This window comes from Paenibacillus sp. Lou8.1, from assembly GCF_024213565.1.
Lineage (GTDB): Bacteria > Bacillota > Bacilli > Paenibacillales > Paenibacillaceae > Paenibacillus > Paenibacillus polymyxa_B.
In genome coordinates this window covers 1-57,671 of sequence record NZ_JANAVN010000007.1, presented here as the reverse complement: position 1 = coordinate 57,671, position 57,671 = coordinate 1, and the positions used below count along the sequence as shown (strand labels likewise).

The 57,671-nt window shown below is 42.3% G+C and carries 41 protein-coding genes, 1 rRNA gene and 1 pseudogene; 38 read left to right on the top strand and 5 right to left on the bottom strand.

Annotated elements, in window-relative coordinates:
- Positions 1 to 120: 120 nt before the first annotated feature.
- From NLX78_RS11630 to NLX78_RS11615, 4 genes are all read left to right on the top strand, one after another.
- Complete coding sequence (locus NLX78_RS11630; RefSeq protein WP_023990616.1) at positions 121 to 678, top strand: class I SAM-dependent methyltransferase; 558 nt, start codon at positions 121 to 123, stop codon at positions 676 to 678.
- Positions 679 to 951: 273 nt separating this feature from the next.
- Complete coding sequence (locus NLX78_RS11625; RefSeq protein WP_254350475.1) at positions 952 to 1,335, top strand: hypothetical protein; 384 nt, start codon at positions 952 to 954, stop codon at positions 1,333 to 1,335.
- Positions 1,336 to 1,636: 301 nt separating this feature from the next.
- The gene (locus NLX78_RS11620) at positions 1,637 to 5,701 is read left to right on the top strand and encodes a glycosyl hydrolase (protein WP_254350474.1); all 4,065 of its coding nucleotides are present in this window, start codon (positions 1,637 to 1,639) and stop codon (positions 5,699 to 5,701) included.
- Positions 5,702 to 5,957: 256 nt separating this feature from the next.
- Entirely contained in the window at positions 5,958 to 7,355 is a 1,398-nt protein-coding gene (locus tag NLX78_RS11615; RefSeq protein ID WP_254350473.1) for a DNA-binding protein, read from the top strand.
- Between the two features lie 87 nt (positions 7,356 to 7,442).
- Here the strand turns inward: NLX78_RS11615 and NLX78_RS11610 are convergent, their stop codons facing one another.
- The gene (locus tag NLX78_RS11610) at positions 7,443 to 7,823 is read right to left on the bottom strand and encodes a helix-turn-helix domain-containing protein (protein ID WP_254350472.1); all 381 of its coding nucleotides are present in this window, start codon (positions 7,821 to 7,823) and stop codon (positions 7,443 to 7,445) included.
- A 256-nt stretch (positions 7,824 to 8,079) separates the two neighbouring features.
- Between NLX78_RS11610 and NLX78_RS11605 the strand changes: the two genes are divergently transcribed.
- Complete coding sequence (locus tag NLX78_RS11605; protein ID WP_254350471.1) at positions 8,080 to 9,483, top strand: DNA-binding protein; 1,404 nt, start codon at positions 8,080 to 8,082, stop codon at positions 9,481 to 9,483.
- A 292-nt stretch (positions 9,484 to 9,775) separates the two neighbouring features.
- Positions 9,776 to 10,003 carry an aspartyl-phosphate phosphatase Spo0E family protein gene (locus NLX78_RS11600; protein ID WP_023990607.1) on the top strand — a complete coding sequence of 76 codons (228 nt, stop codon included), beginning with the start codon at positions 9,776 to 9,778 and terminating at the stop codon, positions 10,001 to 10,003.
- Positions 10,004 to 10,239: 236 nt separating this feature from the next.
- Here NLX78_RS11600 and NLX78_RS11595 read toward each other — a convergent pair whose 3' ends face one another.
- Both NLX78_RS11595 and NLX78_RS11590 read right to left on the bottom strand, forming a co-directional pair.
- Positions 10,240 to 11,055 (bottom strand): flagellar motor protein MotB, encoded by an 816-nt coding sequence (locus tag NLX78_RS11595; RefSeq protein WP_254350470.1) that lies wholly within the window; start codon positions 11,053 to 11,055, stop codon positions 10,240 to 10,242.
- Positions 11,039 to 11,866, bottom strand: coding sequence for a flagellar motor protein (locus tag NLX78_RS11590; protein WP_028542113.1), 828 nt, complete (start codon positions 11,864 to 11,866; stop codon positions 11,039 to 11,041). Before NLX78_RS11590 ends, NLX78_RS11595 begins: the two co-directional genes overlap by 17 nt.
- A 208-nt stretch (positions 11,867 to 12,074) precedes the next feature.
- On the opposite strand from NLX78_RS11590, the gene uvrB reads away from it, so the two are divergent.
- From uvrB to NLX78_RS11575, 3 genes are all read left to right on the top strand, one after another.
- Complete coding sequence (gene uvrB, locus NLX78_RS11585; RefSeq protein ID WP_235306456.1) at positions 12,075 to 14,066, top strand: excinuclease ABC subunit UvrB; 1,992 nt, start codon at positions 12,075 to 12,077, stop codon at positions 14,064 to 14,066.
- Positions 14,067 to 14,238: 172 nt separating this feature from the next.
- Positions 14,239 to 17,100, top strand: coding sequence for an excinuclease ABC subunit UvrA (gene uvrA / locus NLX78_RS11580; RefSeq protein ID WP_254350469.1), 2,862 nt, complete (start codon positions 14,239 to 14,241; stop codon positions 17,098 to 17,100).
- A 407-nt stretch (positions 17,101 to 17,507) separates the two neighbouring features.
- Positions 17,508 to 18,719: a hypothetical protein gene (locus tag NLX78_RS11575; RefSeq protein ID WP_254350468.1), complete on the top strand. Its 1,212-nt coding sequence runs from the start codon at positions 17,508 to 17,510 to the stop codon at positions 18,717 to 18,719.
- A gap of 112 nt (positions 18,720 to 18,831) precedes the next feature.
- Here the strand turns inward: NLX78_RS11575 and NLX78_RS11570 are convergent, their stop codons facing one another.
- Complete coding sequence (locus NLX78_RS11570; RefSeq protein WP_165177609.1) at positions 18,832 to 20,457, bottom strand: nitrite/sulfite reductase; 1,626 nt, start codon at positions 20,455 to 20,457, stop codon at positions 18,832 to 18,834.
- 359 nt (positions 20,458 to 20,816) lie between these two features.
- Between NLX78_RS11570 and NLX78_RS11565 the strand changes: the two genes are divergently transcribed.
- The 5 genes from NLX78_RS11565 (at position 20,817) to galU (ending at position 28,737) form a co-directional block, all read left to right on the top strand.
- Positions 20,817 to 22,061 carry a S1C family serine protease gene (locus tag NLX78_RS11565; protein WP_254350467.1) on the top strand — a complete coding sequence of 415 codons (1,245 nt, stop codon included), beginning with the start codon at positions 20,817 to 20,819 and terminating at the stop codon, positions 22,059 to 22,061.
- A gap of 49 nt (positions 22,062 to 22,110) precedes the next feature.
- Positions 22,111 to 24,024, top strand: coding sequence for a stalk domain-containing protein (locus tag NLX78_RS11560; RefSeq protein ID WP_069290503.1), 1,914 nt, complete (start codon positions 22,111 to 22,113; stop codon positions 24,022 to 24,024).
- Positions 24,025 to 24,285: 261 nt separating this feature from the next.
- Complete coding sequence (locus NLX78_RS11555; RefSeq protein WP_254350466.1) at positions 24,286 to 24,726, top strand: GNAT family N-acetyltransferase; 441 nt, start codon at positions 24,286 to 24,288, stop codon at positions 24,724 to 24,726.
- Between the two features lie 423 nt (positions 24,727 to 25,149).
- A complete protein-coding gene (locus NLX78_RS11550; protein ID WP_254350465.1) occupies positions 25,150 to 27,660 on the top strand; it encodes a U32 family peptidase in 2,511 nt (836 codons plus the stop codon).
- 195 nt (positions 27,661 to 27,855) lie between these two features.
- Complete coding sequence (gene galU / locus NLX78_RS11545; RefSeq protein WP_254350464.1) at positions 27,856 to 28,737, top strand: UTP--glucose-1-phosphate uridylyltransferase GalU; 882 nt, start codon at positions 27,856 to 27,858, stop codon at positions 28,735 to 28,737.
- Between the two features lie 83 nt (positions 28,738 to 28,820).
- On the opposite strand, the gene NLX78_RS11540 is transcribed toward galU, so the two are convergent.
- Entirely contained in the window at positions 28,821 to 31,277 is a 2,457-nt protein-coding gene (locus tag NLX78_RS11540; protein WP_254350463.1) for an O-antigen ligase family protein, read from the bottom strand.
- A gap of 191 nt (positions 31,278 to 31,468) precedes the next feature.
- Between NLX78_RS11540 and NLX78_RS11535 the strand changes: the two genes are divergently transcribed.
- The 24 genes and pseudogenes from NLX78_RS11535 to NLX78_RS11430 all read left to right on the top strand — a co-directional run.
- The gene (locus NLX78_RS11535) at positions 31,469 to 32,209 is read left to right on the top strand and encodes an ABC transporter permease (RefSeq protein ID WP_254350462.1); all 741 of its coding nucleotides are present in this window, start codon (positions 31,469 to 31,471) and stop codon (positions 32,207 to 32,209) included.
- Between the two features lie 19 nt (positions 32,210 to 32,228).
- Complete coding sequence (locus tag NLX78_RS11530; protein ID WP_250260307.1) at positions 32,229 to 33,536, top strand: ABC transporter ATP-binding protein; 1,308 nt, start codon at positions 32,229 to 32,231, stop codon at positions 33,534 to 33,536.
- 4 nt (positions 33,537 to 33,540) lie between these two features.
- Positions 33,541 to 34,464 carry a class I SAM-dependent methyltransferase gene (locus NLX78_RS11525; RefSeq protein WP_250260308.1) on the top strand — a complete coding sequence of 308 codons (924 nt, stop codon included), beginning with the start codon at positions 33,541 to 33,543 and terminating at the stop codon, positions 34,462 to 34,464.
- Positions 34,461 to 35,972: a coiled-coil domain-containing protein gene (locus NLX78_RS11520; protein WP_254350461.1), complete on the top strand. Its 1,512-nt coding sequence runs from the start codon at positions 34,461 to 34,463 to the stop codon at positions 35,970 to 35,972. Before NLX78_RS11525 ends, NLX78_RS11520 begins: the two co-directional genes overlap by 4 nt.
- Positions 35,969 to 37,144 (top strand): glycosyltransferase family 4 protein, encoded by a 1,176-nt coding sequence (locus NLX78_RS11515; protein WP_250260310.1) that lies wholly within the window; start codon positions 35,969 to 35,971, stop codon positions 37,142 to 37,144. Before NLX78_RS11520 ends, NLX78_RS11515 begins: the two co-directional genes overlap by 4 nt.
- Positions 37,134 to 38,342: a glycosyltransferase family 2 protein gene (locus tag NLX78_RS11510; protein ID WP_250260311.1), complete on the top strand. Its 1,209-nt coding sequence runs from the start codon at positions 37,134 to 37,136 to the stop codon at positions 38,340 to 38,342. Before NLX78_RS11515 ends, NLX78_RS11510 begins: the two co-directional genes overlap by 11 nt.
- Before the next feature lie 17 nt (positions 38,343 to 38,359).
- Entirely contained in the window at positions 38,360 to 39,736 is a 1,377-nt protein-coding gene (locus tag NLX78_RS11505) for a sugar phosphate nucleotidyltransferase (RefSeq protein WP_250260312.1), read from the top strand.
- Between the two features lie 19 nt (positions 39,737 to 39,755).
- Complete coding sequence (locus NLX78_RS11500) at positions 39,756 to 40,499, top strand: sugar phosphate nucleotidyltransferase (protein ID WP_250260313.1); 744 nt, start codon at positions 39,756 to 39,758, stop codon at positions 40,497 to 40,499.
- Positions 40,500 to 40,529: 30 nt separating this feature from the next.
- The gene (gene rfbC, locus NLX78_RS11495; RefSeq protein WP_250260314.1) at positions 40,530 to 41,078 is read left to right on the top strand and encodes a dTDP-4-dehydrorhamnose 3,5-epimerase; all 549 of its coding nucleotides are present in this window, start codon (positions 40,530 to 40,532) and stop codon (positions 41,076 to 41,078) included.
- A 113-nt stretch (positions 41,079 to 41,191) separates the two neighbouring features.
- Positions 41,192 to 42,211 carry a dTDP-glucose 4,6-dehydratase gene (gene rfbB / locus NLX78_RS11490; protein ID WP_250260315.1) on the top strand — a complete coding sequence of 340 codons (1,020 nt, stop codon included), beginning with the start codon at positions 41,192 to 41,194 and terminating at the stop codon, positions 42,209 to 42,211.
- Positions 42,212 to 42,213: 2 nt separating this feature from the next.
- The gene (gene rfbD / locus NLX78_RS11485) at positions 42,214 to 43,083 is read left to right on the top strand and encodes a dTDP-4-dehydrorhamnose reductase (RefSeq protein ID WP_250260316.1); all 870 of its coding nucleotides are present in this window, start codon (positions 42,214 to 42,216) and stop codon (positions 43,081 to 43,083) included.
- 90 nt (positions 43,084 to 43,173) lie between these two features.
- Entirely contained in the window at positions 43,174 to 43,554 is a 381-nt protein-coding gene (locus NLX78_RS11480; protein WP_328802873.1) for a GtrA family protein, read from the top strand.
- Positions 43,555 to 43,565: 11 nt separating this feature from the next.
- On the top strand, positions 43,566 to 45,788 hold the full coding sequence (locus NLX78_RS11475) for a DUF6311 domain-containing protein (RefSeq protein ID WP_254350460.1): 2,223 nt from the start codon (positions 43,566 to 43,568) through the stop codon (positions 45,786 to 45,788).
- Between the two features lie 51 nt (positions 45,789 to 45,839).
- The gene (locus NLX78_RS11470) at positions 45,840 to 46,817 is read left to right on the top strand and encodes a glycosyltransferase family 2 protein (protein WP_250260319.1); all 978 of its coding nucleotides are present in this window, start codon (positions 45,840 to 45,842) and stop codon (positions 46,815 to 46,817) included.
- A gap of 198 nt (positions 46,818 to 47,015) precedes the next feature.
- Positions 47,016 to 47,372 (top strand): annotated as a pseudogene (locus NLX78_RS26515) (glycosyltransferase); the annotation flags it as partial.
- Positions 47,373 to 47,534: 162 nt separating this feature from the next.
- Entirely contained in the window at positions 47,535 to 47,987 is a 453-nt protein-coding gene (locus tag NLX78_RS26510; protein WP_302057356.1) for a glycosyltransferase family protein, read from the top strand.
- Between the two features lie 185 nt (positions 47,988 to 48,172).
- Positions 48,173 to 48,265, top strand: coding sequence for a putative holin-like toxin (locus NLX78_RS26725; RefSeq protein ID WP_219727884.1), 93 nt, complete (start codon positions 48,173 to 48,175; stop codon positions 48,263 to 48,265).
- A gap of 372 nt (positions 48,266 to 48,637) precedes the next feature.
- Positions 48,638 to 49,546, top strand: coding sequence for a glycosyltransferase family 2 protein (locus tag NLX78_RS11460; RefSeq protein WP_254350459.1), 909 nt, complete (start codon positions 48,638 to 48,640; stop codon positions 49,544 to 49,546).
- On the top strand, positions 49,543 to 50,943 hold the full coding sequence (locus tag NLX78_RS11455; protein WP_235306439.1) for an undecaprenyl-phosphate glucose phosphotransferase: 1,401 nt from the start codon (positions 49,543 to 49,545) through the stop codon (positions 50,941 to 50,943). The genes NLX78_RS11460 and NLX78_RS11455 overlap by 4 nt, the downstream gene beginning before the upstream one ends.
- A gap of 106 nt (positions 50,944 to 51,049) precedes the next feature.
- The gene (locus NLX78_RS11450; protein ID WP_254350458.1) at positions 51,050 to 51,922 is read left to right on the top strand and encodes a phosphatidylinositol-specific phospholipase C/glycerophosphodiester phosphodiesterase family protein; all 873 of its coding nucleotides are present in this window, start codon (positions 51,050 to 51,052) and stop codon (positions 51,920 to 51,922) included.
- A gap of 144 nt (positions 51,923 to 52,066) precedes the next feature.
- On the top strand, positions 52,067 to 52,759 hold the full coding sequence (pcrB, locus tag NLX78_RS11445) for a heptaprenylglyceryl phosphate synthase (protein ID WP_483311677.1): 693 nt from the start codon (positions 52,067 to 52,069) through the stop codon (positions 52,757 to 52,759).
- Positions 52,760 to 52,800: 41 nt separating this feature from the next.
- Positions 52,801 to 55,125: a DNA helicase PcrA gene (gene pcrA / locus NLX78_RS11440; protein WP_061831733.1), complete on the top strand. Its 2,325-nt coding sequence runs from the start codon at positions 52,801 to 52,803 to the stop codon at positions 55,123 to 55,125.
- 90 nt (positions 55,126 to 55,215) lie between these two features.
- The gene (ligA, locus tag NLX78_RS11435; RefSeq protein WP_254350456.1) at positions 55,216 to 57,231 is read left to right on the top strand and encodes an NAD-dependent DNA ligase LigA; all 2,016 of its coding nucleotides are present in this window, start codon (positions 55,216 to 55,218) and stop codon (positions 57,229 to 57,231) included.
- A gap of 378 nt (positions 57,232 to 57,609) precedes the next feature.
- Positions 57,610 to 57,671 (top strand): 16S ribosomal RNA (locus NLX78_RS11430); the annotation flags it as partial.

Genomic DNA, 57,671 nt, shown 5'->3' with positions numbered 1-57,671 from the left:
TTTATATGCCGACAGTAGCCTGCTTGAAATCAATATTCTGATCGGTATACAATGAATATGTAATAAGAAGCGTTGATGAACTGAATGCCTATCATGTGTGTCAAGCAGGGAGAGGAAAAGATGAACGCGATCCACTTTATTCGAGAGTACATCAGGCATCCACGCAGCGTAGGCGCTGTTATACCCAGCTCAAGACAGTTGGCCAAACAAATTGCCACACCGATTTACTTTGACAAAGCATCGTGCATTATTGAATATGGTGCAGGAACCGGTGTGTTTACGCAAGAGCTTATTTTGAACAAGCGTCCAGAAACGCTACTTTTAGTGATTGAAGCTAATGAATCGTTTTACAAAACGCTACAAAGCAAGTACGGACACTTGGAGAGGGTACACATTATTCATGGATCGGCTGAGCATGTAGCTCAGTATATACGACAGTATGAGGTCCCAAAAGTGGATTATGTCGTGTCAGGGCTCCCTTTCACCAGCTTGCCCGCTGCATTATCCAGCCTCATTTTGGGACAAACGGCTGAGGTTTTGGGCCAGGAAGGCAAATTTATTACGTTCCAGTACAGCAAGGTCAAACACAATTTTTTTCGCACCTTTTTTGCTGACATTCAGATTAAAAAGGTAAACTGCAATGTCCCGCCCGCTTATGTGTTCACTTGCAGCCTGTAACCTTGCAGCTATGTAGAGGATTAGAATAAATACGAATGTGAATATACGGATGATTATGAGAAGACTTGGTCAGCGTCATTGAGATGCTGAAACGGTCTTTTTTTGTTGTGCACTTTTATGGATATATAAGAAGGGGATATGTTAAAAAGCAAAATTCATTTAAGGAATCATATTTTAAAATGGGGCTTAACCTATATATTACATAAGATGGAACCCGCTAGATTTTTGTAAGATTCATGATAAATCTGAACTTTTGTTAAAGGAGATTTATATATGGTAAAACCGCTGATATTCATGCGTTGGTGTGAGTACTATGAGTTAAGTGACCGTGAAACGGATTTTGTGTCTTTTTTTATGATGAATTTCTCGGCTGCCCGTTCAGGCAATCAACCGAAGCTTAGGGAGCAGTTTGTTGAAATTCAGAAAAAAGCCTTTCCTGAGTACCCGTTTGATATTACCCCGGAAGAACTGGATTACTCCAAATTCGAAGGCTTGATGAAGCAAGTGTTGAAAATTCATTTTGACACGGCCGAGCTGCTATACTCCTTTTATCTCCAAAAACTGTGCGCACCTTTGGCAGAATACATTTTATCCACTGGAGAATCAGAGCCTGCACGCATCTATTATAAGCTTATTCAAAAGGATAAAGTGCGCTAGGTAAGACAGTGTGGATGAGCAAGAGCTATTGGGATACCTCAAGCTATATGGTTATTTAAGAAATTAATACTATCTAATTAAAACAATAGTTAAAAATGTCAATATACCTTTGTGTTAAGGTAATATTATAAATCCAGTTTCAAAGAAAGAGGGTGTTGTTCTCGGCTGGAACATTTCAAGCACGGATATGACGCTGCAACGGAACGATAAGCTCGTTTGGGGACAGGGAAGGGGCCTTAAAGCCTCAAGGAGGGGCATTCTTATGGGTGCCGCTCTTTTTAAATTGAAGGGAGGAAGCGGCATGAAGGCGAAAAATAGTAGTAGTATTTGGTCCAAACGTTCCAAATGGCTGCCTGTCGTCATGGCATGCACGATTATAGTAGGGGGTGCTCTACCGACTCCAACTGTAGTTCACGGTCAAACGGCAAAGACTGTTACCATTAAAGTCGATACATCCAAGGATCGTAAGCCTATTAGCCCTTATATTTACGGTACGAATCAGGAGTTGGCAGGCGATGAGAATCTGACTGCCAGACGACTTGGTGGCAATCGAATGACCGGATATAACTGGGAAAACAATATGTCCAATGCAGGAAGCGACTGGATGCAGTCCAGCGATAGCTATTTATGCGACAACGTCGGATTGACAAAAGCCGAATGTGAAAAGCCAGGTGCGGTGGCAACCTCGTTTCACGATCAATCGCTGAAGCAGGGCACATATTCTTTAGTCACACTGCCGATGGCCGGTTATGTGGCCAAGGATGGAAACGGAAGTGTGCAGGAAAGCGAAAAGGCTCCTTCCGATCGGTGGAATGAGGTCGTAAACGCTAAAAATGCGCCGTTTCAATTGCAGCCTGATCTGAAAGACAATCAGGTTTACGCGGATGAATTCGTCAACTTTTTAGTGAAAAAGTATGGCTCTGCTTCAACAAAAACAGGTGTGAAAGGATACTCGCTCGACAATGAACCCGCTCTCTGGTCGCATACGCATCCGCGCATTCATGGTGAAAAGGTCGGAGCGAAAGAGTTGGTAGAGCGGTCGGTAAGTTTATCCAAAGCCGTTAAGGCGGTTGACGCGAGTGCGGAAATTTTTGGGCCCGTTCTTTACGGTTTTGGCGCCTATAAAGATCTTCAAACTGCACCTGATTGGAACTCTGTAAAAGGCAACTACAGCTGGTTCGTGGACTATTACCTCGATCAAATGCGCCTCAGTTCGCAAGCTGAAGGCAAGAGATTGCTGGATGTTTTCGATGTGCACTGGTATCCTGAAGCGATGGGTGGAGGCATACGAATTACGAATGAGGTAGGCAATGACGAAACGAAGAAAGCCAGAATGCAGGCGCCTCGTACCTTGTGGGACCCGACCTACAAGGAAGATAGTTGGATCGCTCAATGGAACAGTGAATTCTTGCCTTTACTGCCTCGATTAAAGCAGTCGGTGGATCAGTATTACCCGGGAACCAAGCTGGCCTTGACTGAGTATAGCTATGGCGGCGAAAATGATATTTCCGGCGGTATCGCTATGACCGATGTGCTGGGCATCTTGGGCAAAAACGATGTTTATATGGCAAACTACTGGAAGTTAAAGGATGGTGCCAACAACTACGTTAGTGCCGCTTACAAGCTTTACCGCAATTATGACGGAAAAAGCTCTACTTTCGGTGATATCAGTGTTAATGCGCAAACGTCGGATATTGTTAATAGCTCGGTGCATGCTTCCGTAACGGATGCATCCTACAAAGAACTGCACCTCGTTGTCATGAATAAAAGCATGGACAGTGCATTCGACGCCCAATTTGATCTTTCCGGTGAGACGACTTACGGTTCCGGTAAAGTATGGGGCTTCGACAAAAATAGCTCACAAATTAAAGAAGCAGCGCCAATTACGCAAATTTCAGGCAACCGCTTTACCTATACAGTACCGCCTTTGACGGCTTATCACATCGTCTTGACTGCTGGCAATGATACGTCTGTGCCACCTGTGGAAGGTCCTGAAAGTTTTGCGCTGAGGGCTGAGGCTGGCGATGGGAAAGTAGATTTATCCTGGGACGCTTCCAGCGGAGTTGTAAGTTACAGTGTACAGCGGGCAACGTATGAAAACGGTCCTTTTGCTGCTGTAGCATCCAACTTGGTCGAAACGTCTTATACGGATACGAACGTAACGAACGGCACTTCTTATTATTATAAAATAACCGCACAAACAAAGGCGGGAACGAGCGAATCCAATGTTTTGAAAGCGGTTCCGCGAACGCCTGTAGACGGACCGGATCGCTATGAAGCCGAAGATGGCACGCTGAAGGGAACCATTGTGGAATCCAGCGGAACCGGCTTCTCCGGTACTGGTTATGTAACTAATTTCCACAATGCAGGGGATTCCCTGACGATGACGATCCAGGCAGAGGCGGCAGGCTTGTACAATCTTACAATCGGCTACCGTTCGCCTCATGATGACAAACGCACCAACTTCTCTTTAAACGGCAAAGCGTTTGGCGAGCTGATACTTTCGAAATCGGCTGATTTTAAAGAAACTTCCGGAGGCAAGCTTCTGTTGAATGCAGGGGCGAACACGATCGGTTTTGAAACAGGCTGGGGCTGGTATGATATCGACTACGTCAAGCTGGAGCCAGCTGCTGACCGTCCACCACATGCGGTAACCAAAACGCTCACCAATCCGAATGCGACGGTAGAAGCAAGGGCATTGATGAACTATCTGGTTGATCAATACGGGAAGAATATGCTTTCCGGTCAAGAGGAAATAACCGAAATTGATTGGCTTCAAGCGAATGTAGGTAAAAAACCGGCTATTGCGGCGCTTGACCTGATCGACTATTCGCCAAGTAGAGCGGAACACGGTCTTAGTTCCACTGAGACGGAAAAGGCGATTGAATGGGATAAGCAAGGGGGCATTGTTACCTTTGCATGGCACTGGAACGCGCCGAAAGGTCTAATCGATACGCAGGGAAAAGAATGGTGGAGAGGCTTCTATGCCGATTCGACTACATTCGATATAGAATATGCGATGAATCATCCAGAGTCCGAAGATTATAAATTGCTTATTCGCGACATCGATGTGATTGCAGGGCAATTGAAGAAGTTGCAGGATGCGAAAGTTCCTGTCCTGTTCCGTCCTTTGCACGAAGCGGAAGGCAAATGGTTCTGGTGGGGCGCTAAAGGTCCTGAGCCTGTTAAGAAATTATATATTTTGATGCACGATCGTTTGACTAATGTGCACAAATTGAACAATCTGATCTGGGTCTGGAACTCTGTTGCTCCCGACTGGTATCCAGGGGATGAGTATGTGGATATTTTGAGCTTCGACTCTTATCCGCAAGCAGGCGACTACAACCCGCAAATTGCAAAATACGAAGACCTTGTTACGTTGGGTAAGGACAAAAAGTTAGTTGCCATGAGCGAAAACGGACCTATCCCGGACCCTGATCTGATGAAGGCGTATCAAGCCCATTGGAGCTGGTTCGCTACATGGTATGGGGATTTCTTGAGAGACGGCAAACAAAACAGTCTTGAGCATCTGAAAAAAGTGTATAATCACCCGAACGTCATTACGCTTGACAAGCTCCCGACTAACTTAAAAACGTATGGTATTACCGAGCAGCCATCAGTACCGGGTAGCTTCACGCTGCACGCAGCGGGCGAAACGGCGAAAGTAAAGCTGAGCTGGACAGCATCGGCGAATGCGGCAAGCTATGAAGTGAAGCGTTCGACGACTGAAAACGGCGCTTTCGCCACAGTAGCGAGTGATGTATACGGAAGCAGCTACACCGACATAGCCGTAACGGCAGACACGATGTACTATTACCAAGTCGTAGCGAAGAACGATGCAGGTCAAACGGTTTCGAACACGGCTAGCGCAGCGCCGAAAGCGGATACTCAGCAGCCGACAACGGGATTGGTGCTCCAGTATCGCACAGCGGATACAAATGTGAACGACAATCACTTGAACCCGCATTTCCAAATTGTAAACAAAGGTACAGCCTCTGTACCGATCAACGAGTTGAAAATTCGCTACTACTACACGATCGACGGCGAGCGCGCGCAGACATTCAACTGCGACTATGCGACGCTGAGCTGCTCGAAACTGAATGGTAAACTGGTTAAAATGGATAAAGCTGTAGGAGGCGCTGATTATTATTTGGAAGTCAGCTTCAACTCGGATGCAGGCGTGTTAGCACCTGGAGGAAGCACGGGCGGAATTCAAACCCGTATTCATAAGACAGACTGGTCGAACTATAACGAAAGTGACGATTACTCGTACAAAGGCACGCAGACTTCATTCGCCGATCATACGAAAGCTACGTTGTATCATAATGGCGTACTTGTTTGGGGAACCGAACCGGCAGCTAATTAAGACAGGCGTCTGATATAAGGCAACATGTGAATCAACCGATTATTTGCGCCGCTGGGGAGATTCAAAATTATATAAATACCATCGTTGAAATGAGCAGGGGATTTAGTATCCCACCTGCTCATTTTTTTGTACAAAAACCCTCCAAGAGATATGTTTGATTATTATATTCAGGTTTAAGAAATCACGAACTAAAATTACCTTATAATGTTAGAAGAGACGAAAAATATAATTCTTCAAGTTAAAGAGGGGGATTGAAATGGAACATACACCTACGATCCGCTCGAAGATAGAGACAGAACTAAAGCAAAGGGGGCATACATTTAGCAGCTTCAGTAAAGTATCTGGAATTAACCGTGGTATATTTAGCACCATGCTTAACAGCAACCCACCCAAGCCGATCTCGGTTCGGCAGATGGACTTGATTACCAAGGCATTGGGATATCCCGAAGGCTGGCTGTATGAGTTATACATAGATGAATGCTTTTATGAGGGAAAAGGACACTGGAAACGGATTAAGCCTTTTTTATTACGTTGTGTAGAGTTAGGGAGGGAAGACTGTATTCAAAAGGTACTGTCAAGACTAACCGAGGACTTGTCCTATGTACCGACGATATTTGAGCTTGCAGAAGAACTACACGAAGCAGGAAAGAAAAAGGAGTCTATCCCCTTTTACGAGTGTGTAATAGAGAATGAGAGATATTACCACTCGGAGCGGTTGGCAATTTGCCAGTATCGTTTGTTTTGTTGTTCTCTGAATACTGACTTGGATAATAATCGGCAAGCAACTATAAAGTTTGCACCGTTTCGGAGAAATCTTCCCGAGAATTACCAATTAGACGCGTTGTTAAAATTGACTAATGCATATTTCCAATTTTACGATTATGAGTCGGCTATACACTATGCGAAGGAACTTGAGGTACTAGTCACAAGCATTTATTGGCATCAAGCTCAAGCGAGGGCGAAGAATCGTGAAGTTATACGTTTAAATACAGAAAGACATCTAATCGTTTATTATGGACAAGCCTATTTAATGCAGGGAAATTCCTTAGAAAAACAAGGACTATATGAAGCAACTATGAAGTTCATACCTTACTATGAAAATTTAACTGAATTTGAAGGTCTAGATGAGATTGGAATGATAGAGGCACAGAAATTCGAAATATGGGGAATAGCAAACCGTTTGAATTTAGAAATTCTGATGGGGGATACGGCTAGTTTGCCTGCCTATGTCGAACTTATTAGAAATAATCCTCAGGAAATATTACTTGGGCTATTGACTATTATAGAATCGGCCAATCATTACAGTTACTCAGTAGAAGAAACTCTGGCTCTTTTTGCTGAGAATATTAATGAATTTAGGGAGCTACGTACAAATATTTCGTATTATCATACAAATAATGATCTGCTGACATATTCTCGTTTTTTTCTTGAGCTTAGTCGATACTATTTCAGTAAAGGAAGCTATACCGAGGCAATAGACAGTATGCTGATTAGTTTAAAAGCCTCCTCAGAGTTAAACGATAAGAATTACTATATCAAGTCCATCACGCTATTATTTGAGAAATATAAGGCTCATTCGACCGAAGAACAACGGACAGAATATAAAAAAGTGTTACAAGCAGTGGAAATTAGTATGAGGCAAATGACCTCTTAGAACAAAAAGGGCTGTGTTTCTCTATCTAGAGTAGGGAGATCACACAGCTCTTTTAATTTTTCGTACATGTTAATTGAGTGAAATTTACTATTCCTCATGTGTATCAGGGGTGTCGGAGTTACTCTCCAAAAGCTCGCTTTGTGAAGAAGTGAACAGTTCCTTCAATATCCGATAAGCTTTATTTTGCCCTGCTTCATTCTGCTGGGAAAGTATATGAATGCATTCCCAAATCCAGGGCTGGTTTTTGAGTTCTTCATATGGATTATAGTCAAAAAATGCAAATACATTCGTGTTCAGCGCCTCTGCTATTTTCTCCAGTGTTTTGATCTGCACATTGACCTCACCGCGCTCCAACTTGCCGATATAGGAACCTGTTGAATCGGATGCTTCTGCTAACTGTTCTTGTGTAATACCCCGCAATTTTCGAAATTGACGGATTTTCGTTCCTAATAGTTTCGTTGTTTCCATAGACACCCACACTCCTATAGTATGAGTGTAGACAAAGCTAGATTAAGCGTGGAGGTAATTAAATTGCCTTAATTATTCGATATTTAGTTCTTGTAAGAACTATTTTAATAAACATCAAATTCCATAATATAATAAAACAGTGTAGAAAAGGGGTTGACCATCATCCAATTTATTCATATAATTTCTAGTATATTGTAATTGATTGTCGAGGAGGGTGATTTTTTAAAATCATCTGAATACGCCGGGGGTGTTTTTATTGGAAAATGCAACCACGATTCGTTCGGAAATTGAGAAAGAACTAAAACTTGGTGGCTACACTTTTAATAGTTTTGGACAAGCTACGGGTCTTAACCGGGGCATATTTAGTGCTATGCTTAACGGGAATCCGCCTAAACCTATCTCCGTAAGACAAATGGACTTGATTACCAAAGCATTTAATTATCCAGAAGGCTGGTTGTATGACCTGTATGTGGATGAATGTTTTTATGATGGAAGACCTCATTGGAAAAGAGTTAAGCCGTTCCTTATACGCTGTGTTGAAGTAGGAAATCTGAGGTGTGTGGAGAAAGTGCTCTCACGCTTAATGGAAGATCTTAACCACATTCCAACAATCTTTGCTTTGGCAGAGGAGTTATACGAAGGGGGGAAGCTGCAAGAGGCAATTCCATTCTATGAATGTGTCATTGAAAATGAAAAATATCAGCATTCTGAGAGATTGGCGATAAGCCATTATAAATTGTTTCGTGCAAAAATTGGAGAGAATACTGAATTAAATCTAAAGGCGGCTATACGATTTGAACCTTTTCGTTTTCGGTTGCCAGAGTGCCATCAATTAGACGGATTGTTGCATCTAACAAATATATATTCTTCACTACATAAATGGCAAGAAACAATTACACACAGCGATGAGCTTTGGGAACAATCTAAAATTATATATGAAGAAGAAAGTAAAAGAAGGGCTCGGAAAAACAGGAATTATGTACCGATAAAGACCGAGCGACATTTAGTAGTATATTATGGGCAAGGATTACTTATGAAAGCTTATGCCTTACAAAAAATTGGCGACTATGAGAATGCAAAAAAAATCGTTGCTGAGTATGCCGATCTAAGTTGGTTTGAGGGTTTAAACACCGTTGGGAAAAGAGAAGTGGAAAAGTTTAAGGTATGGTCTATGGGTAACTCTTATACACTTGATTTACTATTAGGAGATACGTCTGTGCTCCCTCAATATGTAAACTTATTAGAGAACAATAATGATGAGATATTACCAGGTCTTGTGAATATTTTAGAATCGGCTAATAGAAATTTCTTCTCAGTTGACAGTATCTTGGATCGATTTATTCAATATATTGATATTTTTAGAAATACTCAGGATGTAATATTTATGGATGATTATTATAATTTTAATTTCCAACTAGCCATTTATTATAGACGAAATAAGAGATATAAGGATGCAGTAAATGCTAATTTACAATGTATACAGATATCATTCTTTCTTAAAAATGTAGAGAGTTTCGCCCAAAGTATGGTTTTATTCGAAAATAATAGAGCTTTATGTGACGAAGAACAAATTGAGATTTATAAATCTATTATTAAGGAGGTGTGCAAAGATGAGGAAGGTTTTACTTTCACTTTTGCTTTCTCTAATAGTAGTCAGTAATATCGGGGTTCTGTCTTCTTTCCATGATATTATAGTTAGTAATAATTCTCATATTTCAGTTTCTAGTCATGGTAGAGGTGGGTGAAATCCAATAGTGCTGTTTACTTCCAAGTGAGTTTCAAGGGAATTTTCCAAGTAAATAGATGAATCAAAAAACCAGCCTTACTGAGGCTGGTTTTTTGATTCATCCCGTTAAAGGAATGAACTGGGTTTTATTATATTTTTAACCTGTAGGGAAGGTATCAGCTTGTAAACTAATGTAAATACCACACCGAACAGGAGGTTTATTGATGTGAAATGGAAACAATTGGAGGAATGCATCGAAGAAAAGCGGAAGGAACTAAATGATTTGGCGAATGAGGTGGGATTGAAGGATCGGCGGGTGTTAATCAAGTCCATGGAGTTGGATCGACTCCTTAATAAATACAGTGACTGGAAATATAGCTATCGCAGACAACAGAGTATACCCCAAAGTTCACAAATACAAGAGAAGCAACACGAGCTTGTCCTATCTTATTAATTATCAAGTATTATGACAAGATAAAACCTAACTTCAACAGGGCTTCTAATACATAGTGGGATATAGAATAAACAAAATAATCTCTATTGCATCTCGTACGCCGCTCTTATACACGTTGTTCGTACGGTTTATTGTTTTGCGTCTACATCAGAGCGGAAGCCATGTATTAATGATGAGTATGTATCAAAAAAACCTCCCGATTCACGTTATTGCGTGACTCAGGAGGTTTTTGGGTTTTACTGTTGAAGCTGGCGAAGCACGGTGATTTCGACACGACGGTTTTTTTGTCGTCCAGCTTCGGTGCTATTGTCACCAACCGGCAGGGTATCTGCATACCCCGCATACTGAAATCCTGAGGGTGAAAGTTGCTCTCTGTCGAGAAAGAATCGGAGTACAGATAGTGCCCGTGCGCCGGAAAGCTCCCAGTTGTCCTTATACGTCGATGAGTTCGAGGAGCGAGTGAACGGAATGTTGTCCGTATGGCCCTCAATGCTAATCGGTGTTTTCAAATCTCGAAATAGACTGGCCAACTTGGATAGCGTGTTGGCAGAGCCTTGCTTGAGTGCAGCTCTACCTTGATCGAATAAAAAGCGGTCATTCAGTGTAATGACAATACCACGCGGCTGATCTGACACGAAAATCTGGTTTTCCAGTTTGTTGTCTGTAATATATTCTTGAATGACACCCATTAGATTTTGCAGCTCTTTTTCCTGCGTGCGGAATGCTTGTTCACGTTCGGTGAGCTTTGTCGATCCAGCTTCCTTTTTATCGGCTGCTGGTTGCTTGGTCGTGGGTGGATTCTTGCTGGTGTAACGATCGGCAGTACCTGTAATACCCGAGCCTTGCTCCAAAATAGAATCTCCCTTGTGGAACGTATCCTGGAGGGATTGAACAACGACATCGTATTTTTTAGCATCCAGACTACTCATGGCATACATCACAACGAAAAATATGAGCAGCAGGGTGATCAGATCGGCATAGGTAATCATCCAGCGGTCACGATGGTCTCCGCCGCCTCCTTGACCCCCACGGCGCTTACCGCGCGCTCTCATGGAAGTCCTCCTTTGGAGAAGCGTCCTCTGTGCGTGAGCGACGAGGCGGTTTGTGATCTATATTTTGCTCTGAGCGGATAAAGAACTCCAACTTTTTGCGTACAAGCTTTGGATTCTCTCCGTTTTGGATAGCCAAAATACCTTGCAGCAGCAAATCCATAGTGATAATTTCACTCTCACTGGCAGCTCTTATTTTGGATGCGATGGGCAGGAAGATCAGATTGGCGCTAGCAACGCCATATAGTGTTGCGATAAAAGCAACAGCAATGGACGGACCAAGCGCAGTAGGCTCGGTCAGGCTGCCCAGTACATGGATCAGGCCCATGACAGTACCGATAATCCCCATCGTAGGGGCATAACCGCCTGCGGATTCAAATATTTTGGCGTACCCTTCATGTTTGTGTTCAATGGCATCTAACTCAAGCTCTAAAATCTGTTTGATCTGCTCCTGCTCGGTGCCGTCGATGACCAACTGAAGACCTTCACGCAAAAATGCATTCGGATGCTCTGATGAAGTACGCTCTAGCGCAAGCACACCGGATCGGCGTGAGGTGGCAGCCATGGAAACCAAATCTTCTATATATTGCTTCGTAGGATTGTCCTCACGGCTAAATGCCATCCGTAGGGCGGTGGGGATCGTCTTCAGCTTGGAAGCTGGGTAGCTGATCACAACTGCGGCGAAAGTCCCCCCAAATACAATGAGAGCCGATGTACCTTGAAGCAGCCCTGTAAATTCGCCGCCTTCCCATAAGAAGCCACCGATTAATGCTATGATTCCGGCGATGATGCCCAATACGATGGTGATATCCAAAATTTAATTCACTCCTATTCAAGACTTATCGTTTGCATCCACGGTAAGAAAGAGGTATAATACGGGAACAAACATTCTTATCCAACCATATTTCCCAAGTATCATTGCTCGGGAAATATCGACATAGAGTTACAGGTAAAGACGTTAAAGCTCGACTGTTGTAAAATCATGATGTTTCCATTTTAGACGATAAGGGTGATGCAGGGCAATGAGTGATATCGTTGTTAGCGATAAGACTTTTGAAATTCAGTCGGAATTCCAACCTCAAGGCGATCAGCCTCAGGCCATTTTTGAATTGGTAGAGGGAATTGCAGAAGGAAAGAAGCATCAAACGCTATTGGGTGCTACGGGAACAGGTAAGACGTTTACCATCGCACAGACCATTGCCAAGCTGAATCGGCCTACGCTGGTTATTGCACATAATAAGACTTTGGCTGCTCAACTGGCGAGTGAGTTTAAAGAGTTTTTTCCGAATAACTCAGTCGATTATTTTGTCAGCTACTATGATTACTATCAACCGGAAGCATACATTCCGTCTTCCGATACGTATATTGAGAAGGATTCCAGCATCAATGAGGAGATTGATAAACTTCGCCACTCAGCGACAAGCTCTCTGTTTGAGCGTCGTGACGTTATTATTGTAGCGAGTGTCTCCTGCATTTATGGTTTGGGTTCCCCGAAAGAATATTCAAGCCTGCTGCTTTCGCTTAGAGTCGGCATGGAGAAACCCCGCAATCAGATTTTGTCCCGCTTGGTCGATATTCAATATCAGCGGAACGATATCAACTTCGTGCGGGGTACTTTCCGTGTACGGGGGGATGTTGTGGAGATATTCCCGGCTTCCCATGGGGAACATGCTATACGTGTAGAACTGTTCGGGGATGAAATTGAACGAATTACCGAGATTAATGTGCTTACGGGTGAATTGATCGGTGAACGTGATCATATTGCCATTTTCCCGGCATCTCACTTCGTTACTCATGAGGATACGATGAAGGTAGCATTGGTCAATATTGAACGTGAGCTTGAAGAGCGGTTAACGGAGTTGAAGGAGCAAGGGAAGCTGTTAGAGGCACAACGTTTGGAACAACGTACCCGCTATGATATCGAGATGATGAAAGAGGTTGGTTTTTGTTCCGGCGTCGAGAATTATTCAGGTCCACTGACATTCCGCGAGCGAGGTGCGACACCATATACACTGATGGATTATTTCCCGGATGATATGCTGATCGTCATTGACGAGTCCCATGTTACGTTGCCGCAGATTCGTGCCATGTATAACGGTGACCAAGCACGTAAGAATGTACTGGTAGAACATGGTTTCCGTCTACCATCCGCATTGGATAATCGCCCGTTGAAGTTTGAAGAGTTCGAGGACAAGGTAAGTCAGATCATCTATGTATCGGCTACTCCAGGACCCTATGAGATGGAGAAATGCGAAACGATGGTACAGCAGATTATTCGTCCTACCGGGCTTCTTGATCCGATTATTGAGGTGCGTCCGAGCAAGGGGCAGATTGACGATCTCATTAGTGAGATACGGCTTCGCATAGAACGTGAAGAACGGGTACTGGTGACCACACTTACGAAGAAGATGTCTGAAGATTTGACTGACTATTTAAAAGAAGTAGGCATCAAGGTTCGGTATATGCACTCCGAAATTAAGACGTTGGAGCGGATGGCTATTTTGCGGGATCTTCGTCTAGGGACCTTCGATGTATTGATCGGGATCAACCTATTGCGGGAAGGTCTCGATTTGCCGGAAGTATCGCTGGTCGCGATTTTGGATGCGGACAAAGAAGGCTTCCTGCGTTCTGAGCGCTCTCTGATTCAGACGATCGGACGGGCAGCACGGAACAGTGACGGTCGTGTTATTATGTACGGCGATAAGATTACCGATTCTATGGATAAAGCGATAAAGGAAACGGAACGTCGTCGTGCGATCCAAATTCAGTACAATGAAGAACATGGGATTACCCCGCAAACCATCCGTAAAAAGATTCGTGATGTTATTGAAGCAACCAAGGTGGCAGAGTCTAAGAATGATTACCTTCCTAATGAGACGGGTAAACTTTCCAAGAAGGAGCGTCAATCACTCATTCAGCGTCTGGAAGCAGAGATGAAAGACGCCGCCAAGAACCTACAGTTCGAGCGGGCAGCCGAGCTGCGTGACGCTTTGCTGGAGTTACGAGCTGATTAAACATTGAGAATAAGCTAGAAGCAAAACATATGAAAATAAAATGTTTGATTGCTTTGCTTTTAAAAATAGTGAGGGCGGCCTATGTGGTCGTTCTCTTTGCGATATATCACTTCCATGGGATAATCCAATGCGATATAGCATGACGTGAACTACGGCTAAGGAGATGAAACATTTGGCGAATGAAAGCATCATCATCAAAGGCGCACGCGCGCATAATCTCAAAAATATTGACGTGACAATTCCACGGGACAAGTTCGTCGTCCTGACAGGGCTTAGCGGCTCAGGTAAATCGTCATTGGCTTTCGATACGATCTATGCGGAAGGGCAACGGCGGTATGTGGAATCTTTATCTGCGTATGCCCGTCAATTCCTCGGACAAATGGAGAAACCAGACGTTGATTCGATTGACGGTCTGTCTCCTGCCATTTCCATTGACCAGAAAACAACAAGTCGGAATCCACGTTCTACTGTCGGAACGGTTACCGAAATCTATGACTACCTGCGGTTACTGTTTGCTCGGGTGGGTCATCCTCATTGTCCTGAACATGGCATTGAAATTACTTCACAGACCGTTGAACAGATGGTAGACCGCATTTTGCAGTATCCTGAAAAGACAAGACTGCAGATTCTGGCTCCATTGGTATCCGGCCGCAAAGGTGAACATAAAACACTGTTCACGGATATAGCCAAGCAGGGCTTTGTACGGGTACGTGTGAATGGAGAACTACGTGAATTGTCTGAGAAGATTGAGCTGGAAAAGAACAAGAAGCACTCGATTGAAGTGGTCGTAGACCGCATCGTAGTTAAAGAAGATGTGCGTGCGCGTCTGTCTGACTCTATTGAGACGGCACTGAATCTTTCAGGTGGGCAGTTGCTCGTTGACATTATGGGGCAAGAGGAGTTGCGGTTCAGCTCCAACTTTGCATGTCCTATTTGTGGATTCAGCATAGATGAACTGTCTCCAAGAATGTTTTCCTTTAATAGTCCGTTTGGCGCTTGTCCAGATTGTGATGGGTTAGGAGTTAAAATGGTAGTTGACCCTGATCTGCTCATTCCCGATCCTGAAAAAAGTGTGGAGGATGGGGCGTTTCAGGCTTGGAGTGGTGGAACTTCCACTTATTATCCTCAATTTTTACAGTCAGTATGCGAGCACTACGGTATTCCGCAGGACATTCCTGTTAGTCAATTGACGACAGAACAAATGAACCTCATTTTACATGGAACGGGAGAGCAGAAGATCCGTTTCCGCTATGAGAATGATTTTGGTCAACGTAAGGAAGCCTATGTGACCTTTGAGGGGATTATCCCCAATCTGGAGCGTCGTTATCGTGATACGGCTTCTGAAGGTATACGTGAATTTATTGAAGGGTTTATGAGTGCAAAGCCATGTAACACCTGTAAGGGACACCGACTGAAAAAAGAAAGTCTGTCGGTAACCATTCAAGAGCGTAATATAGCTTTTGTGACAGCTTTGTCTATCGGTGAAGCCTCAAACTTTTTCCATACACTGGAGCTGAGTGAGAAGGAGAAGTCGATTGCCAATCTCATTTTAAAAGAAATTAACAGCCGTCTGGGATTCCTCGTTAACGTTGGTCTGGAATACCTGACTTTAAGCCGTGCGGCAGGCACGTTGTCAGGCGGTGAAGCACAGCGTATCCGACTGGCGACACAGATCGGGTCCAGTCTGATGGGTGTGCTTTATATTTTGGACGAGCCTAGTATCGGTCTGCATCAGCGAGATAATGACCGTCTGATAAGTGCTTTGGAGCATATGCGGAACCTCGGTAATACGTTGATTGTCGTGGAGCATGACGAAGATACGATGATGGCGGCGGACTATATCATTGATATTGGGCCAGGAGCTGGAATCCATGGTGGGATGATCATGTCGCAGGGGACTCCGCAGGAAGTTATGGAAGACCCGAATTCCTTAACCGGGCAGTATTTGAGCGGACGCAAGTTCATTCCGGTCAATACCGAGCGGCGTAAGCCTGCTGATAAGTGGCTGGAGATTCGCGGAGCCAAGGAGAACAATCTCAAAAATGTGAATGTCAAAATTCCGCTGGGTGTTTTCTCAGCTGTTACTGGTGTCTCCGGCTCTGGAAAATCGACACTGGTCAACGAAATTTTGTACAAAACGTTAGCGCGTGATCTAAACCGGGCGAGAGTACGTCCAGGGCAGCATAAAGAAATTCGCGGACTAGAACATATCGAAAAGGTTGTTGAGATCGATCAATCGCCAATTGGCCGTACACCGCGTTCCAATCCTGCAACGTATACTGGTGTATTTGATGATATCCGTGATTTATTCTCGCAGACGAACGAGGCCAAAGTACGAGGCTACAAGAAAGGCCGCTTTAGCTTTAACGTTAAGGGAGGCCGTTGTGAAGCTTGTAGAGGCGACGGTATCATCAAGATTGAGATGCATTTTCTGCCGGATGTGTATGTTCCATGCGAAGTGTGCAAAGGCAAGCGTTATAATCGGGAGACCCTGGAGGTTAAATACAAAGGGAAAAGTATTGCCGATGTGCTGGAGATGACGGTTGAGGATGCAACGGAGTTTTTTGAAAATATTCCGAAGATTCATCGCAAGATCCAGACGCTGATGGATGTAGGATTGGGGTATATCAAGCTGGGTCAGCCTGCAACTACCTTGTCTGGCGGTGAAGCACAGCGCGTGAAGCTGGCCTCCGAATTGTATCGTCGTAGCACAGGCAAAACCATTTATATTTTGGACGAGCCGACAACCGGTCTGCATGTTCACGATATTGACCGATTATTGACGGTGCTGCATCGTTTGGTTGATTCAGGAGAGACGGTGCTGGTTATTGAGCATAATCTGGATGTGATTAAAACAGCCGATTATCTGATTGATTTGGGACCGGAAGGCGGAAGCGGCGGTGGAACGATCTTGGCTACCGGGACACCGGAGCAACTCGTGAGAGTCGAAGAATCCTATACAGGTCGATACTTAAAGCCGATCCTTGAACGGGATACCCAGCGTAGTCAAGCGCTTCAGACAGTCGATCTATAGATACCATTTAACGTACGATTTAAAAACCTTGCACAGGCAGGAAGGCAGAATACGAACTAGTGTATTGATGCCTCCGTCTTGCAGGGTTTTATTTTTTTTGTAAAAAAAGAAAACTTTTATCAAATTCCTGCGTTAAAGCATGTGACACATAGTTTACCAAGCGCTGGAATAATAAATCTATACGTATATTCATCGACAGAAAGTCTCTGAGTAGTCTTTAAATTTTGGAGTTTTGGATGTTTAGGCTCGGGCTTGAAGAGGTAAATATATAATTGATTACTTAGCATCATACGGAGTTCCTTGCCCGCGTGACAACCATTACAAGTTGAAGCGAAACCGTCTGTAGTTTTATCACATCTAAGGTTCATACAACATCTTTGAGGAAGTCATGAAGGGAGCTGGAACGCTTGAAGATTAAGCAAAGTAGAGTTTTACGTACACGTGTATATTCATGGGCAGCAGGAGCTGCTTTGGCGGCATGTTTGATGGGTTATAGTGCTGCACCGTCCTATGCCTCCGAGGTGTCTGAAGCGTTTGCGCCCAAACAAGCCGAAATCGAAACAAGTGCAGCAATTGGCAGTATTAAGGATTTAGAAAACGCTCATGATTACATTCAACCCGCAGCGAATGGTGGGTTTTTAATGCTGAACGTCGAGGACGATACAGAAGCAAGTGTAGTACACGTCACATATGGCAAGCTGGACAGTTCTGTAGAGGCTGTATGGAAACATCAGCAGGACCTGAACGTACAGCCCGGGACAAGCAGCAGGGGAGTCCAGCGGGAGACGCCGGATAGGGGCTTGCTGTTTCTGATTGATTATACAAAACCGAACGGAATACGAGAGTTGCAGGCTTCCCGATTGGACGAGGATGGAAACACCTTGTGGTCCAAAACATTACCCACAGATGGCTTGATATCTCATGGGCAGGATTCTCAGGTTGGTTTGGAGACACTGGAGGATGGCAGTTTCCTGGTCTCCTATCTAAACCTTGCGGAGCAGTCCTTCACTGTACTCAAATACACTGAAACTGGTGATATACAATGGAATCGAACGACGGCCGGAGTGACCTCGGGTTGGCTAGTCGGCAGTCACAATGGATATTATGCGCTTTTGAACAGCTCAGATGGTCCCGTTGGGGTACAAGCAGATGTATATGGTCGCGATATTCGTGACATCCATCTGGACTTAGGATCAGGTAAAGAAATTGCCGCAGTACGTGAGTTGCCGAGCGGTCATATTGCTGTAACAGGGCTTAAAGGAAACAGCAAGCGTACACAGGTGCTTAGTAATGGTCTACAATTATTTAGTAATACAGAGGACTATGCGGCTGACCGGGTGTATCTGCCTGAGGAGCAGTTGTATGTCCAGTTCAGTGATCAATATGATCCACTGGGTAAAACCACGAAGATGCATGGCATCACTATTACAGGCCTGAAAGGAAACGGTACGAAGGTGTGGGAAACGAGGACTCATTATAAGGAGGATAATTCCTTCGGCATCCGATACGATACGGGATTGATATACAAGATACCTTCAGGCTACGTGGTGGTGACATCTACAACTGGTGCTTATAAGCCAACAGTACTGGATTTTGCGAAAATATTGATACCGGAGTAATCCGGTGTCTTTTTTTGTGAAATCGAGGGAAACGATATTGCGAGGTTGTATGACGATAAGAAACAGCCTGCTTGTATATGTAATACAAGCAGGCTGTTAATAGACTCTATATTTAGGATGCAACGTGGCTGGATTGTAAAATGGCAGACAGCTTTTCCTGGAAAGTCGGAATACCTACACGCTGTACATATGCGTAAAAGCTTTCGCCAGCGCTCCTGTTTTCTTTGTAGAACAGAATGAGCTCTGCCAGTACAGGTCCAACCTGATCCCCGCGTACGCGACCTTTGAGCGCCTTGTTAAACTGGGCGCCTGCTCCAAGCGCTCCGCCGACAGCGATATCGAACGCGTCGACCAAGCCTTCCGGTGTCTTAATAAGCGAGCCTTGCAGACCAATGTCCGCAATATGCTTTTGACCGCAAGAATTCGGGCAGCCGATAAAATGAATGCGCACTTTTTCATCCAATTGTACGTGCTGATCCAAATACTCGGCAACGTCAACCGCCCGTTTTTTGGTTTCCACTATCGCCAGATTGCAAAACTCATTTCCTGTGCACGATACTGTACGGCTCATAAAATGCTTGGGCTGTGGTGTCAGGCGTTGCAGCACGGGGGCTTCCAGTAGTTCATCCACTTGCTCATCCGGCACGCCGCTCAGCAAAATATTTTGCGACATCGTGGTACGAATCTGACCATCGCCATAGCGGTCAGCCAGGTCGGCCAGTTCGTGCAACTCATCAGCACTAAGGCGACCGACAGGCACGTTCAGACCGACATAGTTCAGACCTTTTTGAGCTTGAGGATGCACGCCGTCAAAATAGGCGGCTTGCCAGCCAATCGTTTTGTCCTCGCCTCGTCCGGGCATTTCACCGATGTATTCGGTGAGCTTAGCCAGAAATTTGTCTGGGCCCCAATCGGCAACGAGGAATTTCAAGCGGGCATGGTGCCGCTTTTCCCGATAGCCGTAATCACGGAAAATGGTGGTGACAGCAATAGCAACCTTCAGTACTTCCTCAGGACGAACAAACAAATCCAGAGACTGTGCCATATGTGGCTTGGCGGACAAACCTCCACCAACCATCACATGGAAGCCGATCACTTCTTTTCCGTCGAGGATCTTGGTGGCCGGAGTGAAGGACAGGTCGTTAATTTCAGCCTGTGCATTGTTGTACGTATTACCGGAGATAGACATTTTGTACTTGCGCGGCAGATTGGAGAAGTCTCGATTTAATAAGAAAAAGCGGTTTACTTCATCTACAATCTCCTGGGTATCCACCAATTCATTGGGATCGATGCCAGCCAGCGGATTACCGACAATGGTACGCGGGCAGTCTCCACAGGCTTCAAAGGAATACAAATTGACTTTTTCCAGTCTTTCGAAAATATCGGGCAAGCTTTCGACCGTCAGCCAGTGAAATTGAATCGCCTGGCGAGTGGTGACATCCACAAGACCGCGTCCATATAGCGCGGATATGTCCGCCAATGCATGTGCCTGTGCTGAAGTCATGATCCCTGTGTTGATGCGGACCCGCATCATGAAATGACCATCCTTGGGCTTTTGCTGATATACCCCAGCCCATTTGAAACGGTCCATATCGTCCGCAGAGATCGAATCATAGCCTTCGTTGGCATAGTTTTCGATAATGGTACGGATAACGTCGAGACCGTCCTTTTCCAGCTTGACTAACTCGAATTTGTTAAGCTTATCGGGATGAGCGTTCCAGATTGGTTCGTAGGCCATTCTTTTAACCTCCTGTAGGTGCTTATTTATACTTTAGTGTTTTGGATAGAGGACTCATGATTTTATTCTTTATTTCCGACAATAAAACTAAGATATAATGTGATGGTATCATAGTTGGTTATGCCCGTAAACGAAGGAATGACCTAAACGGTATAACGATTATTTATCGTTTTTGCTTATTTTTTTGATATAAGGATTTGGAAAATTTATAATATAAATAGCATGAGAGGACAGGGATGTAGCAAACGGCGCCTTTTAGAAAAAGATAGGGCTTAAAGCGATTGTATACGTGTCCCCTCTATGGTAGATTTGGACTAACTGATAGAACAGGGTCATGTAAGAGAGGAAATGGTGAGTATATGGGTAAGATGGGGAAAAGGGCAGTTGTTCTGGCTTTGGGCAGCGCTCTATGTGTTTCTGGAACGGCAGGTGCAGCCAGCAGTGGAACTGCGTTAAAGGCCAAAGTCATTAATGGTGGAGTCTATGTTAACGTAAGCGATATGAATAAAGCATTAGGAACCAGCGGCGCATATAACAGCGCAAATGGTACATATACGTTATCGGCCGATCGTGTGCCGCAGGTGGTTAAAAATGTATCTCCTTCTGTGGTCGGTATCATAGGCCGTTCAGCCACGGGAGAGACCGTAGCAGGAGGAGATCGATACAACCTGGCTCACGGCACGGGTGTTATCATTCGTACCGATGGATGGATTGTGACGAATGCGCATGTTATCGAAGGATTAGGTGATGCCGTGGTCGTAACCTCGGACGGAAAATCTTACGGAATCACCGACAGCTACAGCGATCCGATCAGTGACTTGGCATTAGTCAAAATCAAGGCAAGCGGTCTCAAACCCGCTACCTTGGCAGCTTCAACGAACAGTCTACAGGTAGGTGAGCAGGTAGTGGCTATTGGTACGCCTATATCCTTTTCACTTCGCAATTCGGCAACCTCAGGTGTTGTTAGCGGGCTGAACCGTGGTGTCAACGCTGCTTATCGTTTGATCCAAAGTGATACCGCGATCAATCCTGGTAACAGCGGCGGTCCGTTGGTCAATCTCAAGGGTGAGGTCATTGGGATCAATACGATGAAATTCTCGGCGGTCGGCATTGAAAATATGGGCTTTTCAATTCCGTCGGATACGGTGAAATATGTCATCGGCCAATTTTTCAAATACGGAGAGGTTCGGCGCGCCAGTCTTGGTCTGAGTCTGGAAGAGAGCTGGTCAGCTATCGTTGGATTACCTACCGAGGACCCTCTGAAAGTTACGAAAATTACCTCAGCCAATGCCATTCAGGCCAAAATCAAGGAAGGCGATGAGCTGTATAGCATTAACGGTAAGCGTGTGGCTTCGGCCATTGATGTCAATGAGCTGCTTAAAAACTATCAACCAGGTCAAACGGTGAGTGTACTAATGCAGTCGGACGGTGATATTGTGAAGCGCAAGCTAGTACTGACACAGGATAATGGTGAAATCTATGAGTCCATTCAGTCTGGAGAAGATGGTGAAGATTCGAACGGTTCGGAGGCCGCTGAAGATGGCGGCGTAGCGCTTCCTAAGGAAACATCGGAGCCAGCTCAAGGGGCAACTACTGGAAAGTGAACAATAACGGCTCTTGAATCTATAAAATAAAGCTAAAGGGAGATTTACTGTGAAGCATATTCAAAGAAAAATGATGCGTAAGCTGGGGGTCGGCGCTGTCGCATTGTCCCTTCTGCTTTCCGCTTTGCCAGCAGTTGCAGCAGATCAAGATAAAACCATGCTGGAATTGCGGTTGCAAAGCGGCAGCAATACAGCCATCGTGAACGGCCATAATGCCAATATTACGAAGCCATATTCAAAAAGTGGTGCACTGATGGTTCCAGCTGGTATTTTTAAAAAGGCATTTAACAGCAAAATTCGATTGGCTGAAGATAATGTGGTTAAAATCACTAGCGGAACTCATGTTGTATCGCTGACCATTGGTAGCCGTACTGCTTGGGTGAGAGGTCACAAGGTGACACTTCCAGCTCCACCGGAAATGTCATCAGGTATTCTCATGGTGCCTCTGCGTCAAGTAGCAGAAGGGCTTGGCGGTAAGTTGGAGAAGAACGGCGCCGGAATCATTATTCGGATGGAAGCACAAGAAGAGGCGGGCACGGTAGCTGAAGAGACACCGAATATTGATAATGATGAGGGCAAGACGCAGATCGGGAACAGTTACTATGGCTGGTCTATGAACTATCCAACAGGTCTCGTCATCGGTCAGGGAGGTGGAGATGAGAGTATCTCCACTTTTATGGATGAGAACAGTGCCTACTATATGGAGGTGCACACAGCGTCACAGCCGGTTCCACTGAATGCGGACGATCTGTTGCAACAATTAGTGCAGGCAGCCAAGGAAACGGGAGAAACTGTGATCGATCGAAAATCCTTCCCGAAAGCGAAGGTACCTTATGCTCGTGTCATTACGAAGGATGGGGACGGCGTATTGTGGGAAAATCGTCAGTACTATGACAACGGACGATTGTATGTAGTTTATTTTTCCGATGCTAAAGCAACGAATTATAAAGATCTGGCCCAGTATGCGGGACTGTTAAATTCCTTCAAAACCTCCTTTAATGCGCAGGATAAAAGTATTAAAGACTTGTCCACTGTCGTAGGAGGCACACGCGAGGCCGGAAATCCAGACTACGGTGTGTCACTCAGCATACCCGCAGGCTGGAAAATGGACGATCAACGGATGCAATATGAAAGTAATGATGGATCGAGCTTCCGCGTGAAAGTAACCTCGGCTCCAGCGGATGGAAAGTTGGAGAACTGGGGCCAGCAGCTGCAAAAATGGCTGAGCGATTCCTTTGTGTCCACAGCTTATGAGGCACAGAAGACGTATCCGCTGGAGGTTGCAGGCGTTCAAGGGTTAGTACAGGAGTACCGCTATAATTTTGGCGATGGATGGGTCAAAGAGTACAATGTGCTGATTCAGCAAAATGGATATCGCTATTTGGCTGAATACGCAGTGCCTGAAAAAGTAAGCAAAGGAAATGATCAGTTCAACGCGCTCATCTCCTCGCTTCAAATCGATTTTCAAACCGTAGCAAGTAACTTTGGACAGTTGGAAGAAGACGACTATTTGACGGACAAAACGAAAACGGTCAAAAAGACGTCGAAAGCCTATGAATATACGGTGAATATCCCACGATATTGGACCGCGATTAGCGATCAATTTGAATTGGGGGATGTAGAGTACCAGTTTACCGGAGGTCGTTTTTCCATCAAAATCGACAACGACCAATCATTTGAACTAACGGTATCCCAGCTCAAGGACTTCTATGATAAGCAAGCAAAGAACTACAAAAACCTCAAAGTTGAGGAAGTTAAGGACGTAACGTTTGCTGGTGTTCCGGCAGTGTCCTTTACATTCCATCGTATAGAGGAAGGCATTGGCTACACAGGCCACCAATTGGTTTTGGAACGTGACGGAAAAACGTATACTGTGACAACAACATTAAATGATGCGAACAACACGGCTGTACAGTCTAACGCACTGGATTCGACGTTAAATTCGTTTAATTTTGTGAAGTAGAAGGTGTAGGTAAAAGATTAGCGAGGTTGTGGGGGAAGCGCTACGCGTGCCATTTGAGCCTACGATCGCTGTTGACCCGGGATTCTTGGATTGTTTAAGTGATTTATATGTAAGAATCCCAGGTCAAAGGCGAGCGCTGACGCTTTTTCGGATTCAAATGGCCCGCTTCACTGGCGCCCGCCAAATACCACCAATCTTATAATGAGTGAAGTAAGCACTAGGGAAGTCTATACGGATTTCCCCGTATAGGAGGAATCCAAAATGATTACGCTAAAAGCAGTCGACAAACACAATTGGGAAGCATGTGCCGAACTTGAACCGACACCTGAGCAAAAAAGATTTATGGTATCTAACCTTTTTTCGATTGCGGAATGTCAGTTTTTAGATGGATTTTTATCTAAAGCAATTTATAATGATGACGAATTAATTGGTTTTACAATGTATGGTTTAGACCCGGATGACGGAAATTACTGGGTTTACCGATTTGTGATTGACGAAAGATTTCAAGGTCAAGGTTATGGCTACAATGCGATGTTGCTGGTTATCGACGAAATAAGGAAAGCCAGTGATAGGACGGATGTTATCATGATTGGGTATAAACCAGACAATGAACTAGCTAGAAAGCTATATAGTAAAACAGGCTTCAGGGAGAAGGGAATATCACCCTGGGGAGAAATGCTTGCGAAGTATAGGTTTGCCTAGTTAATGATAGGATGACTCACCTCTAAAGCACCGCTTGACGGGATTGGAGGTGTTTTTAGTATTATTTTTTAAAGGAATCGCTTGGAAAGTGTAGAAGCTTAGGTCGCAGTCTGGTACACTAGATTAGTTACAAGATAAGAATGATTCTGCCGCAGATGTTTGTGATGCGGATTTTTTGAGTTGGATGTAATTCACGCGAGGAACCGATGGTTCAGTGTGTGGATGATCGGACAAGATGATAGAGACGGATAAGATTTAAAATATGATTCTTAGTAGGCTTCCATTCCCCTGACTAAACATGATCAGCTTTGGAATGAGTCTATGGAACATCCATGAGATTACCAAGTAAGCAGCATAGCTGCCCTGAAAACAACGATTATTCCTCGGGGGATCATTCGTTTTCAGCATATGGGGAGGGCAATAATGAAATCAGCAGTACGAAGAGAAGATGTTGAGCTTCTGGCACCAGCCGGTGACTGGGATTGTATGCGTGCGGCGGTGGCAAACGGGGCTGATGCGATCTTTTTCGGGGTGGAAAAGTTCAATGCACGAGCACGAGCGAATAATTTTCGCATGGAGGAACTGCCTGAAATTATGGCGTTTTTGCATAGCTATGGAGTTAAAGGTTTTTTAACATTCAATATATTGGTATTTGAAAACGAGTTGGAGGACGCTAAGGAGCTGGTCGATGCCTGTATTGATGCTGGAGTCGATGCCTTAATTGTTCAGGATATGGGCCTGGTGAAAATGATTCGCGACATTTCACCGGATTTTCCGATTCATGGTTCTACCCAAATGACGATTACCTCGCCGGAAGCGGTAGAGTTTACAAAACCGTACAATATGGAACGGGTCGTGCTTGGACGCGAAAACAACCTGAAACAGATCCAAAAAATAGGCGATCAGGCGAGACTTCCAATGGAGGTATTCGTACATGGAGCGTTATGCGTATCTTATTCTGGCCAATGCCTGACTTCAGAAATGTGGGGCGGCCGCTCTGCTAACCGTGGTGAGTGTGCACAGGCATGTCGTTTGCCTTACGATCTGATGGTAGATGGAGAGCAGAAACCAATGGCAGATGTGACGTATCTGCTGTCACCTAAGGATCTGGCAGCGATCGACTTGATGCCTGAACTGATCGACGCGGGTGTTGTTTCTTTTAAAATTGAAGGACGACTGAAAACACCTGAATATGTGGCGAATGTGGTCAGCAAGTACCGCAAGGCCATTGATAAGTATTTTGATGGCGATACGTCCAAGACCAGCAAAGAAGATATTCGCGAGCTGCAGCAGAGCTTTTCACGCGGCTTTACGCACGGTTTTCTCGAAGGGACCAATAACAAGAAGCTGGTTGACGGTACGTTCCCGAAAAGCCGTGGGGTGTATCTGGGCCGAGTGGAACAAATCCTTCGTGATGGTGTAGTGTGCCGTATTGATGCCCCACTCAAGCGTGGCGATGGGATTGTATTCGATGCGGGAGATCCCACGCAAAAAGAAGAAGGCGGACGCGTATACGATATCCGCCGCAAGGGCGTGAAGATTGAAGGCGAAGCCGGAGAAGGCTGGATCATCGACATCGTAGCGGGACGCAACGATGTGGATCTGCGCCGTGTGCACGTGGGCGACCGCATTTGGAAGACCAACGACCCAGCGCTGGACAAACGTCTGCGCCAGTCGTACGACACCGACAAGCCGTACCGGGTCTTCCCGGTACATGTGCGGGTCAGCGGCTCCCCAGGGCAGCCGCTGTCGACATGGTGGACCGACGTGCAGAAGGGCACAACGGTCCGCGTGGACTCCGAGCTGGAGCTCGAAATTGCCCAGAAGCGTCCGATGACGCATGAACTGCTCGAAGAGCAGTTCGGCCGACTGGGCGGAACGGTGTTCCAGCTGGAAGAACTGGACGTCCATCTGCATGGGGACGTCATCGTGCCGATGCGCGAGCTGAACGGTATCCGCCGCCAGGCGGTGGAACTGCTCGCGGGTGAGCGCCCCAAACCGCCCGTGTACACGAAACGGGCGGTCGAGGTGTATGACGATGCATCGGCTCCGGCATCGTCTGTGGCACGCGGTCAGGCAGAGCTGACCGCGTTGTGCCGCAGCCTCCCTCAGGTGGAGGCTGCGCTCGAGGCCGGCGTGGAATTCATCTACGCCGACTTCGAGTTCATCAAGCAATTCCCGGCAGCCGTAGAGGCTGTGCACGCTGCAGGCCGCCGAATTGCGCTGGCGACCCCGCGTATTCACATGCCGGGTGAAAATGGCTACCACAACAACATCCTGCGCTTGAAGCCGGATGCTGTGTTGGTACGCAATCCAGGGGCACTGTATTTCTACTTGCGACATCGGTTGGAGAACCCGGACGCACATCATCCGCAATTGATTGGTGACTTCTCGCTGAACATAGCCAACCATAAAGCGGCTGATCTGTTCCTGGATTCCGGCTGCGACCTGGTTACGCCTTCGTACGATCTGAACATTCAGCAAATGGTCGATATGCTCAGACGTACGCGTACCGATAAGCTGGAGATCGTGATCCAGCAGCATATGCCCATGTTCCATACTGAACATTGCGTATACTGCACCTTTATGAGTGAAGGCACCGACTACACTAACTGTGGACGTCCATGTGAGGACCATCGCGCATCCCTGCGTGATCGAATTGGTATGTCTCATCCGGTCCGTGTGGACGAAGGCTGCCGCAACACGGTGTACAACGCGATTGAGCAATCCGGCGCGGAATACCTATCCAACTTCCTGGAGCTGGGCGTGTCCCGTTACCGCGTGGAATTTTTGGAGGAGACACCGGAGCAAGTGCATAAGGTTATTGATCTCTATAACCGTGCCCTGCGCGGAGAAATCAGCGGAACACAAGTATGGAAGACGCTGAAAGCGACGAATCAGTTGGGTGTTACACGTGGGCAGCTGGTGAAGTAAATAACAGTATATTTGTTCGGGAGCCAGAAAGACTCCGGCAGCATAATATATTCATATAGAAAGCAAGTGATTGGAAGACATGTTCTCTTTGAGGGAAGATGTCTTCTTCTTTAACCTATAAAATTCATCTATCTTCCTGTTATAATCATAGACAGTTATCTATCCGTTATATTGAAGACAAAGGAGTTTTAACCTATGAAAATCCGTAAAGCGATTATTCCTGCTGCGGGATTAGGAACCCGGTTCCTTCCTGCTACGAAAGCAATGCCTAAAGAGATGCTTCCCATTGTAGACAAACCAACAATTCAATATATTATTGAAGAGGCTGTTGCATCTGGTATAGAGGATATCATTATCGTTACTGGTAAAGGCAAAAGGGCGATTGAGGATCATTTTGACTACTCCTTTGAGCTGGAGCATAATTTGACTGCGAAGGAAAAATGGAATCTGCTCAATGAAGTGCGTAAACCATCGGAGATGGCAGATATCCACTATATTCGTCAAAAGGAACCTAAAGGGTTGGGGCATGCCATCTGGTGTGCACGTAAGTTTATCGGTGACGAACCTTTTGCCGTCCTTTTAGGGGATGACATCGTTGAGTCTGAGAATCCGTGCCTCAAACAGATGATAGACGTGTTCGATGAGTATCAGCGTTCTGTTGTAGGTGTAAAACAAGTGGATTGGAACGAGGTACATCGTTACGGCATAGTTGAAGGTCATGCACTTACTTCCAAAATCTCTGAAGCGGAACGATTGGTAGAAAAGCCAAAGAAGGAAGAAGCAACCTCCAACTTGGCGATCATGGGACGTTATATCTTGACGCCTGATATTTTTGATATCCTGGGTCAGCAATCTGCGGGAGTAGGCGGGGAGATTCAGTTGACAGATGCATTGTCCAAACTGGGAGAAAAGAATCCGATCCTGGCCTACGAATTTGACGGGAATCGCCATGACGTTGGCGAGAAATTGGGATTCATTGAAACAACGATCCATTATGCTCTACAGCATAACGAAATCAAGGATGAAGTACTGGCTTATATGAGACAGGTTATTGAAGATATTGATCAACAAAAATAAACACCTCACCAAACCTCTCTTTCTCCAAATAAAAAAGAGACTACCGGATGATATAACATCATCTGATAGTCTCTTTTTCTGTACTATTTCTCCGATTTTAACTGAGCAATTTGCTCCCTCTCCTTCGGATCAGCTTTAATCAGCTTATCGTACAATGCTTTGTCATCCTGTCCCTGCTGTTGCAGAGCAGCGATATAGTAGCGGGCGACCTCACGATTCGTAGCATCACTCAAATCGTCCTTCAGACCGTTTTTCAGGATGCTAGCAGCCTCTGCGGGCTTGCCTGACATGAATTCAATTTTGCCAGTGCTGAGCGCAATACCTGGAGTTACCTCAAAAGTACGTGGCAACTGAATTTCAGGTGGAACCGTCTTAATATGAGCTACCCCATCCAGAACCTGCTGGTATGCAGCAAGGCCTGCTTGGAAATATTTCTGCTCCTTGGCGGTGTCCTTCTGTTCACGTGCCTTATCACCAATAGAGTAGGCTTGAGTAATCAACATGTTGTACCAGTCATTGTCCCATTTGAAGTTGGAAATGTTATTTTCCAAAATACTGAAGGCTTGCTCATGCTCACCTTTTGCTTTTAAAAGGTTAACTTTGGAGTAATACATGATTTTATTATACGGTTCTGCCTTCAGGCCCGTATTAAGTACCTCTATTGCAGCATTATAAAATTCCTCTTTTTTCGTTTGATCATACACATTCTTGTACAGTGCAGCCAAACTTATAACCGAATCTGGGTGCGTAGGACGAAGTTCAAGATCCTTATTAATGGCACTTTGGATTTCCTCAAAAGATGTGCTGACCGCCATGATCTGTTTGGCAGATGTGGCAGCATTGGCCGATTGCACGAAGCGGAGACCTGCAAAAAGCACCACAATGCTTAGAATGCCGATGACTGCACTATACATGATTCGGAAACCAGAAGTACTCATGGACAAGCGTCTAAGAGGTTTGCTGTCCATAGCAGCGGCCATACCACCAAGACTCATAAATATCAGTATGCCCATGAACACGTAGCTCAGATTAAAGTCCAGCAAGCTATGAAGTAAGATCGAGAGCGCCAAAATGAGATACAGAAAGTGAGAATCCCGTTCTTCATCATTTTGTCTAATATAGTTACGGATATATTTGTAGAAAATAAATAAGATGAAAGACATGAAAATTACAAAACCGAGAATACCAACTTCAACCAGGTACTGCATGAAGAAGTTATGGGCCTGACGGCTTGTGTAAGGATAGTCTTGGTATTTCTCATATAAAGTAGCCCAACCGCCGCCGCCGGTGCCAATAACAGGATGATCTTTAATCGATTTGGCAGCATCCTGATAGAATACAAGTCGTTCCAGTACACTATGCTGCCGGAAATTGATATTTTCAAACCGGACCTGGACGTTTTCTGGTAGTACGCTGCGCAGGCCAGTTCCAATAAACAGAAAAGCCAGCAAGCCAATCACCACAACTGATCCGACAGGCAGCCACAGGTTGGATAACTTACGGGAAGTCCACCCTGTGAGGGCACTTTCCAACCTTGGTGCCAGATAACGTTCAACAAGCCACAGTACGACAGCGACAGTAAGGGAGACTCCAATAAGTAATCCCCAAGCCTTGGCAGCCTCTCCGCCGTTGTAGGTCTTATTGAGTTGTAATCCCATATTTGTAATCGGCGACAAGATAGATATTGACGCTACACCAGCAATGGCGCAATGCAAAATCCATATAATTTGGCGTGCAGGTTTAAGGAAAAGCAAGAGCAGCACGAAAACGACTGGCAACATAACCAGACCGCCCCGTGACAAGGTCAGGAACAGTGAGACCAGAATGGGCACCAACATGAAACCATGAGTAGCCTTGCCATACCATGATTTTGATTTCATTAAACAAAAAACGGCAGCGAATAAGAAAGCCATTAGAAAGGCGGCATATGTATTCGCATATTGAAACACTGATGTCAGCCGGAGCCCGTTTGTATCTGTCATGACTGCATTGGTATAACGGTCATGATACACATATTGGCTAAGCCAGCCTACCAGCTTGCCGGCAAGCACCCACTGTCCGAACCAGTTAATGAAGCCAAAGCCTACAATGACATAAGCAATAGTCATAATCAGATTGTGAATAATCTTATTGCCTAAGCGATCTTGGAGTAGATAGATTGAGATGATAAACAGGGCTGCATATATGCACTGTACCACCACCATATTCATGGCCAGGTAATGTGAAGCTGCTGATGTCAGTGAAAGCACATAAGTCAAGGGAAGCAGTAGTACTAATACAGCCAGCCAATCCCTTTGCTCTTCCAGCTTGAATTTTTTATAATAGGTTACGATTCCTAAAATCAATAGAATCGAGGCGATGATAACAGCCCAATAGAGAGGCTTCTCAAAGTCGAGCATTTGACCATTAAAAAGTGCAGCCTGGAAGGGGGCCCAAGCTAAGAACAAAATCATGCCAACAATTAACACCCAAAATATAGCCGGCCTTTTATCGTCACGGGTCGACGTTTTGGCCTGTTTCCCGTATACTGGATTCGACAAGGTTTACAATCTCCTTTTCTTGTAGATACGTCAATATTTTAGCATACATTGTCTTGTTATAACTAGTAACCCAATTTCACACGAAGTAAAATCGACTTATTTTAAATCTATAATTTAAAAAGGAAAGTTGGCGAGTAGTTGTGCATTCAGTTTTATTGCGTTTTCTAAAACAACATAAATTCATTTTTGATATGTCCAAAGATGACTTTAAAAAAAAATATGTTGGATCATATCTGGGAATTGCTTGGGCATTTATTCAACCATTAATTAGCTTGTTGATTTTTTGGTTTGTTTTCCAAGTAGGTTTTAAACATATGCCTATGAACGATTTTCCCTTTATTCTTTGGTTTTCTGTAGCATTAATACCATGGAATTTTTTCTCTGATGCACTTCAAACAGCTACTAATTCAATAACAGAGAATAGCTTTTTGGTGAAAAAAGTTATTTTCAAGGTCCAGATTCTACCTATTGTTAAGATTTATTCTTCATTGTTTGTACATTTGTTTTTTTTGGTCTTTTTATTCGTATTGTTTTCTATATACGGATTTCAACCGAACATTTACTATCTACAAATTCCATATTTCTTAATTTGTATGATCGCCTTACTATTAGGTCTTTCGTGGATTACTTCTTCACTAGTTATTTTCTTGAAGGATGTAGGCCAGGTGGTTTCCATGATTCTGCAATTTGGTTTTTGGCTGACTCCAATTTTTTATTCCCTAACGGCTATTCCGGAAAAATATCAATTTTTAATTAAGCTAAACCCTCTTTATTATATCATTGAGGGCTATCGTGGAATATTTTTGTATCATTATTGGTTCTGGGAACGGCCCCAACAAACACTGTACTTTTGGCTGGTTACTTTTATCTTTCTACTAATTGGTTACTACTTATTCAAAAAATTGCGGCCTCATTTTGCTGATGTCATTTAAAATTAAGGAGGTTACGGAGATGTCCAGTACCGTGCAAGAATTACTCTCTCCAAACCCAGTTATAAGTGTGAATAATGTTTCTAAAATTTATAAGCTATATGAGAAGAATACAGATCGCTTAGTGGAAGCGGTAGTCCCAATGAAGGGTAAAAGGCATAAAGAATTTTATGCTTTGAAAAACCTCTCGCTTACTATTAACAAAGGTGAGTGCATTGGGATATTGGGCAAAAATGGTGCGGGTAAGTCAACATTACTAAAGATGATCACTGGGGTACTGAAACCGAGTGAAGGGGACATTCTGGTGGATGGTAAAATTGCAGCACTCCTCGAATTGGGCGCGGGTTTCAACCCTGAACTAACCGGTTTGGAGAACATATATTTTAACGGTCGAATTATGGGGTTTTCAAAGGATGAAATGGATTTGCGTCTAGAAGATATTTTGAGCTTTGCTGATATCGATGATTTTATTCATCAACCCGTTAAAACCTATTCTAGCGGGATGTTTGCCAGGTTAGCATTTGCTGTTGCAATAAATGTTGATCCTGATATTTTAATTATCGATGAAGCATTGTCTGTCGGCGATGTTGCCTTCCAGACGAAGTGTTTTAGAAGAATTAATGAATTTATAGATCAAGGCAAAACTATTATATTTGTTACTCATTCAATGGATACGATATTGAAGTATTGTAATAGAGCTGCAGTTATTCATAATGGAGAAAATGTTGCTGAGGGAACTCCAAAAGAAATGGTAGATGTATATAAGAAAATACTGGTGAATCTTTATGATATAAGTGAGGAGTTAAAAGTAAATAAGCAAACTAGCCTCGCTGAAGTTGGCGAATGGAAAAAGAGCTTTTCTGTTAACAAAACATTACTTGAATATGGAGACAAACTGGCCGAAATCATAGACTTCGGTATTTTTGATCTAGATGGTATCCCTTCATCTAAAATTATCAGTGATGAGCCAGTCGTGATTAAGATGAAAGTTAGATTTCATGCACAATTAGAGCAACCTATTTTTGCATTTACAGTTAAGGATTTAAAAGGAAATGAAATTTGTGGAACTAATACAATGTTTGAAAATATATTGACACCAGATATAAAACCAGACGAGGAGATAATTGTGACATTCACGCAAAGTTTTAAACTCCAAAGTGGATATTATACTCTTTCTTTGGGTTGTACTGGTTTTCAGAGCGATGAATTAGTAGTCTATCACCGTTTGTATGATGTACTTTCCTTTGAGGCTTCCATTTTTAAAAATATTGTAGGTTTATATGATTTAGAGTCACAAATTCAGTTGTTTAAAAATGAAAATAGAGGGTAACCCTATGAAAACAAAAATTGGAAATGTGCTAATGAACTATGAATATTATAATGGTGAGGATCTGTATAGTGACGGTGATATAGAAAATGAAATTTTAGAAATGGTAAAAAAAGATTTTGATGTTCATGAAATCCTAAGTAAGGATGATAGATGGCCTGTTTTGTATCATTTATCACCCTATCGATTTAATTTGCTTGATTGGTACCCTTTTAAAGAAGGAAGTGCTGTATTAGAAATTGGGGCAGGTTGTGGCGGTGTTACTGGGATAATATGCGAAAAGAATGAAAAAGTTGTGGCTGTAGAGCTTTCTAAGAAGAGGGCAGAAATAAATGCCTATCGTAACAGAGATAAAAAAAATCTGGAAATTATGGTTGGGAATTTAAACGATATTCAATTCGATGAAAAGTTTGACTATATAACTCTAATAGGAGTTCTTGAGTATGCAGGGAAATTCACGAATACTGCTGAGCCTTATCTAGATTTTCTGAAGAGTATTAAAAAAATGTTAAAACCAGATGGTGTTTTGATTGTTGCCATTGAAAATAAACTGGGTTTAAAATATTGGGCTGGAAGAAAAGAAGATCACACGGGAGTTCAGTTTGAAAGCTTAGAAGGGTATATCTCTGACAAGGGTGTTAAAACCTTTGGTAAGACTGATCTAACTAATTTGCTTGAAACAGCAGGATTTCAGAATTCGCAATTTTATTACCCTATGCCGGATTATAAGCTCCCTACACAAATATTCTCCGACGATTGCTTTCCAAAAGTGGGAGAACTAGAAAAAGTAACTCCAAGTTATGATACTGAGCAAACTGTTTGTTTTGAAGAGTACTTAGTATTTAATAACATTATACAAAATGGTCACTTTGACCTTTTCGCGAATTCATTCTTAGTCTTTAGTGAAAATTATGAGGGGACTGCGAAATGAAAATTGTATACACTAAATACAACCGTAACCGTCTGCCGAGATTTCAACTTAAAACAAGTATATTAACAGATAACTCGGGAACTAATTATGTTCAAAAGGAAGCTCTAACAGTCGACAGTAAAGCTCATATCAAGCAGATCTATGACAATTATGTGTTTATGAGCAAACAATATCCACATATAAACTCCGCCAAGGCATCTTTAAAGAATGATAGTGCTATTACATTTGATTTTGCCCCAGGGAAATCTTTAGATGAGCATATGCTGGATGCGATTTCAAAAAAAAACATCCCAGATTTATTAGGATTTATTAAAGGATATATTAATTATTTGAAAACCTTTGATATTAGGCACCAAGAAGATTTTAAACCCACTACATTATTTTTGGAAATATTCGGATTTGAACCTGACTTTTCAGATGTAGAGTGTATGGCTGAAGCAAATATTGATTTAACCTTTGATAATATTTTTTTTGACGGATCTATATTTACTGTTATTGATTACGAATGGATATTTTACACATCAATTCCTTTGAATTATATAATTTATAGGAGTCTATCTAGACTGTTTTGGAAGTATGGTGAATATTTAAACTCTTTTCTGAAATTGGATGATCTTTTTGAAGAATTTCAAATTGATGAGATTGCCCAATATCAAAAAATGGAGATGGCATTCCAAGAGTATGTGCTTGGCAAAAAGCGTTTTTATAACATTGGTGATCAATATTCGAAAAAAATTGAAACTTTAAATAAGGTTTTAGATGAAAGCAAAAAGAATGAGAGTCAAACAATTAACCAACAACACTTGCTAGGTGAATATGAAGACAAAATTAATTCATTGAATAGTGAAAAAGAATTGCTTTCAATTAAATTAGAAAACAGCAAAATAACATTAAATAATAAAATGATTGAGCTAGATAATTATAAAAGTCAAGAAGCTCATTTAAAAACGGAGTCAGAAAGCATAAAAAATCAGTTTAGCCAATTACAACTTAAGTATGACACATTAAAAAAACAGCATAATGAAACTAATCTTCAGATTGACCAAAAGATTACTGAATTATTAAATCGAAGTCTTAAAAGAAGAGCGATCTTCAAAAAGACTAAGCATTTAATAGAGGAAAATCAATTTTTAATAAACGAAAAAGATAGGGTTGCTCAGCAAAGTTCGGAAGAGCTAGCTCTAAAGAATCAAGAATTGGATTTGTTAAATGAACAACTCGTAATAAAAAACATTCAAATTACTGAGTTGAGTGAACAAAATTATGAATTTAGGTTACAAATTAATCATTTGAATTTATCGCTTCATGAAATGACAGAGAAATTCAATGAAAATAATCTTGCGTATACTCATTTACAAAAGCATAATCATGAAGTTGTTTTAGAAAATGGAAGATTGTCTGATTCGTTAAAAAATCTTCAAAATGATTATCATCAGTTGAAGTATGAATTTATGCAATTGAAAAAACAAATTTTTAATGATGCACGAAGGAAGGAAGAAGATGAATGAGTAAGAAAGTGCTTGTTTTAAATCCCTATTATCCCACTCTTGGAGGAGGGGAGAAGCATATGGCCTATTTTTGTAAATTCATCGAATCCTATTATAACGATGTTGAAATTGATATATTGGTTCATAATTATAACGAAGTTAACATTCATTCGGAGTATTACCCTACCATAAATGAATTAAATAATCGTTTTGGAATTCATTTGGATAGAACTAAAATTTTAAAATTAGATTTGAAGGCACCTGGGTCATTAATAGAACACTATAAAAACAAAAAGGTTATAGAAGAAATTACAAGTAAGTATGACTTGTTTTTAAATTTCATGTTTCTAAGCAAACATATAGGCAGAGCGAAAAGAAACTTATACTCTTGTATGTTTCCACCTCAGAAATTTAGTTTTAATAAATTCCCACATAATTTAGTTGCCGATTGGTTGAATTTTCGTTTTAAGAATAGCTACAATTATTTTATAAGTAATTCTAAATTCACAAACCATTGGCTGCAACACTATTGGAGAACTGGAAAGAAAAATGTCACTATATATCCTCCTGTGTTTTTAGAAAATGAAATCAATGAAATTGAGTTTGAAAAAAAAGAAAATATTATTTTATCTGTAGGACGTTTTTTTGTAGGGGCTCATAATAAGAAACAGGATTTCTTAGTTGACTTTTTTGTAAAGAATATTCATAAATTCCAAGGATGGGAACTGCACATAGTTGGAGCATTATCTAATAACCCTGTTGATATAGAGTATGTGGCTAAAATAAAGGAGAAAATCCAAGGATATCCCATCTATCTGTACATTAATAGTGATTTGTCTCAAGTAAATAATCTCTATGATCGAGCTAAGCTTTTTTGGCATGCAACGGGATTTAATGAAGAGAGTGATCGTTTCCCTGAGAAAATGGAGCATTTTGGTATAACTACTGTAGAAGCAATGAGCAAAGGTGTTGTTCCGATTGTCATAAATAAAGGGGGACAAACAGAAATTGTTAATCAACAAAAGGATGGGTTTTTATGGAATTCCGAGGAAGAGTTACTGGAATACACTCAGGAGTTAATTAGCAACTCGGAAAAACGAGAAACTATTGCTCTTAACGCGTCCAAAAGAGCAAAGGATTTTTCAGTAGAAACTTTCTATGAAAAGAATAGGGAGATTTTTGATGTCTTATAAAATTTCAATTGTTATTGTTAACTTTAACGGGAAAAGGTATATAAAAAATCTGTTTGATTCTCTTTCTAAAATGGATTCAGCTGGTCTTACTTATGAAATAGTCTTTGTTGACAACAATTCTACTGATGATTCCATTCAATTTTTAACAGAAAGCTATCGGGATGTTTTTCCCAATTTAAAGATTTTAGAAACGAAAGAGAATCTTGGATTTGCTGGTGGTAACAATTATGGTGTTAAACATTCGGAAGGTGAATATGTTGTTTTTCTTAATAATGATACTGCGGTAGAGAAAAACTGGCTTCTCGAAATGTACACCTTTTTTAGTAGTCAGAAAAATATTGGTATGGTAGCCTCAAAGCTAATATTTTTTCATGATTTTATCAAAGTTCAAGTTAAAACCCAAGACAAAATTATAATATCTAGTAATGTACAGATAAATGATATTAGTCAAAAAGTCGATATGAAATTCACAAAAAACTTATTGTACATGGATAGTGAATTAACTTGCTTTGGTCATACTGTTTTTTACTTACCACTAATTCATGGAGTGTCAGAATATAGTATTGATTTAAAAATAATAAAAGAACACGATCAAACTACTGATTTTATAATTATAGGTGAAAATAGCTATTCTCTTCACGAAAAAATTGTCCTAGACGAAGATTTCATTAGTAATAATAAAGTAACATTGATCCAAAATGCAGGCTCTGGAGTCGATGAAGATTTTAATGGCTTTGATCAGGGTTTTTGTGAAGAAGACCAGGGACAATACGATATAGCCAGAGAAATTGATTCCTGCTGTGGAGCGGCAATGATGATAAGACGTGATTTATTTGTTGAAATAGGCGGGTTTGATAGTAAGTTTTTTATGTACTATGAAGATACTGATTTATCATATAGAGTAAAGAAACAGGGTTTGCAATTATTATTTTGTCCAACAGCACTAGTTAGACATGTACATACAGGGAGTAGCCAAGAATGGTCGCCATTTTTTGTATTCCATGTCTATCGCAATAAGCTACTGTTTATATCTAAAAATTTTAAGTTTAAAACATTTGCTAAACAATTTATTTTGTATGTTGCTCATGTGATTAAAGAGGTCTTTTTTACAAAACAAAAAACAAGCCTAAAAAGGGCGAAGCTGAAGGCATTATTTGCTGTTATAAAAATATATCCTTCCTATTGGACAAAGAAATAAAAAAATGAGGTAATAAAATGAAATTAATTTTGCTTTCAGGTGGTTCCGGTACTAGATTGTGGCCACTTTCGAATGATTCGCGTTCAAAGCAATTCTTGAAAATTTTAAAGGATGAACACGGGAATGATGAGTCAATGGTGCAACGTGTTTGGAGACAGATAAGAACTGTGTCTTTAGATTCGTCCACATTTATTACGACTAGCAAATCTCAAGTTGAGATGATACAGTCTCAACTTACTGATTGCCCGCCTTTAATTATAGAACCTGAACGAAAAGATACATTTCCAGCTATAGCTCTTTCTGCTTCATATTTATTATCTCAAACAAACGAGAGTCCTGATGAAGTTGTTGTTGTTTTGCCTGTAGATTTATATGTAGAAGATAATTTCTTTCAGCAAATTTTTCAATTGGAAAAGATAATGGATGAGGAAGAACTAAATATTGCTCTGTTGGGTGTTAAACCACTTGTTCCTACTGAGAAATATGGTTATATTCTTCCAAAGGTTAATTCTAAAAATGTTGCCTCATTACAGGAAGTTGATTGTTTTATAGAAAAACCACCTGTTGAAAGGGCTAAGGAGCTAATCGATCAATCAGCTTTATGGAATTGTGGGATATTTGCTTTTAAACTCAAGTATTTAGTAGGAATTATGGAAAACAGAGGTCTTCCAGTTCAATTTGATGAAATGGTTGAGGGATATAATAACCTTCAAAAAATTAGTTTTGACTTTGAAGTTTTGGAAAAAGAAAAAGTACTTCATGTCCTCCCTTATGAAGGGAAATGGAAAGATTTAGGGACATGGGATTCTCTGGTTGAAGAGATGGATTCTAAACAATTGGGTAAGGGCATCGTTTCCGATTGTCAACAAGTCAATCTGATTAATGAGTTAGACATACCTGTTGTGGTTTTAGGATTGAGCGATGTTGTTGTGGTAGCTAGTCCTGATGGTATATTGGTTTCAGATGTAGCAATAACGCCACAGTTGAAGAACTCTATTAAGAATCTGAATAATCGCCCAATGTATGAGGAAAGAAGATGGGGGTGGTTTAGAATCCTCGATTACAATATTAATAATGAAGATGGGGATGAAGTGCTTACAAAGAAAATCTGCATAAAAAAAGGGCAAAATTTGAGCTATCAGATGCATACTAAACGTACGGAGATTTGGAATATTATCAGTGGTAGTGGTGAGTTAGTTATTGATAATTGCATAAGTTCATTAAAAACAGGCGATAGTGTCAAAATTAGTCCGGGGCAAAAACACAGTGTATTTGCAAAGAGTGACTTGGAAATTATAGAAATACAAAAGGGTCCTGAGCTTATTGAGGAAGATGTTATAAGATTTTGTTCCGTTTGGGACGAAATTAAAGGAAAAGTTGTTAATAGTATGTGACTGTGAAGGGAGAATTGGTATGAAAGGAATAATTCTTGCAGGTGGTACAGGCTCACGTCTCTACCCTTTAACCAAGGTAACGAATAAACACTTATTACCTGTTGGTAAGTACCCAATGATCTTTCATTCGGTAAATAAACTCAAACAAGCAAACGTTCTTGATATTCTAATTGTAACCGGTAAGGACCACATGGGAGATGTTGTTAATCTTCTTGGTAGTGGTCGTGAAATGGGAGTGACGTTCACTTATAAAGTACAAGATGAAGCTGGTGGAATCGCACAAGCTCTTGACTTGGCTGAACAATTTGTGGGCGATGATCAAATGGTTGTAATTTTAGGAGACAATGTATTTGAAGATGATATTGCGCCTTTTGCGGACAATTTCCGTAACCAAACGACGGGGGCCAAGATACTACTTCAACAAGTCCAAGATCCTCATCGTTTTGGCGTGGCTGAGCTGGAAGGAGAACGAATTGTTTCTATTGAAGAAAAACCTAAAAATCCTAAAAGTAATTTTGCCGTAACGGGTATTTATATGTTTGATCATAATGTATTTGAAATTGTAAAAACGCTCAAGCCTTCCGCGCGTGGAGAACTAGAGATTACTGATGTTAACAATGCATATATTGCTAATGGGACTTTGACATACGATGTCCTTCAAGGCTGGTGGACTGATGCTGGAACCCATCCATCTCTTGCACGTGCTAATGAACTAGCTAAAGATCTCGTCTTTGGCGACGAATTTGGGAAATTAAAGCTATAAAAATTATAATTGAAGGGAGGATACATATTGATGAAAGTAATTCCTCTGAAACTAAAAGGAGCCAAAATCATTGAACCCGTGGTTCATGGTGATCACCGTGGTTTCTTTATGGAAAGTTACAATGAGCAGATCATGAAAGACAATGGTATTAATCATTCTTTTATTCAGGATAATCAGTCCTTATCTGTAGAGACTGGTGTGATCCGAGGGTTGCATTACCAGCTTAATCCTAAAGCCCAGACCAAACTCATTCGAGTGCTCTCTGGAGCCATCTATGATGTTATTGTGGATATTCGTAAAAGTTCTCCAACATTCGGCCAATGGGTCGGGGTAATCTTAAGCGAGCATAATAGACGTCAGCTGCTGGTGCCTAAAGGGTTTGCTCATGGGTTCTGTACGCTTGTTCCAAATACTCAAGTGCTGTATAAGGTAGACGAGTATTACTCACCCGAGAATGATCGGGGAATTCTGTGGAATGACTCTGCGCTAGGGATTGATTGGCCAACTTCTCAGGCTATTCTTTCAGAGAAGGATCAGAAGCATCCGGTACTGGCTGATGCAGACATTAATTTTGATTAGAGGATTAAACCTCAACTATATACACAGTTGAACTAATAAAAAACCATTTTTGTTTCTTATTAGTTCAATAAAGCATATCTTATATGTATTAGAGTATGATTTAGGAGGACTATATGAAACTTCTTGTCACCGGCGGGGCCGGATTTATTGGCAGCAACTTTGTATTATACATGTTAAAGCAACACCCAGATTACGAAATTGTGAATGTGGATGCACTCACGTATGCAGGCAATCTGGAGAATTTGAAATCCATCGAAAATCACCCTAAACATAGCTTTGTCAAAGCGGATATTACCGATACACAAACGATTGACCAGGTGATGCAGCAGGGAATTGATGTAGTGGTGAACTTTGCAGCTGAATCGCATGTAGATCGGAGCATTTTGGAACCCGAAGTGTTTGTAAAAACAAACGTATTGGGTACGCAGGTGCTACTGGATGCTGCAAAAAAGTACAAAATAACCAAGTTTGTACAGGTATCAACAGACGAGGTGTATGGCACTCTGGGTGAAACAGGCTTGTTTACGGAGGAAACTCCACTTCAGCCCAATAGCCCATACTCTGCGTCCAAGGCAGGCGGCGATTTGTTGGCTCGTGCATATCACGAGACCTTTGGTCTACCAGTGAATATCACACGTTGTTCCAACAACTATGGCCCATATCAGTTTCCGGAAAAGCTGATTCCGCTGATGATCTCACGTGCGCTGAGTGATCAGCAGCTGCCTGTATACGGGGATGGTTTGAACATTCGCGATTGGTTGTATGTAGAGGATCATTGCAGTGCAATTGATCTGGTCATTCATCAGGGTAAGTTTGGTGAGGTATACAATATCGGTGGAAATAACGAGCGGACGAATGTGCACATCGTCAAAACGGTATTGGAGGAGCTGGGCAAGCCAGAATCTCTAATTTCGTATGTGCAGGATCGTCCGGGGCATGACCGTCGTTATGGTATTGACCCGACTAAAACAATGAATGAGCTGGGCTGGAAGCCCAAGCATTCTTTTGAGACGGGCATTAAAGAAACAATTAGTTGGTATTTGGATAATAAGGAATGGTTGATCCGCATTCAATCTGGTGAATACCAGCAGTATTATGCTAAGCAGTATGACTCTCGCTTGGGGGATTCGTAGTTATGAAGGTTCTGGTTACTGGAGCATACGGCCAACTGGGCAAGGATGTGGTAAAAGTCTTTCAGGAGAAGGGTCATGATGTAGTTGGTTGCGGCCGAGATGAACTGGATATAACGAACTTGGAGCAGGCTGTTAAGATTATTGAACAATTTCAGCCTGACGCTGTGATTCACTGTGCCGCCTATACAGCAGTGGATGCGGCAGAGACGGATGTAGACAGGGCTTATCAGGTAAACGCGGCGGGAACACGAAATATGGCAATTGCTACGGAGAAGGTGGGCGCCAAGCTGGTTTATATTAGTACGGATTATGTGTTCGATGGTTCGGCGGTGCAGCCTTACCACGAGTATGATAATACCAATCCACAAAGTATCTATGGTAAATCCAAACGTGCAGGTGAAGTATTGACTCAGACGCTTTCCAGCAGGTATTTTATTGTGCGTACATCCTGGGTCTATGGATTACATGGGAATAATTTTGTTAAAACGATGCTGAAGCTTGGGCAGGAAAAGCCTCAGCTTCAGGTTGTGCATGACCAGAAAGGTTCACCAACTTACACAGTGGATTTGGCGTTTTTTTTGGTGGAGTTGGCTCAGACGGAGAAATATGGCGTTTATCACGCATCCAACAGTGGCACATGTACTTGGTATGAGTTTACGCAGGCTATTTTCCACGATGCGGCGGAACTACTTGGTGCTAAAATCACTGCAAAACTAGAACCGTGCAGTACAGAACAATTCCCGAGACCGGCAGCACGACCTTGTAATTCCGTAATGGAGCACATTTCCATTCGTGCAAATGGTTTGAAGGATTTACGTGCTTGGCGCGAAGGATTACAGTCCTTTATGAGAGAATTGGAAAAAGTAAAATAAATGTACACCTTTCTGAGCAAGAGATCTACCGAAGGGTGGGATCTCAGGAACTGTTGCTTATCCATATTATAGGGAAAGAAGAGACGGACCATTATTATAAGATATCTTATTGTTGGGATTGTTAATACTTTGGTTGGGCTTACATCTGTATTACTACTCTTTAATCTACTTAATTTTAATTATTGGGTCTCAAGTTCTGTCGGGAATATATTTGGAATTTTAGTTAGTTTTTTCTTGAATAAAAAATATACTTTTAAATCACAGAACAAAATAGTAAGCACCCTATTTAAATTTATTTTAGTGTCATTATTTTGTTATATAATATCCTATTCTATTGGTTATTTTATTTCATTAAAAAATATTATCGGAAACTGGACATTGGCCAGTAATCTATCCATTCTCCTTTCTTCTGGGCTTTATACTATATTGGGGTATATAGGACATAAAAAAATTACCTTTGCCTCTAAATAACCGGGGGTCATATGAAATCCATATTTAGCTTGCGTAATAATTTAATTATTATATGTGCTTTAATATTAGTAATCACGTTCAGTTGGCATTATGGTTCTATTTACCTCTCTTTAGGTACTTGTATCATTATCAGTGTACTATTTCTAGTATTGAATAATAGTATTAATTTTGATAAAAATACAATTAATATTTTGCGTTTAGTAATAAGCATAGGAATAGCTATAATATTTTTTATTACAGTGCTAAGCGCAAAGGTATTAAATACTTCAACCATTGATTGGCTATTATCACGTGCTGATCCCGCTCAACATTTTTTGGGGTGGCACTTTTTCAGAAATGAGCCATGGAGAGTACCCCCGGGTATTATAACTGATTTTAATACACCAACAGGAACATCTATCACTTATACTGATTCTATACCATTACTGGCCTTTTTCTTTAAAATTTTTAGTCGTTTACTTCCCAATGAATTTCAATACTTAGGAATTTGGATTCTTCTATGTTACATTCTTCAAGCTTTATTTGGTATGTTGTTTATGAGAAGGTTGACTTCTAATATTTCACTACAGCTTTTAGGCTTAATGTTTTTCATAATGAGTCCAGTTATGTTATGGAGAGCCTATGGTCATGAAGCCTTAATGGGACATTGGCTTATTCTCGCTTCACTTTACCTTATGAAAAAAGACTATAAACACATTTACTGGCTACTTCTGTTATCAGTAAGTCTTCTCGTACATCCATATCTATTTTTAATGAGTCTACTGTTCTTCTTTATAAAAATTTGCGAGCTATTATTTAACCGACTTATTAATATAACTAGTTGTTTAATTTACCTTACGACTGCAGGTGTAGTTATACTTTTAGTTCTTTGGTTTATTGGATATTTTTATTTCAGATCATCAGGAGTTTCTGATGGTTTTGGTTTCTACTCAATGAATATAAATTCTGTTTTTAATCCTCAAGGGTGGTCTCAATATGTACTTAAAGATCAGCCTAATGCTACTGGGGGGCAATATGAAGGGTTTAATTATTTAGGATTAGGGATTCTTTTGCTAATGATGTGGGGTTTTTATTCGATAGTTACAGGAAGGTCAGCTATCCATTTTAAAGGTAATACATGCTTGTTAGTTGCGAGCATTATTTTGAGCTTGATTGCATTAAGCAACATAATTACTTTTGGAGATAGAGTTTTATTTGAAATTCCAATTCCTGAATTACTGCTAAAGATATGTAATGTTGTTAGAGCCTCCGGAAGATTCTTCTGGCCCGTTTATTATATGATTATTATTTTATCTCTCACTATTGTTATTAAAAGTACTAAAACTAAAGGTGCAATGGTACTCTTGATAGTAGCATTGTCTGTACAATTTACTGACCTATCGGGGAAATTCACTGAATTTCATGAAATGTATGCAAGTGAGGCTAAATGGGATAATCCGTTAAAATCAGAAATATGGGAGAAGATTGATGGAGGGAAATACCGTAATATAGTATTTGTACCAGCAGTGGCCAACAAAGAGTCTGTTGCTTTTTCTATGTTGGCATCAAAAAAAGGTATGACTATAAACGCTGTATATACCGCAAGAGACGATTATGCTAAAAGAGAGCAATATAATAATGAGTTAACTAATAGTTTTAAAAATGGGGTTTGGGATACAAAAGGTATATATATTGTTGATAACTCATTACTTATCAGTACAATAGAAAATAAAAAGGCTAATGATTTATTTCTTTCTGTTGATGGGTTTAACTTGTTGATTCCAAATGGAGTATTAGATAAAAATTTTAAAGATTTTGATTTGAAGCCATTTGACTTTCATTATACGTATGGTCATAAAATAAATTTTGGATCAAGTGGAGACTCGCATGTTATAAAGGGCTATGGATGGGGAGAGTCTGAAGAAAAGAACACTTGGACATTTGGAAAGGAAGCAAGTTTATATTTTGTTTTAGATAAACCTAAAAAAGATTTAATGTTATCTATCAGAATGTCCCCACTAACAGGTGGTTCACTAAAAGAACAACATATAACTCTTATTGCGAATAACCATAAGATTAAAGAGTTAAGCATCACTTCAACGAGTGATTACCAATTTTTGATTCCAAAAGATATAGTAAATAATAAACTTAAAATTATTTTAAATTTACCAAATGCAGCTACTCCTAAAGAATTAGGTATAAACGGTGACACGAGAGTACTTGCTCTCTCTGTAGAGTCGTTAAGTTTAGACTAAATTAATATCTGTATGTTGACAGTTAATCTTCTACAATTGAAAGGATAGCAGATGACTAATAATGAATTTAATATATCAATTATTGTCCCTATGTTTAACGAAGGTGAAAATGTTAATGTTTTTTATGAAAGAATGACTAATTTATTAAATAGTTATGACTATAATTATACAATTATTTGTATTAATGATGGCAGTAAAGACGATACTATGGAAAGACTTAGGATTGTTGCAAGCCAAGATAAGAGAGTGAAAGTTATTAATTTATCCCGAAACTTTGGAAAAGAAATTGCTATGTCTGCGGGATTACGTTATTCACAGTCTGATATAGTAATCCCTATTGATGCTGATCTACAGGATCCTCCAGAAGTAATACCACTTCTCATTGAAAAATGGAAAGAAGGGTATGACGTAGTTTATGCAACACGCTTAAAAAGAGAAGGTGAAACTTGGTTCAAAAAATTTACTGCACATTTCTTTTATAGGGTCATAGGAAAAATGACTCGGTTTGAAATCCCTGCAGATACAGGCGATTTTAGATTGATGACAAAACAAGTTGTAGAAGCCCTCAATAAGTTGCCAGAACAGCATCGATTCATGAAGGGCTTATTTAGTTGGGTGGGTTTTAAACAAACGAGCATCTCTTATTATAGAGAGCCAAGATATGCGGGTAAAAGTAGTTTTAATTACTGGAAACTTTGGAACTTTGCTATTGAGGGAATAACTTCCTTCTCATTTGCTCCTTTACAAATAGCTACTTATTTAGGTCTGGTTATAGCAGGGCTGTCGTTACTATATGCCATATATTTAATTGTAGCGACAATTACTCTAGGTAATGCTGTAGCAGGGTATCCGTCTTTAATGGTAGCAATTTTGTTTTTTGGAGGAGTTCAACTAATGACTCTGGGGTTAATCGGTGAGTATGTGGGTAGAATATATAATGAATCCAAACGGAGACCATTGTATCTAGTAAAAGAAGAGATTAACGTAGACAATAGCCAGAGATCATTTGAACTGAAATTATTAAAATAATGATTATACTGACTGTTATTGATGAATGGGACTTACATTAACAATAAAAAGAATATATTGAGAATATCGATAATAACTCCCATTATAAATATAATGGGAGTTATTATCGATATTCATTCTAAACGATGTAAAACAGAAAGAATAATTATTACTATTCTATGCATATTTACGTATATTATTATTCGGTAAAATGTTTAAATTCTAAATTCATATTGTAGGGAGGTCATTACTCTGAACAGACCTAACGTACAAATTTTATTATCTACATATAACGGAGTAGCTTACTTAGATGAGCAAATAGAAAGTCTCATCAATCAAAAAGACGTAGAAATTCAGATTCTAATTCGTGATGATGGCTCGACAGATGATACGGTTGCCAAGTTGAGAGCGCTGAAGCAACGTTATCCTCAACAGATTTTTTTATGCCTTGAGAGCAATGTAGGGGTTATTAAAAGCTTTTTTGATCTGATTCAAAGATCGTCTGAGACATTCGACTATTACGCTTTTTGTGATCAGGATGATGTGTGGATGCCGAATAAACTTGCTCAGGCTGTGGCTCATCTCAGGGTTCAGGATGAGAGCCGACCGCTGATGTACTGTTCTGCTACTCAAATGGTCTCTCAAACATTGGAACCACTCAAAGTATGGCCAGCTGACATCCCCCGACCTGTATCCTTCTATAATGCTCTCATTGAGAATGTATGTGTAGGTTGTACCATGGTGATCAATAAAGAAACACTTCAGCTCGTGAAAAAGAGAATCCCAGATTCTTTGGATAAACTTATTATGCATGACTGGTGGATTTACTTATGCACTTCCTCTTTTGGTAAGGTTGTTTTTGACCCCGAGCCGTACATTTGGTATCGACAGCATCAAAACAATGTGCTGGGAGGTTCTACGGATGGTTGGGTTAGCAAGTGGAGGAAAAGACTAAGTAGATTTGCAAAAGGAAAAAATCGCTATATTTTAAGCAAACAAGCCCAGCAATTTATTCAACTTTATGGACAAGACATGTCTCCTCAAATGTATAAAGATATGGATCAATTCCTGGCCAGCTACCAAAAGGGTGTATTTTCTCGTATGAAATATATTTGGCAGTCTCCATTTTATAGGCAGTCACGGTTGGACAACTGGATTTATAAGTTGGTTTTTGTATTGAGGAAGTTATAGAGGTATGGAAAGAAAAAATATTGAAACTTTTTTCCATATATAAGCGTCAAATAGTCAAAGGTGCAAATGAATACTAGATAAAATACCATCGAATGCGTGTTCCTTTATGGAAAAATATAGTATAATTGAAACGTGCAACCGATAGAGCTGCCAAGGGCGGTCGGCTAACTCTCCCGAGGAGGGGGGTGAAGCCTGTGACAGTGTTTGAGGCGCTCAGTTTAATGCTGACGTTCGGGGCGTTAATCGTCACACTGTTAGAGTTTAACAAACGAAAATAGACCGCCCCCGCAAGGAAGGGTCTATTTTCGGGCCTGATTGTTCCAAAACCGTCCGCTCTTGGAGCGTTGGTTGCGCAGGGGCTGGCTGGCACCAGCCCTTTTTCCATGTATATCTTACCACGATGAATTTTAGACCTCAACCGAGGATTTTACAAAAATCTAATAAACGACTTCCAATGAACAATATATAGATCGAAATGGTTTCGTTTGTCTATATTTGCACTTTGGAGCGACTGGAATCGAATTTTTTGAAATTCTGCTAACTATGTAAGGCTACAAGTTATGTGCTTTTTTGCGCCCTGTGGTCTGCGCGGTATGCTATAATAGGCGATAGTAGAATAGATTACTGAATTTGTCAGGAGCGTTTTAAATATGGATGTAAGCATACTGGTCGTCAACTATAATACGTGTCAATTGACGCTGGATTGTTTGCAATCGGTGTATGCGTCAAAGTCGCAGTACCGATATGAAGTGATTGTGATTGATAATCACTCTAGTGACGGATCTGTTGAGGCTATTCGTGCTGCATACCCGGAGATTACGTTGATAGCCAATAAGAATAATACAGGTTTTGCCAAGGCGAACAACCAGGGGATGGAAGTAGCCAGCGGGCGTTATGTATTGTTATTGAACTCCGATACGTTGGTGCAACCGGACACGCTGGATACAATGATTCAGTTTATGGATACGCATCCTGAGATGGGAGCATCGGGCTGTAAGGTCATCTTGCCAGATGGCTCGCTAGATAAGGCTTGTAAGCGTGGCTTTCCAACGCCGTCAGCTTCTTTTTACTACGCTTTCGGCTGGTCGAAGCGCTACCCGGATAACCCGAAGTACAATCAATATCAGCTTGGGCATCTAAGCCCGGACGATGAGTATCCTGTAGATGTACTGGTAGGTGCTTTTATGCTGGTGCGCCGGGAGACGATTGACCAGGTCGGGGGGTTGGACGAAACCTTTTTTATGTATGGTGAGGATGTTGACTGGTGTTACCGGATTAAGCAAGCCGGGTGGGGCATTTACTACTACCCGCGCACATATATTATTCATATCAAAGGGGGCAGCGCTCGCCGTCGTCCTTTGAAAATTATTTATGAGTTTCATAGAGCTATGTGGGTATTTCATCGTAAGCATTATAAACAGCAATACAGTTGGATCACCAATATGGCTGTATATGCGGGAATTTCGGTGAAGTTTGGAATGGCCTTTCTAAAAAATATGTTGTCCACACCGGTCAAGCCGGACGGCGGGGAACAATCTCATACTGAGGTGAAAGCATGATACGCAGAAATCAGCGTTTTTTAACCCAATTATATATTGTGGCGGATTTCGCGGTCATTCAATTGTCCTTTCTGATCGCTTGGTTTTTCAAATTTGAAAGTGAATGGATCACCTATACAGAACCGCTTCCTATTCAAGTATATGGAGGCTGGAGCTTAATTTACGGCCTGATTGCCGTAGTGCTGGGGATGTTATTTTCGCTCTATTCGCCCAAACGCAAAAAACGATTTGCAGATGATGTATTTCGCGTCACCCAGATTCATATCGTTGGCCTGTTCGTGCTGTTGAGTGTGATGTTCTTCGTGAAACAAATCGACATCTCGCGGTCCTATCTGGCAATCTATATGGTTGGGAATGTGCTGCTTATTTTGTTTTACCGGTTCTTTTTGAAGCAAGTTCTTAAAGCTCTCCGTCAAAAAGGGTACAACAAGCAATTCATGCTTATTCTCGGAGCGGGCACTCTAGGCCAACGATTTTATCATAATCTTGGACAGTATCCTGATCTGGGATACGAGGTCGTGGGCTTTCTTGATGATAAGCGGCATTGGAGTGAAGAGGAAGCGGCGCATTTCCGCCCGATTCTTGGAGGCTTAGATCAATTGGAGGCTACGCTGTCGCGTCTGATGATTGACGAGGTCATTCTGGCGCTTCCGCTGGATGCCCATGATAAGTACCCCAAGATTATCAACATGTGTGAAAAGGCAGGAGTGCGCACGCTTATAATCCCCGACTTTTTCGATTATTTGCCGGCTCGTCCGTACTTTGATAACTTTGCAGGTATGCCGATGATTAATGTACGGGATATTCCACTGGATGTGGCGGGGAATCGATTGTTTAAGCGTCTATTCGATATTTTATTCTCTTTATTCGCGATTCTTCTGACCTCTCCGATCATGCTGGCAGTGGCGATTGGTGTAATGATCACATCCAGAGGGCCCATCATTTTTAAGCAGGAGCGGGTAGGCTTGAACCGTCGCACTTTCCGAATGTACAAATTTCGTTCGATGAAGGTGTTACCTCCTGGAACTGAAGATACGGGCTGGACAACTGCTAATGACCCAAGACGCACACGTTTTGGTACTTTTATTCGTAAAACGAGTCTCGACGAGCTGCCTCAATTTTTCAACGTTCTTCTGGGTGATATGAGTGTCGTTGGTCCACGCCCAGAACGCCCCTATTATGTGGATCAGTTCCGTGAGGAAATTCCAAAATACATGGTGAAGCATCATGTTCGTCCTGGAATCACAGGCTGGGCACAGAGCAACGGGTTGCGTGGAGATACATCTATTGAGGAACGGATTAAGCATGACATCTTCTATATTGAGAACTGGTCGCTCTTATTCGATATTAAAATTATTTTCCGCACGATTCGCAACGGTTTCAAGAACGCGTATTAATACAGAAGCACCCTTCGGTTTAGCCGGAGGGTGCTTTTGCGTCTGGCAGTTGTTTTGAGCATGCGTATGTGGGGTATTGACCTGTACGAAAAGGATGTGACACCCCATGAAACGATTGATTGTTTCGGTTATTCTTTTAATGTTAATCGGCACATTTTTACTGGAATACAAAGGAAAATCTACAGAAGAACATACTGGCTTTACCACGCACCGTGTGATTTCGCATGCCATGGGAGCCGTTGATGGTTTGGCTTATACTAATGCGCGTGAAGCGTTTGTGGAGAATTATAAAAAAGGCAGCCGCGTATTCGAGGTCGACCTGATGTTTACATCGGATGGACAATTGGTGGCGCGCCATGAATGGACAGAATCTTTTACAGAGCAAATGCAACAGGAACATGCAGTTGCTACGGAACAGGGCGGAAAACCTTGGGGCTATCATCAATTTAAGAACACCCCCATACACGGTTCCTACACCCCGGTAGATTGGAAGGATGTATTGGATTTATTGGAAACATACCCGGATGCTTATATTGTGACCGATACGAAAGAACAGGACCCTGCCCAAATCAAACAGTTGTTTGCGCAACTGACCCGTCAGGCACAGGAGAAAAACCCCAATCTTTTGTCCCGTATTGTTCCTCAAATTTATAATGAAGAAATGTTGCGGACGTTACGAAGTATTTATCCTTACCCATCCATTATTTATACGCTCTATGCCACAGAAGATAAGGACGACCAGATCATTCGATTTGTACAAGAAAATGATATAACGGCAGTAACTTTACCAGAGAATCGGGTGAGTGGTGCTTTAGTGGAAAGTTTGCGTCAGGCAGGGGTGGTGTGCTACGTAAATACCATTAATGAGTTGAAGGATGCGGCTGAGTATGAACAGATGGGTGTACGAGGTTTCTATACAGATATTTTAACGGAAAAAGAACTTAGTGAACGCAGTTGGTTGTATGCTTTACGACCATGAGTTGTCTGAACGGGGTGTTCCCATTTGATACGAACATTGACACCTTTTAAGCACTATCATAGACTTAGCATAGAACGCTTTTGGATATTGGAATTCGGCTCGCCTGGATCGTGACAAAAGCAATGAATGCTGGAGGAATGTGTGTTGGCAGATTCAATTCAATCATGGAGGCATGTGTTTAAGCTTGATCCTGACAAGGAACTGGATGATGGTGCGCTTGACGCTGTGTGTATGTCTGGTACGGATGCGATTATGGTAGGAGGTTCCTCAGGTATTACCTATGAAAATACGGTGGATTTGCTGTCGAGGGTTCGGCGTTATGAGGTGCCGTGCGTGCTTGAGGTGTCCGATCTGGAGGCTGTAGTGCCAGGGTTTGATCTATATATGATTCCTATGGTACTGAATACCACTGACAGTAATTGGATTCTAGGGCAGCACCAACGTGCGATTGAACAGCTTGGTTATATGATCCCGTGGGATTTGCTTGTGGCGGAAGGATATATTGTTTTGAACGGTGATTCTACGGTCGCTAAGCTTACCGGAGCAGATACTTCGCTGGGTGCTTCATCTGCCGTCTCATATGCACAGATTGCTGACAAGCTCATGCATCTGCCGATTGTATATGTTGAATATAGCGGTGCTTTTGGGGATATGGAGCTGGTGCAGAAAATACATCGCAGTACGGAGCGCTCTCGTGTCCTATACGGAGGAGGTATCGTGGATAAATCTACCGCGTTACAAGCGGCTGCTGTTTGTGACACCATTGTAGTAGGGAACATCATTTATCGTGACTTGGCGAAAGCGCTGGAGACGGTAGCTGTGAAATTGGAAGTATAGAACGTGAATTTATGGAAGCTCAGGGAAAGGAGCATGCACGCATGCAATCAATAGATATACACGAGGCGGTAGCTCGCCTTAATCCGCCTCAGCGTCAGGCTGTGGAGGCGGTAGATGGTCCGCTGCTGATTATGGCTGGCGCAGGCAGTGGTAAAACACGGGTACTCACGCACCGAATAGCCTACCTCATCGCGACCCGCAAGACGGCTCCATGGGGCATTTTGGCGATTACCTTTACGAACAAGGCCGCGCGTGAGATGCAGGATCGCGTATCCAAGCTGATTGGCCCACAGGGAAGAGATGTGTGGGTATCCACCTTCCACTCGATGTGTGTGCGTATTTTACGTCGGGATATCGAGCGGATTGGATTCACCTCGAATTTCAGCATTTTGGATTCTACGGATCAATTGTCTGTCATTCGGAGCTGCATGAAGGATCTGAATATAGACACCAAAAAGTTTGAACCCAAAGCGGTTCAGTCTATGATGAGTACGGCTAAAAATGAACTGGTCACTCCCGAAATGTATGAACGTAAGATTGGCGACTATTTTGAGGGGATTGTGGCGAAGGTATATACCAAGTACCAACAACGACTCAAAAATAACAACTCTCTTGATTTTGATGATTTGATCATGGCAACGATTCAGCTTTTTAAAGAAGTACCTGAGGTACTGGATTTCTATCAGAAGAAATTTCAATACATTCATGTTGATGAATATCAAGATACGAACCGTGCGCAGTACATGCTGTGCAAAATGCTGGCCGACAAGCATCACCGGATTTGCGTAGTAGGTGACAGTGACCAATCCATCTATCGGTGGCGGGGGGCGGATATTAGCAACATTTTGAATTTTGAAGAGGACTACCCGGAAGCGCGCACCATTTTGCTGGAGCAGAACTACCGGTCCACCTCAAATATTCTCAATGCTGCCAACGAAGTTATTGGTCAGAATACAGGCCGCAAGCCGAAAAAACTATGGACTGACAAAGAAGGCGGAGCCAAGATTAAAGTTTATCGTGCTGACTCTGAGCATGATGAGGGCTACTTTATCGCCTCCGAAATTCATAAGAATATTAATGCGGGCAAAACATATAGCCATCATGCCATTTTGTACCGTACGAATGCTCAGTCTCGGGTTGTCGAGGAAATTTTGATTAAATCCGATATTCCTTACCAGATCGTGGGCGGTATCAAGTTCTATGATCGGAAGGAAATTAAGGATTTGCTGGCGTATCTTCGCCTGCTCTCGAATCCTGACGACGACATCAGCTTGATCCGAATCATTAATGTGCCAAAACGAAGCATCGGAGACACAACCGTCGGCAAATTGCAGGCAGCTGCAGCAGAACGTGGAGTTTCAATTTTCCGTGTCCTTCAAGTTGTAGACGATTTGGGCTTTGCAGGACGTACGCGCAATGCGTTGGTAGAGTTTTACGATATGATCGAAGGTTTAAGTCGGATGGTAGACTACCTGTCAGTTACCGAGTTAACAGAAAAAATGCTGGAAACCACCCAATATCGCTTGGAGCTGCAAAACGAGAATACACTCGAGTCACGCTCACGTTTGGAGAATATTGATGAGTTCCTGTCGGTAACCATGGAATTTGAAAAAGGAGCGGAAGACAAGTCACTCGTCTCCTTCCTGACCGACCTTGCGCTAATTGCCGATATTGATTCCATGAATGACGATGAAGAAGAGCAAAGCGATGCGGTTGTATTGATGACCATGCATAGCGCCAAAGGATTGGAGTTTCCCATCGTATTTATTGTCGGTATGGAGGAGGGAGTATTCCCTCATAGTCGTGCCTTTCTAGATAACGAAGAGCTGGAGGAAGAGCGCAGATTGGCGTATGTCGGGATTACCCGTGCAGAGGAGCAACTGTTCCTTACATGCGCACAGATGCGCACTCTGTTTGGCCGCACCACAGCTAACCCGCCTTCCCGCTTTCTCGAAGAGATTCCGGACGAGTTAAAAGAGGATACGATCATCAAACGTGACCGCTACCGTCGTTCAGGCAATGTAGGCGGATCTTATGGTGGGCGCGGACTGAATAAAGGTGGTGGCAGCAACTTTGGTGGAGAACGCTCGTTTGATACGATGAGCCGTAGTGGTTCGTCCGCTTCCGCGTCACCTCGCGTAACAGTAACGACATCTTCATCCGCGAAACCCACTCCGGCTGCTTCGGCAGGAGGCCCCTCCATTTTTGCTGCTGGAGACAAGGTACAGCATGGTAAATGGGGGATTGGAACTATTGTAGCTGTAAAAGGGACGGGCAATGATATGGAGCTTCAAATTGCTTTCCCGGCTCCAGTAGGGGTTAAACGACTGTTAGCTGGCTTTGCACCGATTACAAAAGTAGAATAAATCTCAAACATCATTAAATCTCGAACCTCATGAGTGGCAGCTTGGTTTAGGACCTCTGCCCTGATGAAGTTCCCGGAGGGATACGCCTGCATGAACCCAATGCACAGGATGGAGCAGCTTGTTGCTGAACTGAACACATATAACTATCATTACTACACACTGGATGAACCCAAGGTCAGCGACAAAGAATATGATGTGCTTTATGACGAGCTGGTAGCGCTTGAACAGACGAGCGGTCTTGTGCTGCCGGATTCGCCGACACAGCGTGTGGGCGGGGAGTTACTCAAAGGGTTCACACCGCATCGCCACCTTGCCCCATTATGGAGCCTTGATAAAGCTCAGAATATGGAACAGCTGCGTGCATGGAACGCGCGTGTCGTGAAGCTGGTCAATGATTACAATACCAAGAACCCAGAGCAACCTTTGCCATCTCCAGGTTATGCGATAGAACTTAAATTTGATGGTCTAACGCTGAACCTGACATATACTGATGGACAGCTGGTACAGGCTTCTACCCGCGGTAATGGTGTGGTGGGTGAGGGGATATTGGCGCAGGTAAAAACGATTAAATCCGTGCCACTTACAATTCCTTTTCGAAATGGAACTATTGAAGTTCAGGGAGAAGGGATAATGAATCTCTCTGTACTGTCCAAATATAATGAGACTGCCGCTGACCCTCTTAAAAACGCACGCAACGCTGCAGCTGGCGCTTTGCGTAACTTGAATCCCAAAGTGACAGCAGAACGGCGATTGAATGCATTTTTCTACAATGTGGGTTATGCAGACCGTATCCAGTTTAACAGCCACCAGGAAATGATGACTTTCCTGCGTGAAAATCATTTTAAGGTAAACCCTTACCTGACTTACTTTGATAATTTTGAAGATGTAATGGAGCAACTGATTGAGATTGAAGAATCTCGTGCCGGATTGGATTACCTCATTGATGGGGCAGTATTGAAAATTACAGATATGCGCACACGTGAGGCTCTCGGGTATACCGATAAATTCCCGCGCTGGGCGGTGGCCTATAAGTTCGAAGCCGAGGAGACAACAACGGTGCTTAACTCGGTTGAGTGGAATGTAGGACGAACGGGTAAAATCACCCCACTTGCAAGGGTAGAGCCGGTAGAACTGGCGGGAGTCACTGTACAAAATTGTACACTGAACAATGCTGGTGACATCGAGCGCAAAAACTTGAAGTTTGCTTTGGGTGCACGTGTGTTTATCCGTCGCTCAAACGATGTCATTCCGGAGATATTAGGAAAGGTAACATCTGAGCACGACGGAGAGGAAATTGTCGTACCAGATCATTGTCCAGCCTGCGGGTTTCCGTTGCAGCAGCGAGGTGCCCATTTGTTTTGCGACAATAAGCTGGGTTGTAAACCACAAATTGTAGCTCGTATTTCCCATTTTGCTTCACGTGATGCTATGGATATTGAGACATTCAGTGACAAAACGGCCATACAGCTGCATGACGAACTGGAAGTGCGCGAGCCTGCGGATCTGTATACACTCCAATATGATGATCTTGTGAAGCTGGAGCGGTTTGGTGAAAAAAAGGCCAGTAACCTCTTGGCGGCACTAGAAAAGAGTAAAGAGAGAGATTTGGCTTCTTTCCTTTATGCTCTGGGTATACCGAATACCGGTAAAGCAACAACACGCATGTTGGCTGAACACTACCGTGATTTGCACAAGACGATGTCCGCTACGGTGGAAGAACTGATAGAACTACCGGATGTGGGCGGGATTGTAGCCGAAAGCATTGTTGCTTTCTTTGCAGATCCATTTACTCAGGCGGGAATTGAAAAGATGCTGTCTCTAGGGGTGAAAGCTCAGGCCCCTGAAGCTCCACAGGAGAAGAAGACAGACAGCTTTTTCAGTGGCAAAACGGTCGTGCTTACAGGTACCTTGCATCAGCTTACGCGTGACGAAGCTGCATCCAAGCTGGAGGCGCTGGGAGCCAAAGTTGCGGGGTCTGTATCGAAAAAGACGGATCTAGTCATAGCTGGTGAAAAGGCTGGGAGTAAGCTGGCTAAGGCCCAACAGCTCGGAATTGACACCATAGAAGATGAGGATGAATTTATCAGACTGCTGGAACAAGAATAATAGTTTTGCAATGAGTGCAGTCATTCCGCTCTGGGGCGGGGTGGCTGCCTTATTATCTGTTGTATAGTAGGAAATAAAATAGATATAAATAAATGCTTGCTAAATAACTTTAGGCATGATATATTATTAGACGTTGCTTTGAGAGTATCATTTCTTGAAGCGAGGTTGCTGAAAAGATAATTGAAAAAAAGTTTTGACAAGAAAGCAACCAACGTGATATGATATAATTCCTGGCTCGTTGAACGAACGAGAACAGACAAGTTCTTTGAAAACTGAACAAATGGATGATGAAAAAAAGATTTCTTCTTTTATAAAGAAGAATCGCTAGCATTAAAAATGAGCTTATCGCTCTTTCTATAAACCAACTTCGGTTGGTCTTTAATGGAGAGTTTGATCCTGGCTCAGGACGAACGCTGGCGGCGTGCCTAATACATGCAAGT

Bases quoted from the DNA above. Each gene is read 5' to 3' on its own strand.
- NLX78_RS11630 (WP_023990616.1), top strand. From the start codon at position 121: ATGAACGCGATCCACTTTATTCGAGAGTACATCAGGCATCCACGCAGC.
- NLX78_RS11625 (WP_254350475.1), top strand. From the start codon at position 952: ATGGTAAAACCGCTGATATTCATGCGTTGGTGTGAGTACTATGAGTTA.
- NLX78_RS11620 (WP_254350474.1), top strand. From the start codon at position 1,637: ATGAAGGCGAAAAATAGTAGTAGTATTTGGTCCAAACGTTCCAAATGG.
- NLX78_RS11615 (WP_254350473.1), top strand. From the start codon at position 5,958: ATGGAACATACACCTACGATCCGCTCGAAGATAGAGACAGAACTAAAG.
- NLX78_RS11610 (WP_254350472.1), bottom strand. From the start codon at position 7,823: ATGGAAACAACGAAACTATTAGGAACGAAAATCCGTCAATTTCGAAAA.
- NLX78_RS11595 (WP_254350470.1), bottom strand. From the start codon at position 11,055: ATGAGAGCGCGCGGTAAGCGCCGTGGGGGTCAAGGAGGCGGCGGAGAC.
- uvrB (WP_235306456.1), top strand. From the start codon at position 12,075: ATGAGTGATATCGTTGTTAGCGATAAGACTTTTGAAATTCAGTCGGAA.
- NLX78_RS11570 (WP_165177609.1), bottom strand. From the start codon at position 20,457: ATGGCCTACGAACCAATCTGGAACGCTCATCCCGATAAGCTTAACAAA.
- NLX78_RS11565 (WP_254350467.1), top strand. From the start codon at position 20,817: ATGGGTAAGATGGGGAAAAGGGCAGTTGTTCTGGCTTTGGGCAGCGCT.
- NLX78_RS11555 (WP_254350466.1), top strand. From the start codon at position 24,286: ATGATTACGCTAAAAGCAGTCGACAAACACAATTGGGAAGCATGTGCC.
- NLX78_RS11550 (WP_254350465.1), top strand. From the start codon at position 25,150: ATGAAATCAGCAGTACGAAGAGAAGATGTTGAGCTTCTGGCACCAGCC.
- galU (WP_254350464.1), top strand. From the start codon at position 27,856: ATGAAAATCCGTAAAGCGATTATTCCTGCTGCGGGATTAGGAACCCGG.
- NLX78_RS11535 (WP_254350462.1), top strand. From the start codon at position 31,469: ATGTCCAAAGATGACTTTAAAAAAAAATATGTTGGATCATATCTGGGA.
- NLX78_RS11530 (WP_250260307.1), top strand. From the start codon at position 32,229: ATGTCCAGTACCGTGCAAGAATTACTCTCTCCAAACCCAGTTATAAGT.
- NLX78_RS11525 (WP_250260308.1), top strand. From the start codon at position 33,541: ATGAAAACAAAAATTGGAAATGTGCTAATGAACTATGAATATTATAAT.
- NLX78_RS11520 (WP_254350461.1), top strand. From the start codon at position 34,461: ATGAAAATTGTATACACTAAATACAACCGTAACCGTCTGCCGAGATTT.
- NLX78_RS11515 (WP_250260310.1), top strand. From the start codon at position 35,969: ATGAGTAAGAAAGTGCTTGTTTTAAATCCCTATTATCCCACTCTTGGA.
- NLX78_RS11510 (WP_250260311.1), top strand. From the start codon at position 37,134: ATGTCTTATAAAATTTCAATTGTTATTGTTAACTTTAACGGGAAAAGG.
- NLX78_RS11505 (WP_250260312.1), top strand. From the start codon at position 38,360: ATGAAATTAATTTTGCTTTCAGGTGGTTCCGGTACTAGATTGTGGCCA.
- NLX78_RS11500 (WP_250260313.1), top strand. From the start codon at position 39,756: ATGAAAGGAATAATTCTTGCAGGTGGTACAGGCTCACGTCTCTACCCT.
- rfbC (WP_250260314.1), top strand. From the start codon at position 40,530: ATGAAAGTAATTCCTCTGAAACTAAAAGGAGCCAAAATCATTGAACCC.
- rfbB (WP_250260315.1), top strand. From the start codon at position 41,192: ATGAAACTTCTTGTCACCGGCGGGGCCGGATTTATTGGCAGCAACTTT.
- rfbD (WP_250260316.1), top strand. From the start codon at position 42,214: ATGAAGGTTCTGGTTACTGGAGCATACGGCCAACTGGGCAAGGATGTG.
- NLX78_RS11475 (WP_254350460.1), top strand. From the start codon at position 43,566: ATGAAATCCATATTTAGCTTGCGTAATAATTTAATTATTATATGTGCT.
- NLX78_RS11470 (WP_250260319.1), top strand. From the start codon at position 45,840: ATGACTAATAATGAATTTAATATATCAATTATTGTCCCTATGTTTAAC.
- NLX78_RS26510 (WP_302057356.1), top strand. From the start codon at position 47,535: ATGGTGATCAATAAAGAAACACTTCAGCTCGTGAAAAAGAGAATCCCA.
- NLX78_RS11460 (WP_254350459.1), top strand. From the start codon at position 48,638: ATGGATGTAAGCATACTGGTCGTCAACTATAATACGTGTCAATTGACG.
- NLX78_RS11455 (WP_235306439.1), top strand. From the start codon at position 49,543: ATGATACGCAGAAATCAGCGTTTTTTAACCCAATTATATATTGTGGCG.
- NLX78_RS11450 (WP_254350458.1), top strand. From the start codon at position 51,050: ATGAAACGATTGATTGTTTCGGTTATTCTTTTAATGTTAATCGGCACA.
- pcrA (WP_061831733.1), top strand. From the start codon at position 52,801: ATGCAATCAATAGATATACACGAGGCGGTAGCTCGCCTTAATCCGCCT.
- ligA (WP_254350456.1), top strand. From the start codon at position 55,216: ATGAACCCAATGCACAGGATGGAGCAGCTTGTTGCTGAACTGAACACA.